The organism is Klebsiella sp. WP8-S18-ESBL-06, from assembly GCF_014169755.1.
GTDB classification, from domain to species: domain Bacteria; phylum Pseudomonadota; class Gammaproteobacteria; order Enterobacterales; family Enterobacteriaceae; genus Kluyvera; species Kluyvera ascorbata_B.
Genome location: NZ_AP022256.1, coordinates 4,240,566 through 4,297,575, shown reverse-complemented (window position 1 = coordinate 4,297,575; position 57,010 = coordinate 4,240,566). Strand labels below are relative to the sequence as shown.

52 protein-coding genes (1 of these 52 running past the window's edge) are annotated in these 57,010 nt (G+C 55.4%); 27 read left to right on the top strand and 25 right to left on the bottom strand.

Going from position 1 to position 57,010, the window contains the following annotated elements; translation table 11 throughout:
• Positions 1–271: 271 nt before the first annotated feature.
• The 7 genes from H7R76_RS20645 (at position 272) to bglB (ending at position 8,769) form a co-directional block, all read left to right on the top strand.
• Positions 272–610 (top strand): YebF family protein, encoded by a 339-nt coding sequence (locus tag H7R76_RS20645; RefSeq protein ID WP_182966337.1) that lies wholly within the window; start codon positions 272–274, stop codon positions 608–610.
• Positions 611–705: 95 nt separating this feature from the next.
• Entirely contained in the window at positions 706–1,173 is a 468-nt protein-coding gene (locus H7R76_RS20640) for a MarR family transcriptional regulator (protein ID WP_182929545.1), read from the top strand.
• A gap of 4 nt (positions 1,174–1,177) precedes the next feature.
• Complete coding sequence (locus H7R76_RS20635; RefSeq protein ID WP_182929544.1) at positions 1,178–2,245, top strand: HlyD family secretion protein; 1,068 nt, start codon at positions 1,178–1,180, stop codon at positions 2,243–2,245.
• Positions 2,235–3,296: a DUF2955 domain-containing protein gene (locus tag H7R76_RS20630; protein ID WP_182929543.1), complete on the top strand. Its 1,062-nt coding sequence runs from the start codon at positions 2,235–2,237 to the stop codon at positions 3,294–3,296. The genes H7R76_RS20635 and H7R76_RS20630 overlap by 11 nt, the downstream gene beginning before the upstream one ends.
• 80 nt (positions 3,297–3,376) lie before the next feature.
• A complete protein-coding gene (locus H7R76_RS20625; protein ID WP_182966335.1) occupies positions 3,377–5,047 on the top strand; it encodes a hypothetical protein in 1,671 nt (556 codons plus the stop codon).
• A gap of 237 nt (positions 5,048–5,284) precedes the next feature.
• Positions 5,285–7,696 carry a PA14 domain-containing protein gene (locus H7R76_RS20620; protein WP_182966333.1) on the top strand — a complete coding sequence of 804 codons (2,412 nt, stop codon included), beginning with the start codon at positions 5,285–5,287 and terminating at the stop codon, positions 7,694–7,696.
• Positions 7,693–8,769, top strand: coding sequence for a beta-galactosidase BglB (bglB, locus tag H7R76_RS20615; RefSeq protein WP_182929541.1), 1,077 nt, complete (start codon positions 7,693–7,695; stop codon positions 8,767–8,769). Before H7R76_RS20620 ends, bglB begins: the two co-directional genes overlap by 4 nt.
• An 86-nt stretch (positions 8,770–8,855) precedes the next feature.
• Here bglB and H7R76_RS20610 read toward each other — a convergent pair whose 3' ends face one another.
• Positions 8,856–9,326, bottom strand: a complete 471-nt coding sequence (locus tag H7R76_RS20610) for a GNAT family N-acetyltransferase (protein ID WP_182929540.1) — start codon at positions 9,324–9,326, stop codon at positions 8,856–8,858.
• Complete coding sequence (locus tag H7R76_RS20605) at positions 9,323–9,565, bottom strand: DUF2164 domain-containing protein (RefSeq protein ID WP_182929539.1); 243 nt, start codon at positions 9,563–9,565, stop codon at positions 9,323–9,325. Before H7R76_RS20605 ends, H7R76_RS20610 begins: the two co-directional genes overlap by 4 nt.
• A 204-nt stretch (positions 9,566–9,769) precedes the next feature.
• Between H7R76_RS20605 and H7R76_RS20600 the strand changes: the two genes are divergently transcribed.
• On the top strand, positions 9,770–10,714 hold the full coding sequence (locus H7R76_RS20600; protein WP_182966331.1) for a TauD/TfdA dioxygenase family protein: 945 nt from the start codon (positions 9,770–9,772) through the stop codon (positions 10,712–10,714).
• A gap of 52 nt (positions 10,715–10,766) precedes the next feature.
• Here H7R76_RS20600 and H7R76_RS20595 read toward each other — a convergent pair whose 3' ends face one another.
• The 5 genes from H7R76_RS20595 to hsdR form a co-directional block, all read right to left on the bottom strand.
• Positions 10,767–11,687, bottom strand: a complete 921-nt coding sequence (locus tag H7R76_RS20595; protein ID WP_182966329.1) for a DUF5655 domain-containing protein — start codon at positions 11,685–11,687, stop codon at positions 10,767–10,769.
• Positions 11,688–11,813: 126 nt separating this feature from the next.
• Positions 11,814–12,152, bottom strand: a complete 339-nt coding sequence (symE, locus tag H7R76_RS20590; protein WP_182966327.1) for an endoribonuclease SymE — start codon at positions 12,150–12,152, stop codon at positions 11,814–11,816.
• A gap of 215 nt (positions 12,153–12,367) precedes the next feature.
• Positions 12,368–14,128 (bottom strand): restriction endonuclease subunit S, encoded by a 1,761-nt coding sequence (locus H7R76_RS20585; RefSeq protein WP_182966326.1) that lies wholly within the window; start codon positions 14,126–14,128, stop codon positions 12,368–12,370.
• Entirely contained in the window at positions 14,128–15,597 is a 1,470-nt protein-coding gene (locus tag H7R76_RS20580) for an N-6 DNA methylase (RefSeq protein WP_182966324.1), read from the bottom strand. Before H7R76_RS20580 ends, H7R76_RS20585 begins: the two co-directional genes overlap by 1 nt.
• A gap of 74 nt (positions 15,598–15,671) precedes the next feature.
• Positions 15,672–18,101: an EcoAI/FtnUII family type I restriction enzme subunit R gene (gene hsdR / locus H7R76_RS20575; protein WP_182966322.1), complete on the bottom strand. Its 2,430-nt coding sequence runs from the start codon at positions 18,099–18,101 to the stop codon at positions 15,672–15,674.
• A gap of 244 nt (positions 18,102–18,345) precedes the next feature.
• Here hsdR and H7R76_RS20570 point away from each other — a divergent pair, with 244 nt between their 5' ends.
• Both H7R76_RS20570 and H7R76_RS20565 read left to right on the top strand, forming a co-directional pair.
• On the top strand, positions 18,346–19,476 hold the full coding sequence (locus H7R76_RS20570) for a DUF262 domain-containing protein (RefSeq protein WP_182966320.1): 1,131 nt from the start codon (positions 18,346–18,348) through the stop codon (positions 19,474–19,476).
• Positions 19,460–19,786, top strand: coding sequence for an AAA family ATPase (locus tag H7R76_RS20565; protein ID WP_227673926.1), 327 nt, complete (start codon positions 19,460–19,462; stop codon positions 19,784–19,786). Before H7R76_RS20570 ends, H7R76_RS20565 begins: the two co-directional genes overlap by 17 nt.
• 99 nt (positions 19,787–19,885) lie before the next feature.
• Here the strand turns inward: H7R76_RS20565 and H7R76_RS20560 are convergent, their stop codons facing one another.
• Positions 19,886–20,866: an IS5-like element ISKpn26 family transposase gene (locus tag H7R76_RS20560; RefSeq protein WP_068815383.1), complete on the bottom strand. Its 981-nt coding sequence runs from the start codon at positions 20,864–20,866 to the stop codon at positions 19,886–19,888.
• A 131-nt stretch (positions 20,867–20,997) separates the two neighbouring features.
• Here H7R76_RS20560 and H7R76_RS20555 point away from each other — a divergent pair, with 131 nt between their 5' ends.
• Complete coding sequence (locus H7R76_RS20555) at positions 20,998–21,708, top strand: AAA family ATPase (protein WP_227673925.1); 711 nt, start codon at positions 20,998–21,000, stop codon at positions 21,706–21,708.
• Positions 21,709–22,452, top strand: coding sequence for a hypothetical protein (locus H7R76_RS20550; RefSeq protein WP_182966319.1), 744 nt, complete (start codon positions 21,709–21,711; stop codon positions 22,450–22,452).
• Positions 22,453–22,520: 68 nt separating this feature from the next.
• On the opposite strand, the gene H7R76_RS20545 is transcribed toward H7R76_RS20550, so the two are convergent.
• Positions 22,521–23,945, bottom strand: a complete 1,425-nt coding sequence (locus tag H7R76_RS20545; protein ID WP_182966317.1) for an aminotransferase-like domain-containing protein — start codon at positions 23,943–23,945, stop codon at positions 22,521–22,523.
• A gap of 178 nt (positions 23,946–24,123) precedes the next feature.
• On the opposite strand from H7R76_RS20545, the gene H7R76_RS20540 reads away from it, so the two are divergent.
• Entirely contained in the window at positions 24,124–24,288 is a 165-nt protein-coding gene (locus tag H7R76_RS20540) for a DUF1127 domain-containing protein (protein ID WP_182929532.1), read from the top strand.
• A gap of 40 nt (positions 24,289–24,328) precedes the next feature.
• Here the strand turns inward: H7R76_RS20540 and H7R76_RS20535 are convergent, their stop codons facing one another.
• Both H7R76_RS20535 and H7R76_RS20530 read right to left on the bottom strand, forming a co-directional pair.
• A complete protein-coding gene (locus H7R76_RS20535; RefSeq protein ID WP_182966315.1) occupies positions 24,329–24,970 on the bottom strand; it encodes a LysE family translocator in 642 nt (213 codons plus the stop codon).
• 47 nt (positions 24,971–25,017) lie between these two features.
• Positions 25,018–25,761 carry a helix-turn-helix transcriptional regulator gene (locus H7R76_RS20530; RefSeq protein ID WP_182966313.1) on the bottom strand — a complete coding sequence of 248 codons (744 nt, stop codon included), beginning with the start codon at positions 25,759–25,761 and terminating at the stop codon, positions 25,018–25,020.
• Between the two features lie 222 nt (positions 25,762–25,983).
• On the opposite strand from H7R76_RS20530, the gene H7R76_RS20525 reads away from it, so the two are divergent.
• Together H7R76_RS20525 and H7R76_RS20520 are read left to right on the top strand one after the other, a co-directional pair.
• Entirely contained in the window at positions 25,984–28,524 is a 2,541-nt protein-coding gene (locus tag H7R76_RS20525; protein WP_182966311.1) for a penicillin G acylase, read from the top strand.
• A gap of 137 nt (positions 28,525–28,661) precedes the next feature.
• Positions 28,662–30,032 carry an NAD-dependent succinate-semialdehyde dehydrogenase gene (locus H7R76_RS20520; RefSeq protein ID WP_182966309.1) on the top strand — a complete coding sequence of 457 codons (1,371 nt, stop codon included), beginning with the start codon at positions 28,662–28,664 and terminating at the stop codon, positions 30,030–30,032.
• Between the two features lie 55 nt (positions 30,033–30,087).
• On the opposite strand, the gene H7R76_RS20515 is transcribed toward H7R76_RS20520, so the two are convergent.
• The 4 genes from H7R76_RS20515 to btsT all read right to left on the bottom strand — a co-directional run bounded on the left by H7R76_RS20515 (position 30,088) and on the right by btsT (position 34,496).
• Positions 30,088–30,633, bottom strand: a complete 546-nt coding sequence (locus H7R76_RS20515; protein ID WP_106930451.1) for a YfaZ family outer membrane protein — start codon at positions 30,631–30,633, stop codon at positions 30,088–30,090.
• A 437-nt stretch (positions 30,634–31,070) separates the two neighbouring features.
• Complete coding sequence (gene yjiA / locus H7R76_RS20510) at positions 31,071–32,024, bottom strand: GTPase (protein ID WP_182929526.1); 954 nt, start codon at positions 32,022–32,024, stop codon at positions 31,071–31,073.
• Positions 32,025–32,034: 10 nt separating this feature from the next.
• Positions 32,035–32,238 (bottom strand): YbdD/YjiX family protein, encoded by a 204-nt coding sequence (locus H7R76_RS20505; RefSeq protein WP_106930447.1) that lies wholly within the window; start codon positions 32,236–32,238, stop codon positions 32,035–32,037.
• A gap of 107 nt (positions 32,239–32,345) precedes the next feature.
• Positions 32,346–34,496 carry a pyruvate/proton symporter BtsT gene (gene btsT / locus H7R76_RS20500; protein ID WP_182966307.1) on the bottom strand — a complete coding sequence of 717 codons (2,151 nt, stop codon included), beginning with the start codon at positions 34,494–34,496 and terminating at the stop codon, positions 32,346–32,348.
• Between the two features lie 422 nt (positions 34,497–34,918).
• On the opposite strand from btsT, the gene H7R76_RS20495 reads away from it, so the two are divergent.
• From H7R76_RS20495 to H7R76_RS20485, 3 genes are read left to right on the top strand one after another with little or no spacing between them, the layout of a single operon-like run.
• Entirely contained in the window at positions 34,919–36,208 is a 1,290-nt protein-coding gene (locus H7R76_RS20495; protein ID WP_182966305.1) for an ABC transporter substrate-binding protein, read from the top strand.
• A gap of 11 nt (positions 36,209–36,219) precedes the next feature.
• Positions 36,220–37,302 (top strand): glycoside hydrolase family 88/105 protein, encoded by a 1,083-nt coding sequence (locus tag H7R76_RS20490; RefSeq protein WP_182966303.1) that lies wholly within the window; start codon positions 36,220–36,222, stop codon positions 37,300–37,302.
• A gap of 15 nt (positions 37,303–37,317) precedes the next feature.
• The gene (locus H7R76_RS20485; RefSeq protein ID WP_182966301.1) at positions 37,318–39,480 is read left to right on the top strand and encodes a glycosyl hydrolase family 28 protein; all 2,163 of its coding nucleotides are present in this window, start codon (positions 37,318–37,320) and stop codon (positions 39,478–39,480) included.
• Here the strand turns inward: H7R76_RS20485 and H7R76_RS20480 are convergent.
• On the bottom strand, positions 39,477–40,394 hold the full coding sequence (locus H7R76_RS20480; RefSeq protein ID WP_182966299.1) for a GntR family transcriptional regulator: 918 nt from the start codon (positions 40,392–40,394) through the stop codon (positions 39,477–39,479). The genes H7R76_RS20485 and H7R76_RS20480 overlap by 4 nt on opposite strands.
• 145 nt (positions 40,395–40,539) lie before the next feature.
• Between H7R76_RS20480 and H7R76_RS20475 the strand changes: the two genes are divergently transcribed.
• The 3 genes from H7R76_RS20475 (at position 40,540) to tsr (ending at position 44,624) form a co-directional block, all read left to right on the top strand.
• Positions 40,540–41,583 carry a zinc-binding alcohol dehydrogenase family protein gene (locus H7R76_RS20475; protein ID WP_182968047.1) on the top strand — a complete coding sequence of 348 codons (1,044 nt, stop codon included), beginning with the start codon at positions 40,540–40,542 and terminating at the stop codon, positions 41,581–41,583.
• An 86-nt stretch (positions 41,584–41,669) separates the two neighbouring features.
• Positions 41,670–42,686 (top strand): Ldh family oxidoreductase, encoded by a 1,017-nt coding sequence (locus tag H7R76_RS20470; protein ID WP_182929522.1) that lies wholly within the window; start codon positions 41,670–41,672, stop codon positions 42,684–42,686.
• 273 nt (positions 42,687–42,959) lie between these two features.
• Complete coding sequence (tsr, locus tag H7R76_RS20465) at positions 42,960–44,624, top strand: methyl-accepting chemotaxis protein (RefSeq protein WP_182966297.1); 1,665 nt, start codon at positions 42,960–42,962, stop codon at positions 44,622–44,624.
• A 25-nt stretch (positions 44,625–44,649) separates the two neighbouring features.
• Here the strand turns inward: tsr and H7R76_RS20460 are convergent, their stop codons facing one another.
• Complete coding sequence (locus H7R76_RS20460) at positions 44,650–45,165, bottom strand: GNAT family N-acetyltransferase (RefSeq protein WP_182966295.1); 516 nt, start codon at positions 45,163–45,165, stop codon at positions 44,650–44,652.
• Positions 45,166–45,204: 39 nt separating this feature from the next.
• On the bottom strand, positions 45,205–45,681 hold the full coding sequence (locus tag H7R76_RS20455; protein WP_182966293.1) for a FidL-like protein: 477 nt from the start codon (positions 45,679–45,681) through the stop codon (positions 45,205–45,207).
• A gap of 127 nt (positions 45,682–45,808) precedes the next feature.
• Here H7R76_RS20455 and H7R76_RS20450 point away from each other — a divergent pair, with 127 nt between their 5' ends.
• Positions 45,809–46,030 (top strand): hypothetical protein, encoded by a 222-nt coding sequence (locus tag H7R76_RS20450; protein ID WP_182929519.1) that lies wholly within the window; start codon positions 45,809–45,811, stop codon positions 46,028–46,030.
• Here H7R76_RS20450 and opgB read toward each other — a convergent pair.
• The 6 genes from opgB to H7R76_RS20420 form a co-directional block, all read right to left on the bottom strand.
• Positions 46,027–48,321, bottom strand: coding sequence for a phosphatidylglycerol--membrane-oligosaccharide glycerophosphotransferase (opgB, locus tag H7R76_RS20445; RefSeq protein ID WP_182966291.1), 2,295 nt, complete (start codon positions 48,319–48,321; stop codon positions 46,027–46,029). The two genes, H7R76_RS20450 and opgB, sit on opposite strands and share 4 nt — an antisense overlap.
• A 188-nt stretch (positions 48,322–48,509) precedes the next feature.
• The gene (locus tag H7R76_RS20440) at positions 48,510–49,001 is read right to left on the bottom strand and encodes a YjjA family protein (protein ID WP_106925200.1); all 492 of its coding nucleotides are present in this window, start codon (positions 48,999–49,001) and stop codon (positions 48,510–48,512) included.
• 67 nt (positions 49,002–49,068) lie between these two features.
• Complete coding sequence (gene dnaC, locus H7R76_RS20435; RefSeq protein ID WP_106925201.1) at positions 49,069–49,806, bottom strand: replicative helicase loader DnaC; 738 nt, start codon at positions 49,804–49,806, stop codon at positions 49,069–49,071.
• 2 nt (positions 49,807–49,808) lie between these two features.
• Positions 49,809–50,348 carry a primosomal protein DnaT gene (gene dnaT, locus H7R76_RS20430; protein ID WP_106925202.1) on the bottom strand — a complete coding sequence of 180 codons (540 nt, stop codon included), beginning with the start codon at positions 50,346–50,348 and terminating at the stop codon, positions 49,809–49,811.
• Between the two features lie 114 nt (positions 50,349–50,462).
• Positions 50,463–50,936, bottom strand: coding sequence for a threonine/serine exporter (locus H7R76_RS20425; protein WP_106925203.1), 474 nt, complete (start codon positions 50,934–50,936; stop codon positions 50,463–50,465).
• Positions 50,927–51,703 carry a threonine/serine exporter family protein gene (locus H7R76_RS20420; RefSeq protein WP_106925204.1) on the bottom strand — a complete coding sequence of 259 codons (777 nt, stop codon included), beginning with the start codon at positions 51,701–51,703 and terminating at the stop codon, positions 50,927–50,929. The genes H7R76_RS20425 and H7R76_RS20420 overlap by 10 nt, the downstream gene beginning before the upstream one ends.
• 278 nt (positions 51,704–51,981) lie before the next feature.
• Here H7R76_RS20420 and pobA point away from each other — a divergent pair, with 278 nt between their 5' ends.
• The 4 genes from pobA to bglJ all read left to right on the top strand — a co-directional run bounded on the left by pobA (position 51,982) and on the right by bglJ (position 55,696).
• Positions 51,982–53,166, top strand: coding sequence for a 4-hydroxybenzoate 3-monooxygenase (pobA, locus tag H7R76_RS20415; RefSeq protein WP_106925205.1), 1,185 nt, complete (start codon positions 51,982–51,984; stop codon positions 53,164–53,166).
• A 3-nt stretch (positions 53,167–53,169) separates the two neighbouring features.
• The gene (locus H7R76_RS20410; RefSeq protein ID WP_182966289.1) at positions 53,170–54,048 is read left to right on the top strand and encodes a helix-turn-helix domain-containing protein; all 879 of its coding nucleotides are present in this window, start codon (positions 53,170–53,172) and stop codon (positions 54,046–54,048) included.
• Between the two features lie 278 nt (positions 54,049–54,326).
• Complete coding sequence (locus H7R76_RS20405; protein WP_106925207.1) at positions 54,327–55,052, top strand: helix-turn-helix transcriptional regulator; 726 nt, start codon at positions 54,327–54,329, stop codon at positions 55,050–55,052.
• Positions 55,053–55,060: 8 nt separating this feature from the next.
• Entirely contained in the window at positions 55,061–55,696 is a 636-nt protein-coding gene (gene bglJ / locus H7R76_RS20400) for a DNA-binding transcriptional activator BglJ (RefSeq protein ID WP_227673923.1), read from the top strand.
• On the opposite strand, the gene H7R76_RS20395 is transcribed toward bglJ, so the two are convergent.
• Positions 55,693–56,163, bottom strand: coding sequence for a YbaK/EbsC family protein (locus H7R76_RS20395; protein ID WP_106925208.1), 471 nt, complete (start codon positions 56,161–56,163; stop codon positions 55,693–55,695). The genes bglJ and H7R76_RS20395 overlap by 4 nt on opposite strands.
• 338 nt (positions 56,164–56,501) lie before the next feature.
• Here H7R76_RS20395 and H7R76_RS20390 point away from each other — a divergent pair, with 338 nt between their 5' ends.
• Positions 56,502–57,010 carry the 5' portion of a PTS sugar transporter subunit IIC gene (locus tag H7R76_RS20390; protein ID WP_106925209.1) on the top strand. 835 nt of this gene lie beyond the right edge of the window, so 509 of the gene's 1,344 nt are visible here — the first part of the coding sequence; the start codon lies at positions 56,502–56,504; its stop codon lies off the right edge, out of view.

Below are 57,010 nucleotides of genomic sequence, written 5' to 3'. Positions count from 1 at the left end.
TTGTGAAGCCGCGCTCATCTGATTTAAACTGGTATGCGTTGTAACAATAACGCATTTATTGTGTTGTAAAATAACAAAATTAGAGCAAAGGATTAACGCTGGTACGCATAATGACGGGCAACTCATCTTTTTGATTAGGTGATTGATTCGATATTTACGAAACAATACCAATACATTGCTTTACTTGTTTTTATTTATTTTTAGAATGGTCTTGGTTCCCGTGATTATTTAACCCAATACACCTACCTTCAGCATGAAAAAAACATTATTAGTGACTGCACTATTTTGTAGCCTGCTGACCGCGGGCATCACCGGTATATTTATTGTTAACGACGTTTTCCCTGACACCGCTTCCGTGTGCCGCCTCGATTTTTCCCGCAAAGCGCTTTTACGCGTTAAAGAGGATTACCTGCGCGGCCGCTTTCCCCACTGGTATCGAGAAAAAAGTACGCTCGGTACGCTCACGCCTGAGCTGATCTTCGGCGAAGTCACCATTGAAGATGATGAGTATCGCGTGCCATTCGTGGCCAAAGGACCGCTGGCAAAGCTGGCGCGTATTGGTTTTGTCGACTGCGAAACGATGGACGTCGAGTACATCGCCGGAAAGTAGGGCCATTTTACAATCCATGCGGTTTACGCCTTTCGTTCCTTGATACTTACCATGGTAAGTATTATCGTACATCGACGAAATGAACGGAGACTGCCATGACTGAAGAAGAGCGCTTTGCCCGCCGCCCGATGGGGATGCGGATGGCGATGGTCGTGCGCCAGTGGCGTTCGATTATCGATCATGCCATCACCGATACCGGCCTGACCCAGTCAAGCTGGACGGTGCTGATGCAGCTGCTCCAGCTTGGCGATAATGTCTCTGTGAGCGAGCTGGCGGAAGTGCAGGGTATTGAACTGCCGCCGCTAATGCGCACGCTGACGTTACTTGAGCAACAGGGCTACCTGCTGCGCACCGTCTCGCCGTACGACAAACGCATTCGCCTGCTGACGCTCACCGACGAAGGTCGGTCAGTGCTCCAGACGCTAAACCAGGTGATTGAAGTCTTCCAGGCCCGCGTGTCCACCGGTATTCCTGCCGCCGACATCGTGAAGTTTAGCGACACTTTGAATCAAATAGCCTGCAATCTGCGGAATATCCGCGAAGAAAATAATAAAATCGATTAACACCATGATGACGCCAGAACAGAAGTTTGCCCGCTGGGTAAGGGTGAGTATTGCCTCTTTCCTGCTCATGTTTGCCTATTTTATCGTTGCCGATATCTGGATCCCGCTGACGCCGGACTCCACGGTGATGCGCGTGGTGACGCCCGTTTCGTCACGCGTTTCCGGCTACGTCTCGCAGGTTTATGTGCACAATAATAGCGCGGTGAAAAAGGGCGATCTGCTGTATGAGCTGGACCCGACGCCGTTCCAGAATAAAGTGGATTCCGCCGCGCTAGCGCTGGCTCAGGCGAAGCTGAGCAACCAGCAGCTGGATGCGCAGATTGCTGCCGCCGAGGCCAACCTGAAAACCGCGCAGCTGACCGCGCGTAACGATCGGGTGACCTACGATCGCTACCAAAGCCTGAGCCGCATGCAGAATGTCTCTCAGGCGGATCTTGATAAAGTGCGCACCACCTGGCAGACCAGCGAGCAGTCGGTGAGCGCGCTGCGTGCCTCCATTCACAACCTGCAAATTCAGCGCGGCGAGCGCGATGATGGACATAACGTCACGCTTCGGCAGTACCAGACGGCGCTGCGGGAAGCGCAGCTCAACCTCGACTGGACCAAAATCCGCGCTGAAGCGGACGGTACCGTCAGTAACCTCCAGCTCAGCCCAGGCCTTTATGCCTCGGCGGGCAGCGCGGTGATGGCGGTGGTCAACCAGAAAACCGACATCGTGGCCGACTTCCGCGAAAAAAGCCTGCGCCATACGCGCCAGGGAACGGATGCGGCGGTGGTGTTTGATGCCTTACCGGGCCAGGTTTTCCGGGCGCGGGTGACCAGCAGCGACGCCGGGATCCTCGCCGGTCAGGAAGCGGTGAACGGCGAGCTATCGCAGCCTGAGCAGTCCACCCGCTGGGTGCGCGACGCGCAGCGTATGCGCATTCACGTGGCGCTGGACGCGCCGCTGGAAAAAACGTTGCCGACCGGCGCGCGCGCCACCGTCCAGCTGTACAACAGCGAAGGCACATTTGCCCGTTTCTTCTCCGGCCTGCAAATCCATCTTGTCAGCTGGCTGCACTATGTCTATTAACACCCTCGCGCAGGTCTTTACCCCTCACGGTAATATCGTCTATACGGCGAACGATTTCCGTCAGACCTTGCGCATTTCTTTTGCCGGGATGTTGGCGCTGAGTATTTCGAGCTTCTTTGATACCCAGTACGGCGTTTTCTATGTGGTTTATCCGCTGCTGCTTACTGCGCTGGTGCCGGTGTTCAACCGTCACGTCGCCAAACAGTTTATCTTCAGCGCCTCGCTAAACTGCATCGAAATGGTGCTGATCATCGGCTATTTAAGCCAATGGCCGGTGATTATGACGGCCGTTGTGTTCGCGCTGTACGTGATGCGTTTTCGCTTTATGAGTAAAGGGCCGCTGTTCTTGTTTGGCTCGATGGGCGTGGTGTGCCAAAGCGTGATGCTCAACTTTATGAGCTACCCGACGGCTAACTGGCACACGCTGTTATTTTCCAACGTTGAGGCGAGCGTGATGGCGGTGGCGCTGAGTGCGTTAATGCACTACCTGATCCCGGACGCAGAACCGCGCAAGCCGCCGCCGCTGATTGAAAAAGACGCTGCTCGGGTACGCCATGAATCGCTGCTTTCCGGCAGCGTGGCGACGATTATCTTTATCGTCTTCCAGGTCAGCGACCTGAGCGACTCGCTGTCGGCGCTGATGGCGGGGATCTTGATCCTCTTCCCGATGCACTATCGCGGCGCGGTGATCAGCTCCATCTGGCGCGTGGTCGGCGTGGTGCTAGCCTGCCTGTACATTCTGGTGGTGCAGCTGATCCTCTACGATCACAGCAGCCATATGCTGCTGATGATGCCGCTGATCGGCCTGGGGCTGGCCTTCAGCGCGCGGCTGCACGTGATGGAGAAGGTGGGCGCAGGCGTTGGTTTTGCCAGCATCACCACCATTGGCATTATGTTCGGCCAGAATCTCCAGCCGGATGGCGACCTGGTGTTCAGCGACCTGTATCGCGCTACGTCGGTGACAATTTCCCTGCTGGCGACGCTGACGATGGTGTTTATTCTGCACCGGCTGCTCAACTGTTTCGCCCCAACGCGCTTTATTGTGAAGTAGCGCACTTCCAGACGCTGATTGTTTGCCCCCATCTGTGCTTACAATAATCCCTCGCCGCGGTGGCGTGAGGGAGAAAGACGATGTGGAAGACGCGTGCGCTGGAACTGAACAACCAAGAGTTCTGGAACTGGGACAAGGCCTGCGAGCTGGTGCAGTGGGCGTCCCGCCATCAGTTTAATACCGTGATTGTCGGGCAGGTCGATCTGTTCGACAAGCTGGTCTCGCCGAAGGGCTACACGCCCCACCAGTACAACGATCGTCTCTCCAGCCAGCAGCGCGCCCGCTGCGTTTACCTCAACCGTCTTGCCGGTTATTGCCACAAGCAGGGGCTGCGTTTCTATCTCCAGGCGAAAGAACTCAGTTTCCCGGCCGACCTGCTGGCGGCACACCCGCAGCTGATTGATAAAGACGGCAGCATCCGCTTTGACGTCGAGTTCTGGTGCCAGTATCTGGCGGATAAACTCACGCTGCTGTGCCAGCAAATCCCCGCCATGAGCGGCCTGCTGGTGGCGCTCTCTAATACCGACGGCCTGCTGCCTATCTCCCGTCCCAACTGGGAGCTGACCGGGCAGGACGACCCGTCGCCGCATATCGACCCGCGCAGCTTGTCCCGCTACACCCAATGCTTCAGCGCCATGGCGCGGGCGGTGATGCGTGAAAATAAACACCTGGTGCTGCGTGCCTTTCCGGCGGGCAACCACGATATCAGCAACGTGATGGAAGCCATTCGCACGCTGCCGGAGTGCGTGTCTGTCTCCATCAAGCTGACGCCGGAGCGCTTCTGGCCGACCTTCCCCAACAATCCCGCCCTGCTTGACGTTGAAGATCGCGACGTCTGGGTCGAACTGGACCTGGTCGGGGAAGAGGTAGGCTGGGGCGTGCTGCCGTTCCCGCGCATCGACGAACTGCAGGGGCGCTTACTGTGGTGTCGCGGTAACGCCACCATCAACGGCGCGGTGTGCAAAACGAGCTGGGAAGGGGTCGACAACCACTGGGTTATCGGCACGCTGAGCGAATGTAACCTGGTTGCCTGCAGCCAGATATTGTCGCGGGAACATGAACATCTCACGCACGCGGCGCTGCTGACCCACTGGCTGGATGAGTGCTACGGCTGGCGTCCTGATCCGGCGGCGTTTGCGGAGTTTCAATCGCTGCTAGGCCAGGCAAGCCAGGTGCTGTATCAGGCCATTTACGTGCGCGACCACGTCTTTCATCGTCACAGCCAGGTACCGGAAAGCTACGGCCAGGCGGTGTGGAGCCTGTATGGCCAGCTCAACCGCAACCACTGGCTGCCGGGTTCGGAGCGCGATATTTTCTTTAGCGCCAGCGATGTCGCCACCTCTGCCCGTAACCTGTCGCTGATTGCCGAAGAAAAAGACGGTGCTTACCAAGCGGCGCTAACGCTGGGCGAACAGGCGCTGGCGTTTGCCGAACGCGCCGCGTTTCCGTTCTCACTGCACCAGCGCTGGCAGGAAGAGTGGCAGGGTTTTGCGCTCTACTGTCTGCTGTTCCGCCACGCACAAAAAGCCTTCTTCACCCTCCACTTCGCCCGGCTGGTGGAAAACAGCTGGAGCATGCGCGAGATTTGCCAGGTGAATATTCAGGAGCTTTACCGCTGCGCGGCGGAAATGACCAGCTTCTGCGAGCAGCACGCGGACGCCTCGCCGGGGCTGCACGTGCTGTTTGACCCGACCCGCGTGCGGATGCTGGCCGACAGCCTGAGCCACGAGCTGACGCAATTGAAAGGGTAAAATGTGACAGAGATCGCGGCTGACCGTTCTGCGGTTACCGGGAAACGTGAGTTTTCCCGGCCTGTGTAGCGCGTTGGGTGTTTTCGATGTGATGTCTATCACGTTTTATTCTCTCGTCAGGGCGAGATTGTGAATGACCAGGCAGTTCCGCGTATCGGCGCAACCCCGCGCGTAGCGTGCCTCACCTCGTTTCCCGAAAATAGCGGTTAATGACTATCGGCTATTGAGGAAAGTACTATGAGGTTGGTTGCGGGCGGGGCGCTGACGCACTTTACGGTTTCATCGCCGCACAATACGCGGTTTGCCGAATTTTTCACCGGCGAAGCCATGGATGAACCGATGGACTATCCGTTCGCCAACGGCAAAGGCCCGGCGCAGGAATCGTTCTGTCGGCGTATTTTCCGCCGGGATGCTGCCGGGCGTGCGGTCAACCCGGAACATGCGCTACCGGCGGCGGCCGTCACCTGGACCGGCGACAGCGATACGGTAACGTTCTCCGGTGTACAAAACGTCGCCACCCACAGCCAGCGCTGGCTGCGTGTGACCTTACATGCGCCCGCAGCAGGGCGGTACCCCTTCCAGATTGCCACCTGCGGCGGCGTACGTCTCTGGGTCGACGGCGAGCAGGCCGTCTGCTTTACGCCGTTTACCCGCAATACGCTGCAAACGCTGCCGGTTGACATTGCCCTTCAGCAGGGGGAGAACGCGCTGCTGATTCACCTTGATGAGCTGTTTGAACGCGACACCGTGTTTGCGCTGCGGATGATTTACCTTGGTGAAACGCCGCTGGAAGCCACGCTGCCGCAGATGAACGGCGAAGCGCTGGCCGCCGTTCAGCGGTTTATGGACGCGTTGCCCGCGACGATCGTGGCTCAGCGCCAGCGTCTGACGCTGAGCGGCCTGACGGCGAATACGCTGCATCTGGGCGGCGCGATCCACAGCCTCGGCAATGACGTTATCGCCACCTGTCCGCTGGATTTTGGCACCGTCGTGGTCGACGACGGGAAGCTGACGCTCGCGCTGCCGGAGCGCGTTGGGATGGGGCGTTACCGTCTTGAACTGACCGCCAGCCTGAACGACGTGACGATGAGCCGCAGCCTGAGCCTGACCGTGCTGCCCGACGCCACGCCGCCCGGCGGCGAAGGCGTGCTGGAAACCCGCAAACGCGCGGCGCTGAGCTTTATTGCTGAACACGGCGTGCCGCGCACCGGCCGCCTGCTGGCGATGCTGCACGTCGGCCAAAACGGCCCGCAGGCGCAGGAACTGCTGATTAGCACGCTCCAGCGCATCAGCGCGCGGCAGGACTGTTCGGACTTCTCCATGGTACCGCTGCTGTGGATCTGGCACGACTTCCACGGCGAGCATTTCCCGGCCGCGTTATGGAAGCGCGTGCGCTCGGCGATTGTTGGCTACCGCTATTGGTACGACGAACTGGGCAACGATGTGATGTGGTTCTGGAGTGAAAACCATGCGCTGTGCTTCCACACCGCCCAGTACCTTGCCGGGAAAATGTTCCCGGAGGAACGCTTTATTGCCTCTGGTCGCACGGGCCGCGAACAACAGGCGGTAGCCGCCCAACGTCTGAACGGCTGGTTTGATGCCATCGAGCAGCAAGGCTTTGTCGAGTGGAATTCCGCGCCCTATTACCCGGTGGACGACATTGGCCTGTTCGCGCTTTATCAGCTGGCTGACGACCCTGCACTGCGCCAGCGTGCACGGTATCTGATTGACCGCCTGATGCGCATGAGCGCGCTGCACTATCAGTCCGGGATTGCCGCAGGCACCATGGGCCGCGTCTATGAAAAAGAGCTGCTGGCCAGCCAGATGTCCGAGCTCTCAGCGTTCGGCCACGTGGCCTGGGGCGGTGGGCACGTTAACCGCAAGTGTGCCTCGCTGCCGTTCTTCTGCCTGAGCGACTATGCGCCGCCGGCGGAGTCTGCGCAGTACGCCCGCCTATCTCACGGCGCGCTCAGCGCCCACTACGCGTGCGGCGGTGGCAAGATTGTGGCGTGGAAGCAGCCCGCGGTGATGCTTTCCAGCTGCGTCGATCACCACACCGGCGAACGCGGTCATCAGCAGCATCTGGTGGATGTGCAGTTTGCCACGCGTCCTGAGGCGCGGCTGTGGGTGAACCACCCGGGTGACGTGGCACCGGGCAGCGAAGCGCGTCCCTCCTTTTGGGCGGGCAACGGCGTGCTGCCGCGCGTGATGCAGGTGGAAAATCAGGCGATGCTGCTGTGGCAGCTCGACGAGCAGGAGTCGCAGGGCTGGACGCATCTGCATCTTCACACCGAAGCCTTTGATGAAGTGCGCCCGCTGGCACAGGGCGTGGTGGTGCGGGCGGGCAACGCGTTTGCCGCCGTGCTGTGCTCGCAGCCGCTCACCGTCAACGGCGATGAAGTGCGCGCCGAAGGCCGCCGCGTGGCGTGGTGGCTGGAAGTGGGCGAAGGGGATTTTAGCGCCTTCTGCCAGCGCGTTCAGACGCTGCGCATTGAACATCAAGGCGACGTCGCGCGGGTGATGGATAGCCAGCACACGCTGATGCAGCTCGACGGGCAGGGCAACTGTCAGCGCAACGGCAAGGCCGCCGTGTTTCCGACGCTGGTGGGCAATGAAATTCAGGTCACGGTGTCAGGAGACATGCAATGAACAACGCAGCATTAAACGGCCTGCTGGAGCAGGTGGTTCAGGGCTTCTGCCGCCTGAAAAATATGGGTGAAGTCGGCACCCGCGACGGTGAAGGTTTTGCCATCCACTTCGAAGAGTGGGAATGGGAAGTGGGCGTCGGCCTGTACGGCTTCTGGCAGTATGCGCGCCAGCAGAATGATGCTCGCCTCCAGCAGTCGATCCTCACCTGGTATGAAGATCAGCTGGCGAAAGGGCTGCCGGAAATCCAGATCAACACCACCGCGCCGATGATCACGCTGGCGCTGGTGGCCGGGCACACCGGGCGTGACGATCTGCTGACGGTGGTGAACGACTGGGCCGACGCGCTGCTGCGCACGCTGCCGAAAACGGAAGAGGGCGGCTTCCAGCACGTGGTGAAAGAGCAGCCGAACACTGGTCATCTGTGGGACGACACGCTGTTTATGACCTGCCTGTTCCTCGGTACCGCGGGCGTGGTGCTCAAGCGCAAAGACCTGATCGACGAAGCCTCGTACCAGTTCCTGCTACACACCCGCTACCTGTGTGAACCGGCGAGCGGCCTGTGGTACCACGGCTGGACGTTTGTCGGTAAACATCACTTCTCCGAAGCGTTCTGGGGGCGCGGTAACGCGTGGATCACCGTGGCGATCCCGGAATTTATCGCCCTGCTCGGCGACAGCCTCGACGCCAGCGTGAAGCGCTATCTCGCGGTGGTGGTCGCGCGTCAGGTGAATACGCTCTGCGAGCTTCAGGCCGACAACGGCATGTGGCACACGCTGCTCGACGATCCTTTATCGCCGCAAGAATCTTCCGCTACCGCCGGGATCGCCTACGGCATGCTGCGCGGCGTCAGAATGGGGATCCTCGACGAGAAGGTGGCCGATCACGCGATGCGGGCCTGGCATGCGCTGCGCGACAGGATCGACGATGGGATTTTACTGGAAGCGTCAAAAGGGACGATGGTCGGGCCGGACCTGCAATATTACTGTGATATCGCCATGGCCCCGGTGCCCTATGCCCAGGCGCTGATGATGCTGCTATTGCTGGAACTTCAGCAGGAGAAATGGTGCCGCTAATTGCCTGATGGCGCTGCGCTTATCAGGCCTACGCCGCGGTTTTGTAGGCCGGGTAAGGCGCAGCCGCCACCCGGCACCTTTCCGGGCTACGGGTTCAATTCGCGGGTATAAACCCGCGAGGACTCACCCCACGGGTGATATCCTAGCCCGTTGAACGCAAATCCTGTTTTCTCGTAAAACCCGTCGATATCGGTACACAGATGCAGCTGCGTAAAGCCAAGCTCTTTTGTGTGCCGGGCGATATGCTCAATCAACCGGCGGGCCAACCCCTGCTGACGATAATCCGGCTCAATGTACAGCGCGCACAGCCACGGATACAGTTCGCAGCGGCTGATAAAATCGTTAGCAATCAACCCCGCGCAGCCAATGATCCGATCGCCGTCCTGCAACCAGTACCACTGCGGCAGCGGGTTTTTCGCCCCCGGCGTGCGGCGCAGCGCATCGTCGTAAACCATCATCGATGCTTCCGACGCCCACTGCTGCTGGAAATAGGCGATAACCGCCGCCATCTGCTCGGGATGGTCGCGTAAAGAACGAATAACGTACGGTGAACTCATAGAATTTTCTTCAGATCCATCTCTTCCTGAATGCGCTCACTCCACGCAAAGTGGGTGCGAATCGCTTCATCAATCCCGGCGTTATAAAAGGCCGGCCCCAGATTTTCGATAATAAAATCGATAAAGAACTCCGCATCGAACTGCTCCAGATCGAGGTCGAACTGTTTGGCGCAGTAGTCGGTCAGCCGATCGCGCAGCTTCTCGCGCTCGGCGGGGGTAAGGGTGATTTCCGTGGTCATAGCGACTCCTGTCGGCAAAGAAACGGTAGGCCTGATAAGGCGAAGCCGCCATCAGGCACAACGGTGAGCATCGCCGGATGGCGGCTTCGCCTTATCCGGCCTACATAATCCCATCCGGCAGCTATCAATATCACAAAGTCGACTTTGTGACCCGCTGGAATATTTCTATATTCGGGTTTCTGACGATATTAAAGGGGCGCCATCATGACTGCTGTGAACACTGCTGATACTGATTTTCCTTTATTAAACCTTCGCCGCGTGGCGGGCAATATCGGCGCGGAGATCCGCGATATTCGCCTCTCTTCCACTCTCGATGCCGACACCTTCGCACAGCTCGACGCGGCGCTGGTGAAATACAAAGTGCTGTTCTTCCGCCAGCAGGAACATCTGACCGATGCCGAGCATCAGGCCTTCGGCGCGCGCTTCGGCAAGATTGTCGCCCATCCCACCGTCCCTGCGCCGGAAGGCACTAAACTGTTCGAACTCGACGCCTCGAAAGGCGGCGGCCGCGCCGACTCCTGGCACACCGACGTCACCTTCGTTGACGCCTTCCCGAAAATTTCCATCCTGCGCGGTGTCACCATCCCTGAATACGGCGGCGACACCGTGTGGGCCAACACCGCCCGCGCCTACGAGCAGCTGCCGGAGACGCTCAAGCGCTTCGTCGACACCCTGCGCGCGGTGCACAGCAACGACTATGACTACGGTGCCGAACGCGTTGTCGTCGAAAGCCACCGACTGGCGCATCACCAGAAAGTGTTTGTCTCTTCGGTATGGGAAGCCGAACACCCGGTGGTGCACGTCCACCCGGTCAGCGGCGAACGTGCGCTGCTGCTGGGGCACTTTGTCAAACGGCTGGTGGGCTTCAGCTCGCGGGAATCCGCACAGTTATTCGAGCTGCTGCAAAACCGCATCACCCGCCTCGACAACACCGTGCGCTGGCAGTGGCAGCAGGGCGACATGGTGATTTGGGATAACCGCAGCACCCAGCACTACGCGGTCAACGACTACGGCACCCAGCCGCGCGTGGTGCGCCGGGTGACGGTGGAAGGGGAGATTGCGGTGGGGGTGGATGGCAGCAAAAGCCGCACGGTGTCGAAACCGCAGGATGCGGCGAATGGGGAAGGAGCGGTGAGCGCGGCGTCGTGAATGTGGAAGGTGGCGCTGGAGTGATGCCAACGCCACGCGAAGCCGGGAGGGATCAGTTTTCCTGATAGGCTTTCTCGACCAGCAGTTTGGCTTTATCCAGATCGTGTTCATTACGCACAATCAGCTCAACGTCGCCGGTGCCCCAATGGCCAATATGAGTGACGTCCCGACTAAACCCTTCTTCTAACTGGATATGCTGCGGATTGATTTTCAGCCATAGCCGCAGATGTGGGTCGGTGACGGGGTACACCGCCACGCAGACAAAATTGCGGATCCGGCGGAAAGCGTCATACAGCTTCAGCTCTTTAAACTGTACTTCATCGCCCAGCGACAGCACGAAGCTTTTTAGCTGCTCATGCAACGACAGCAACGCCGGTGGCGCGGAGGAGAGCTGTTCGCGCTGGGTACGGGTATGGCGCTTGCCGTTGCTGGTCGGGGCATCGATGGTGATTTGTTGTGAACTGTTTTCCACCACGGCGTTAACTAATTCCAGCATCAGCAGATCATCGGCAAACAGCTTGTAGCGAATCAGGCTGATATTACGATTAATCTGCTGCACGGCGTGTTCGTCGTATTTATTAAAATCGGCGGCAATACAAATTAATCGCGTGCCGGACCAGTCGATGGCTTCGGCCGTGGTTTTACCCATCTTCTCCATCACCTGCCATTGAAATTCCGCTTTATGGTCGAGCAGCCAGTCGAGATAAAACAGCCCTTGGTTAATGACGTTTTCATTGCTGTGGCGCTTATATTCAATAATTACCGGGCAGTTATTTTCATCAAGGCCGAGGGAGTCAATTCGCCCACGGTGCGTTTTACCCGTGCTGTATTCGGTGTCGAGAAAGCGGACGCCGAGAAAGGTTTCCATATGGGATTCGATCAGCGTTTGCAGATCTTTTTCAATGGCCGCGGCTTTGCCCGGCAGTTCTTGTACTTTCCCGGCACCAAGGCGGAAAAGCTGGATATCGCTCATGGATCCCTCCTGAAGGTTATTCGCACTATCATACGTGGAGTGGGAAGAGATAAAAGAGGAATTCGGTTTTTTGGCTGTGAGAAATATTGTAAGCCCGACAGCGGGGAGGCTGCCGGGCTACGGGGTTTAGGCTTCCCGATTGCGCGGCTTATTGGCAATGACGCCGATAAAGTCCTGCACCTGACGCTGTTTGCGCGCCGACAGCGTGCAGACCTGATGCAGCGACTGCATCAGCGGTGGTTCCGGTGGTTTCACGGTCAGTACGATGCATCCTTCCATCACCTTAATATCCATTTTGCTGCCGGTGGTAAAACCGGCGGCTTCCAGCCACTGACCTTTCAGGGTAATGGCGGGAATACGGGTGTAATCCGGGTAGCGGCTCGCATAACTGACGGTGGCGGCGCGGTTATTTGCCGGGGAGACTTCTGGATCGGTGAATTCTGCAATAGAATGCGGGGTAGTCATGATGGCTATTTCCTATGAATAGTGATTGTGATTAGCGAGGCGCTCGTGTTGCAGCACGGGCGTCTTGCGAAAAATACCTGTATATATCATCAGGGAATAGAAGGAAAGTCCAGCTGAAAATGAATGAAAATAACGGCGTGGATGCGGGGATGGATTATTTCTGGTGATGGGAATAAAGCGGCTATTTAGCCGCTTTATTGGTTTCTGGGGGTGGGTTAATTTATGGCGGCGTCGGTGAGGGCGTCGGCCAGGTGGAGCTGGGTTTGTTGGGATGCTTTTATGTTGGATTTAAGCTTGTTGCAATATTCAAATAAAATATTAACTTTATCAATTATTCTATACTGTTCATTTAGCGGTGGAAGAGGGATGTTTAGATTTTCAACATCTCCTACTCGTAGATGTTTAACGGTCAAACCAACAGCATTTTCCGATGCCCTTTCAAGTAAATGAGGCTCTGTAAGTGCAAGCAAGAGAAATTCATTAGAAACAAATTCATGCATAACTCGAATAAGCATTGTTCGTTGTCCCAAACACCATTTAACATTTGGTGGTATGATCAATGCTTCGCCCATAGGAGCCTCACGGGTAAATATAATATCTCCCGGTGATGGCGGACAACGTTTGGACCAAAAATTATATGTTTCTTGGCTAATGAATTTTAAGTCTTGCTCCAGAAACTTTCGCTCACGTATATTAGTTGTCCGAATTATTGGTATGCCCGTATTTGTATATGGGGCCGTTTTATTGTGACAATCAACTAAGTATTCACAAAGTTCAATAAGATGAACTGTCGTCCAATTATTCGGTAATCTGAATGGTGGCTTTGCCTTTTTTAATTTATTTATTTTACGAAGCATTGTTTCAGCTTCTTTATTATCAGCTTGTTGTTGTCTTAGCTTTTTATTTCGTGATGTGCTTAATTGTTCTAATAAATCTTTTGCTGAAGAATCATTCGGATCCTGCGGCACCAGTTTGCCCATCACCGCCAGTTGCAGAATGGTCTGTTTTAAGGCGTCAATGCTGGCTTCGGTAGTAAACAGCATGTCGAGATGTTCGCTGATACGCGCCCAATTTTCGGCCAGTTCATCGGCGTTCTGGCTGTCGGTTAGCGTGGTTAGCAGTGTTTCAACCAGCTGTTGATGGGCGTCCAGACTGGACAGGGAGTGCTGTTCCAGTTGGTCGCAGAGGGACATAAGTTTATCAACACGTGAAACAATTCGCAGTTGCTCCTGGATAGGAGCTAATTCGATGACGGCATGCTGAGCTTTTTCTGTACCAAGCCTGGGCAAGTTCATTCCATGTGTAGAGCTATTTGCGTAAGTAATGAAATTTGGTGCTTTCAGCAATAGACGTAAGAACTCTGGGTAAATATTACCATAGCTTGTTATTGGGATAATTTCAGTAGTACATACACCCGGTTCATTAGCAACGATCACTTTATCCAGGTACGGACGTAATTTTCCATAAAGTACATCACCTTGTGAGAATCGATTCTTAGAGCTTTTAAATGGTCTTTCTGCAAAAGTTACCTTATTGAGAAGCTTTGATGTGACTTTCTCTATATCCTCTAATTCAAGGATCCATGTTTCAGGCGTTACGTCTTCAGGTTCTGCTTTATCACAAAAACCATAGTTTGAAATAAATCCTAATCTCGTCCACTCCCACCCCATCGGTAGCTCAAACGGCTTCTCCTCCTCGCTAATCTCCGGCAGCGGCTTGGGCTTCTTAATTTTCCTCTGTTTCACCAGCTCGGCCTTTTCCGCCGCAATGCGTTTGAGCAGTTCCGACGCCGGTTCATCGTTCGGATCCTGCGGCACCAGCTTGCCGCGCACCGCCAGCTCCAGAATCAGCTCGCGCAGCTTCTTAATGCCGTACAGATCGATCTTGCCCGAGCTGCCGCGCCCTGCCGTGGAGCGGGTTTGCAGCGCCGTGGTCCAGGTATCGATATGGTCGACAATCAGTTTTTCTACCGCCATTAGTTGGCCTCCTTACCGGAGAGCGCCGCGCCGAGGATATCGCGCAGCTGGTGGCGCAGGGTCTGGATTGCTTCCTGCTGCTTGGCATATTGCGCCAGTAGTTCATCCGGGTCGTGGCTGACGGTTTCCGCCTGGTGCGGGTTTTTGATATCGAGGTTAAAGTTGCGGGCAATCACCTCGTCGATGCTGACCTTCCACGCCTGCTCGTTCTCGACGCGGCTGGCGAAGCCGTCGGCCTCGTTGCCCCACCAGTCGATCTCGGCCTGGAATTCTTCAAACTTCATCGGTTTGGTTTTGCTGTAGTTCTTCACCCCTGCCGGGTACGGGTGCTCGTAGAACCAGATCTCTTTGGTCGGCTGGCCTTTGGTAAAGAACAGCAGGTTGGTTTTGATCCCGGTGTACGGGTTAAACACGCCGTTCGGCAGACGCACGATGGTGTGCAGGTTGCACTCCTCGGTGAGCAGCTTTTTGATCTTGGTTTTCACGCCTTCGCCAAACAGCGTACCGTCCGGCAGCACCACCGCCGCGCGGCCGTTTTTCGCCAGCACTTCAATAATCAATTGCAGGAACAAGTCCGCCGTCTCGCGAGTCTGCATCTCTGCCGGGAAGTTCTTCTCGATGCCGTCTTCTTCGGTGCCGCCGAACGGCGGGTTGGTGACGATGACATCCAGCTGTTCATCCCACGACGACAGCGGCTTGTTGAGGGTGTTGTCGTGACGAATTTGCACCGGCACTTCGATACCGTGCAGCAGCATATTGGTGGTCGCCAGCAGGTGCGGGAGCTGCTTTTTCTCCACGCCGTGGATCTGCTGTTGCAGCGTCTGGTGATCGGCCACGCTCTTCACGTACTTATTTTTCACGTGATCGAACGCGCAGGCGAGGAAGCCGCCGGTGCCGCAGGCCGGGTCCATAATCGACTCGCCGAGTTTCGGATCGACGCGATCGACCATAAAGCGGGTGACGGCGCGTGGGGTATAGAATTCACCGGCATTGCCCGCCGATTGCAGATCTTTGAGGATCTGTTCATAAATGTCGCCGAACAGGTGGCGTTCGCTGGCGCTGGTGAAGTCGATTTCGTTCAGCTTGTTGATCACCTGACGCAGCAGGGTGCCGTTTTTCATGTAGTTATAGGCGTCGCTGAACGCCTGTCTGACCACAAAGCCGCGCGGGTTCTTATCGATAGGCGCGGTGAGGTTTTTCAGCGCCGGGAACAGGTCGTCGTTGACGAACTCCAGCAGGGAATCACCGGTAATGCCTTCGGCGTTCGCCGCCCAGGTGCGCCACAGGTAGCGCTGCGGAATTGGGTACTGATAGTTATCCTGCTCCAGTTCCAGCGCCTCTTCCTGGGCGTCAAAGATTTTCAGAAACAGCAGCCAGGAGAGCTGGCCGAGGCGCTGCGCATCGCCGTCCACACCGGCGTCTTTGCGCATAATGTCCTGTAAGGATTTGATAACTGAGCTGATTGACATGATGTGTTCCATGTTTCATTAACAATAAGGCCCTCTGCTACGCGGTGGCAGCAGAAGGCGCAAAAGGGGAGTGGTTACGCGGAGCGGGGCGGTAGGTGGTAGATTTCGCTCTCCAGCTCGCTGATGGCCTGATTATACCCGTTACGGTCGCCGAATCCGCTTTTAATGATCTCCGGCAGCGTACCCATGCTGTCGAACGGCTTGAGCTTCAGCACCTGAATACTCTCTATTTCCTGCACGCCCGCGTCGGCGTATTTATCCAGCAGCGTATTCAGTACCGCCTGCGCGGCGTCGGAGTATTTGGTGAAGTAGTTGCGCTTACGCACGTTCTCCGCCCGCTCTTTGCGGGTTAACGGCGGCTGACCATACACCACGTGGCACAGCATGTCGAACGGGTCGAGCTCTTTGCCGACCTCTTCCGCTAGCACTTCCCAGATAATCCCCTGCTGTTCCAGTTCCTTGATGATGGCCTGTTTGCGCTCGGCGTCCTGCCATTTGCGGGTGAAATCATCCAGCGAGGCATACTCTTTGAGCAGCGTTTTGCGGGTATAGTCTTTGAAGGATTCGGTGACCAGCTTGCCGTCGGCATCGTAATACTGCACGCGCTGGGCAATCACGCCGACGGCGACGCCGTTGACGTGGAACTTGCGCACTTTGTTCTCGTCGTCTTCCGGCAGCGGGCCGACATCGTCTGTACCGGTAACGGTATACGGCGCGGGATCTTCATCGGCACCGGTGATGTCGTCTTCGGCCTCTTCTTCGTGCTCGTCGAACTGCTCTTCAAAATCGGAGTCCGGGTCGGCGATATCTTCCGGCGTGGTGTCCATCACCTTTTCCGGGATGCCGTCGAAGCGTTCGTCGGCGAACAGCTCGGTGGCCTTTTTGAAATCGAGGATGGTGAACCATAGCTTGCCGTAGCGTTCATCGATGCGGGTGCCGCGGCCGATGATCTGCTTGAATTTGGTCATCGACTGAATGTTTTGGTCCAGCACCACCAGTTTGCAGGTTTTGGCGTCGACGCCGGTGGTCATCAGTTCGGAGGTAGTGGCGATAACCGGATAGGCCTTTTTAGGGTTAATAAAGTTATCCAGTTGGGCTTTGCCGATGTCGTCATCGCCGGTGATTTTCATCACGTACTTGTCGTTCTTCTTGACCTGTTCCGGGTTGAGATTGACCAGCGCGCGGCGCATCCGCTCCGCGTGATCGATGTCGTTACAGAAGATGATGGTTTTATCCATCGGGTTGGTGCGCTTGAGGTAATCGGTGATGGTTTTCGCCACCAGTTCGGTGCGCTCATCAATCACCATCGCGCGGTCAAAATCTTTCTGGTTGTAGATGCGGTCGTCGATCAGCTCGCCGTTTTTATCCGTCTGGCCTTTGGTCGGGCGCCAGCCCTGGAGATCGACGTCGATGTCAACGCGCACCACTTTGTATGGGGCAAGGAAGCCGTCTTCGATGCCTTCTTTCAGCGAGTAGATATACACCGGGTCGCCGAAGTAATCGGTGCTGGAGACTTCATGGGTCTCTTTCGGCGTGGCGGTTAAGCCAATCTGCGTGGCGGCGCTGAAGTAGTCGAGGATTTCGCGCCACGCGCTGTCTTCCGAAGCGCTGCCGCGATGGCATTCGTCGATCACAATCAGGTCAAAGAAATCCGGCGCTACCTGTTTAAAGGCTTTTTGATCTTCTTCCGGGCCGGTGATGGCCTGGTACAGCGCGAGGTGGATTTCAAATGCCGGATCGATCGTCCGTCCGGTGACTTTGGTCATCGCCGTGCCAAACGGCAGGAAATCGTTATTTTTGGTCTGATCGACCAGAATATTGCGATCGGCGAGGAACAGGATCCGCTTCTTACTTTTCGCTTTCCATAAGCGCCAGATAATCTGGAAGGCGGTATAGGTTTTCCCCGTTCCGGTTGCCATCACCAGCAGAACGCGGTTCTGCCCGGCGGAAACGGCTTCAATGGTTTTATTGATGGCCTGTAGCTGGTAATAACGCGGCGCTTTGCCGCTGCCGTCGTCGTAGTAGTCCTGAGTAATCACCGGAAGTTGAGCTTCGGTGTAGCCTTTTGATAAGCACAATTTTTGCCACAGTTCCGAGGGAGAAGGGAATTCGCCGAGGGTAATCGGTTTTTCCATTAGTTCGCCGTCAGCAACCGTGGCATCGCGGAAGATAAAGCCATCGCCGTTGGTAGCAAAGACGAAAGGAACATCCAGCAGGCGTGCGTACTCGATCCCCTGTTGCATTCCTTTGCCGATTTCGTGTTTGTTGGCTTTGGCTTCAATGACCGCCAGCGGAATGCCCGGCTTGTAATACAGCACGATATCGGCGGATTTCACCGTTCTACGCGCTGCGACTTTGCCACGCACGATGACCTTACCGTCCCGGAGTTTGACCTCTTGTCTGATTTGCGTTGTGTCGTTCCAGCCAGCATCAAGGATGGCGGGCATAACGCGTTTGGTGATGATGTCTGCTTCCGTCAGGGTACTCAGGTTCAGGTCAGCCATTGGGCGCTCTCGATTTAATCAGGACCATTCCGATTGTACATAAAATCAGAGGGCTGGCTATGACCAAGGGCAGTATATGAGCTTCAAGTTATGGAAAATGACTCGCATAATGATGCTGCTATAGTCGCGGTTGAAGCCAGACTTAGGGTATAATTAGGCTTGGTTATTGCTCTAAATTATTAGAACTAGAGTACTGCTCCTGAAACATAGTGATACGAACAGAAATATGAAAGGTGGCCTCAACATGCGTGATGTGGATGTAGAAAACGACATTATTGAACTCGAAGGGCAAGAAGAACTCGAGTTAACGTCACATCCGCATCAGATGGGGACTGATACGGAGGTTCGTATTGCGAAAGAACAATCCAGTGTTTTTGAGTTATTGCGCCGTGAAGCACGTGGGCAATTAGTGCTTGCTCCTGATTTCCAACGTAAGATTGTGTGGGATCGAAAGCACCAATCAGAACTAATCGAATCTATTTTGATGGGGATTCCTATACCGTTAATTTATCTTTTCGAAGATGAAAATGGTGTCCGACAAATAATTGATGGGAAACAGCGAATTTCTGCGCTTAAACGCTATATTAATAATGAATTTGCGTTAACAGATCTATCCATGTTACCTGACTTGAGAGGGAAACACTTTACTGATATACCTCCACTATTGCAGGCTAAACTTGAGGATTGTCAATTACACTCTTATGTAATTCAACCGCCGACGCCGGAATATGTAAAGTTTAATATTTTTGAGCGAGTGAATCGTGGTGGTATTAATTTGAATAAACAAGAAATGCGTCATGCCCTGTATCAGGGAGTTGCAACTCTTTTAATTCAAAATTTAGCTGAACATGAGTCATTTAAGTTAGCAACCGGAGGCGGTGTAAAGTCTGAACGAATGAGGGATCGATATCTAATTCTTCGATTCGTTGCTTTTTATTTATTGATTACAGGGCAGTTGCCTGGGGTCGAGTTTCGTTCTGACATTGATGCTTTTCTCGCATCAGCTATGAAATTTATTAATACAAAAGCAAGTGATGCTTTAATTGATGAAGTTGAATATGCTTGTATAATCGGAATGACTAATATTTATAAATCTTTAGGTTCTGAGGCTTTTCGGTTCTCTTCAAAATCGGGGGGGAAGAGACGGCCAGTTAATATGGGCTTGTTTGAAGTATTAGTTATGGTTTTCAGTCAGATTGATTTGAATTTTTTACCACATAACACATCGCTACTAGGGTTTATAGAAGAATATAAGAGTAATTTTGATGAGTTAGGTGTTTTTTCTGGCGCGATAGATACTACGGAATATGTGAAAATTCGATTTGATTTTGCCCGGGAAATGATAAGGAGGATTAAAGATGCTTACACAAATTAGTATCAATGGTTTCAAAAGTCTGGACTCTACGGAACTGCCATTATTACCATTGACAATATTAACAGGTACTAATTCGTCTGGTAAATCTAGTGTTTTACAGGCGCTAATGTTAATCATTAAGCATAGCGCTTCAGTAAACCAATATAGCATGGAAGACGTTATTAGATTTTTGGCTGATTTTACATCAATTAGAAATAAAAAAGTTAATGCGAAATCCATCCGTATAAGCGTTCAGGATTCTAACAATACAAAACATAGTCTAGGGAAGGTGCGAATAAGCAGGTCATTTCTTCCCAAGCTGACTCGCTGATTAAAATTTCGCGGATCTGGGCCGATTTTTTTCCCGCAAACAATCGAATCAGCCTATTTAGGCTATTTTTTCCACCATTTCTGGCGTTATTTCCGGTTTTTACTGAGATCTCTCCCACTGACGTATCATTTGGTCCACCCGAAACAGGTTGGCCAGGGTGAATAACATCGCCAGTTGGTTATCGTTTTTCAGCAGCCCCTTGTATCTGGCTTTCACGAAGCCGAACTGCCGCTTGATGATGCGAAACGGGTGCTCCACCTTGGCACGGATGCTGGCTTTCATGTATTCGATGTTGATGGCCGTTTTGTTCTTGCGCGGATGCTGCTTCAAGGTTTTTACCCTGCCGGGACGCTCGGCGATCAGCCAGTCCACATCCACCTCGGCCAGCTCCTCGCGCTGTGGCGCTCCTTGGTAGCCGGCATCGGCTGAGACAAATTGCTCCTCTCCATGAAGCAGATTACCCAGCTGATTGAGGTCATGCTCGTTGGCCGCGGTGGTGACTAGGCTGTGGGTCAGGCCACTCTTGGCATCGACACCAATGTGGGCCTTCATGCCAAAGTGCCACTGATTGCCTTTCTTGGTCTGATGCATCTCCGGATCGCGTTGCTGCTCTTTGTTCTTGGTAGAGCTGGGTGCCTCAATGATGGTGGCATCCACCAAAGTGCCTTGGGTCATCATGACGCCTGCTTCGGCCAGCCAGCGATTGATGGTCTTGAACAATTGACGGGCCAGTTGATGCTGCTCGAGCAGGTGGCGGAAATTCATGATGGTGGTGCGATCCGGCAGGGCGCTATCCAGGGATAATCGGGCAAACAGGCGCATGGAGGCGATTTCGTACAGGGCATCTTCCATGGCACCGTCGCTCAGGTTGTACCAATGCTGCATGCAGTGAATACGCAGCATGGTCTCCAGCGGATAGGGCCGTCGGCCATTGCCCGCCTTGGGATAAAACGGCTCGATGACAGCGGTCATATTCTGCCATGGCAGAATATGCTCCATGCGGGAGAGGAAAATCTCTTTTCGGGTCTGACGGCGCTTAGTGCTGAATTCACTATCGGCGAAGGTGAGTTGATGGCTCATGATGTCCCTCTGGGATGCGCTCCGGATGAATATGATGATCTCATATCAGGAACTTGTTCGCACCTTCCCTAGTATTGAATGCGGAATACACAGCGACTGATAGTCGCTTAGGATATCAATATGAACCTCGCGTGATTGGAAGCGAGCCTGAATTACTTTATTTAAATGCTAATAGATTAGGTGCGCAGGAATTTCTTCCTGTAGCTGAACGTCGGGTTGGTGGGGCTGGGGAGCATTTGTTTTCAACTTTTGATAAAATGAAAAACAATCCAGTTCCAGAGTATCTGGTTAAAACTGCCGAGTCGAAAACATTGGCATATCAGGTTTCATACTGGTTGAAATTAATTACTGGAACGAGTTCAGAACTGGTCACTGAAAAAGTAGGAGATCAAGTTAAAGTTGCATTTAGCATTAGAGAATTGGAGGGGAGTGTATCGCCATTAAATTTAGGTGCCGGAATGAGCTATATTGCTAAGGTGCTTATTATATGTCTTATGGCGAAAAAAGGAGATCTAATTTTATTGGAAAATCCTGAGATTCAGTTACATCCCAAGGCTCAAGCTCATTTGGCTATATTCCTGACATTTATCGCGAGTAAAGGGATTCAGGTTATTGTTGAGACTCATTGTGAGCATTTAATTAATCGCATCGCTTATCAAATTTATGATGATGAAATATCCTCTACTGATGTTGTGGTTCATTATAAACCTAGCGTAGATGAATCTTTTGTTTCATTGCTTATTGATGATAATGGTGATTTTACCGATCTTAGCCATAATAAAGCATCATTCCCGAAAGGATTTTTCGATGCTACATTAGCTGAATTGATGGAGATGAGATAAATGCTAGGAAATATAGTACTTGAAACTCCATTGCTAGTGGAGTATTTAAATCACACAGGTTCGAAGAAGTATAAAAGAATCTTAAAAAAGATTACGTTCCCGTACTCCACAAATAAAAAACAATGGGAAGCAGCTAAAAAATTAGGCCTCAACAATACAACTTATGAAAGGGTATTACCTCAGCTATTAAATGAAGGGGAAAAGGATGATGATCTTCTTACATTAGCTTCAAAATCAGCATTGAAAGTTATTTTAACTGATGACCCATCAAAGAAGTTGCCTTATGTTCACTATAAGGATGGATTAATCAATAATCATATTGCCATAAACATTGAAGCTAATGCATCTCGAGATGATTTGAAACAGTACCTAGAAATACTATGCCGTGATGCACGGAGAGTAACAATTTGTGATAATTACTTTGCAAAAAACTGGGATCATAATAAAAGCCTGTTTTATTCTATTCTTCCAAGGGGCAATCTAATTATTGAATATGCAGATACTCCCGAGAAATTAAATGTTTTACTAAATAGTAAAGAGATTACAAATGATTTTGTCAAAAGCGTATGTTCTGATTGGAGTGTTCAGGAAACTACTCAACAAAAATATCTAGGTTGCCATGATCGTTACCTATTGATAGAAATGCCTGGGCATAAGGTCGAAATATTACTATCAAGTGGTTTCGATCATATTTGGCGACCTAATCCTAAAGAACTCACCTGTGTCTTTCGTAATGTATCTTAAATACTATTTATTTTTAAGTGTTTATTGATAATAACTAGCATAATTTTGTGTGGCGACATCATATATGTTCATTTTACCGCCCACTCCATCGCCACCTTCACCGCCGTTCCCAGCTGCACCATCACCTCGCGGTGCTTGTCGATCGGCGGCAGCGCGCAGTTGATCCGCAAGCAGTTCCGGTACTTCCCCGATGCCGAAAACAGCGATCCCGGTGCCACCTGGATCTTCATCCGGCACAGCTGCTTCGCCACGCACACCATATCGACCTGTTCAGGCAGTTCCACCCACAGCATATAGCCGCCGGTGGGACGGGTGACGCAGATCCCGCAGGGGAAAAATTCGAGCAGCCAGCAGGTGTAGATCTCCATGTTGCGCTGGTAGATCTGCCGCATCCGCCGCACGTGGCGGTGGTAATGGCCATCGCGGATAAAGTTCGAGGCGGCCAGCTGGGTCGACGGCACGTTGGTGCCGTTGGCGGCGTACTTCATTTGCAGCAGCTTGTCGTAGTAGCGGCCGGGCGCTATCCAGCCAATGCGCAGGCCGGGGGCGATGGTTTTGGTAAACGAGCTGCACAGCATCACCCGGCCATCGATATCCCATGAGTGGATGGTGCGCGGGCGCGGGTAGTCGGTGGCCAGTTCGCCGTAAATATCGTCTTCAAAAATCACGATATCGTAGCGCTGAGCGAGGCTCAGCACCGCGCGCTTGCGGGCGTCGGGCATGATAAATCCCTGCGGGTTGTTGCAGTTGGGGACGAGGATCACCCCTTTGATCGGCCACTGATCCAGCGCCAGCTCCAGCGCTTCGATGCTGATCCCGGTATTGGGATCGGTCGGGATCTCGATGGCCTTCAGCCCTAGGCCGCGCAGCAGCTGCATGGTGCCGTAATAAGTCGGGGATTCCACGGCGATAATGTCGCCAGGCTGGCATACCGACAGCAGCGCCAGCGACAGCGCGCTGTGGCAGCCGCTGGTGATGATCAGGTCGTTGGCGGTGACCACCGATCCGCCGTCGAGCATCAGGCGGGCGATCTGTTCGCGCAGTTCGCGGCGGCCGGGCAGTTCGTCGTAGCTCAGCACGTCGACAATATTATGCTGTATTACCCGGCTCATCTCGCGCCACAGTGGTTTAAGCGTGGGCTGGGTGACGTCCGGCGAGCCGCCGCCAAAGGGGATGATTGATTTGTCATTGCGGGCGTCGAGCATGTTCAGTACCTGATCCCACTGGGTGATCTCCACCGGGCGCTGTACCGGGCGCGACATCGGCGGCACCGGCGGCTGGGCTTTTTGCGGCGCGACGAAGTAGCCGGAGCGCGGCTGTGGGGTGATCAGCTGGCGCTGTTCCAGCGTCTGATAAGCCTGCTGTACGGTGCTGATGCTGACGCCATGCTCCTGGCTCAGGCTGCGCACGGAGGGCAGCTTTTCGCCGTGGCGATACAGCCCTTGTTCAATTCGTTCGGCCAGCAGGTTGGCCAGATGTTGGTAACGCGTCATTGCTGTATCCCCAGTGATCGCCATACAGATGAGAAAACCAGTACAGTCAGGCGATAAAAACCGCACGCAGATATCGTTTTAGCGAATCTGTATGTTAAAGAAAAGTGTTTTTTGAATCTGTATTGCAGGACCGGAAATCCGCGAAGATAAAGCCTCTGGCAAGGTGAGGAGGCAAAGTATGGAATTTCATGAGAACCGGGCAAAACAGCCGTTTATCGGCTTTGTGCAACTGTGGCGCTTTATGAAAAAAGGGTGGCAAGTTCGGCAAACGCGTCGTGTATTGCAGAGAATGAGCGATGAACAGCTGAAAGATGTTGGGCTGCGCCGTGATGAAGTGGGTTAAAAATACGGGCGACGTGCCTGACACGTCGCCCGCCCGCGTTTTAGCTCAACACAAATTGCCATAAGATCCAGCCGCCGAAGCCGATCAATATGCCACCAGCCGCACGTTCAATTTTCCAGACCAGATTACCGAGCCGTCGCTGAACCTGCGGCAGCGCGATCAGTACGATCAACAACAGATCCCAAAGCAGCACGACGCCGGTCATCCAGACCCCGCACACGGCCTGCTGTACCAGTGTGACATCCGGGCCGAGCAGCGCCGTCATCAGCGCCAGATAGAACAGCGCATTTTTCGGATTCAGCAGTGAAGAGCCCAGCCCCAGCAGCAGCTGTCGGGTGAGCGAGGGCAGCGCCGATGCGGTATGTTGCCACTCCCGTGTTCCGGCGCGGCTATTCAGCAGCTGGCGGCCCACCCAGAGCAGGTACGCGGCGCCCATCAGTTCGATACCGGTGAAGAGCAGCGGCGCCTGGCGCAGCAGCCCGGAGCCAATGACGACCAGCAGAATGTAGAGCCCGTTCCCCGCCGCAATGCCAAGGCAAACGCCCACGCTGCCGCGCAGTCGAAAGCGTAATGCGTAGCCAACCAGCAGAAAGAAGTCCGGCCCCGGGCTGAGCAGCGCCATAAAGTGCGCGAGTGCCAGTGCGGGAAACGCGGGAGGGAAGAGTGTAGTGACCTGTTCCATAGCGACCTCAATAAAAAGCGTGAGGTCAGCGTAGGCCTGAAGAGGCGTTAATTATTGTCGGATATTGATCTGCCCAGCGCGTACTGACGCGGCGTGGCGGCCGTGTAGCTGACAAAGGTTTTGTGGAAATGGCTCTGGTCAGCGAAGCCGCTTTGGTAGGCCACATCGGCAATCTCGTCCCCGGCGCGCAGCCGCGCTTTGGCGTACTCCACGCGCGAGTTGTTAAGAAAGCTGCCGGGCGTCAGGCCGGTATCCTGCTTGAACGTTCGGATTAAGGTCTCTTTACGCAGCGAGAAACGTGCGGCGAACGCGTCAAGGGAGGGGGGAGCGACGGGGTTTGCCAGTAGCGCCTGCTGCAGATGTTGGCTGGTGGAACGCAGTTTTTCATCAACGCCCGTTCGCAGGGAGAGAGCGGATAACAGCGTGGTTAGCGCGTCGGCGGACATCTGCTCCACGACGGTGAGATACAGGTTGAACAGCGCATCGTTGCGAATGACCTGCCGGGCTAATGGCAGCGGCGTGTCGATATAGAGCATATGGTAGCTGCGCGGCTTTCCTTGTATCGGGTTGCAGCTGTGCGGCGCGTTGGCGGGGATAACGATAAGGTCGCCAGGTGACAAAAGGGACTCCTGCCCGTCACAGACGCAGCGCGTTCCGCCTTCGAGAATCGCCCCTATCGAGAGCTGCGGGTGGCTGTGGCGCTTATAGGCCTGCGTGCTCTGCCAGGTGCTGCGTCGTTCAAGCCCCGGCAGCCGAGTGAAGGTCTGATGAATATCGCGTGGTGTGGTCATTCGCTTCCCCCGGCGGTTTTTTATTTTTATACCACATTAGGGAAAGGTGGGTGGAGATGCGTGAGAAATAAACGATTCGCTTTAGATCACATTAACGAATTTAATGTATCAAATAACTGGTATCAGACTCACAGTTCACGCTGAAATCATTCGCCTCATATAGATAAGTGTTGCTTCACAGCTAGTATCAACTCGCTAATCATACACCTGCAAGAGGATACAATGAAAAATACAAATCGTATGATCGTGAACTGTGTTGCTGCTTCCCTGATGTGTTCCTGGAGCCTTTCCGCGCTGGCGGCAGGTGCCCAGACTGAGGTCAAGATTGTTCGCGATGAATACGGCATGCCGCATATTTACGCCGATGATACCTATCGGCTGTTTTACGGCTATGGCTACGTAGTGGCGCAGGATCGCCTGTTCCAGATGGAGATGGCGCGGCGCAGCACGCAGGGCACGGTCTCTGAAGTCCTCGGCAAGTCGTTCGTCAGTTTTGATAAGGGGATTCGCCAGAACTACTGGCCGGATTCTATCCGGGCGCAAATTGCGGCGCTAGCACCGGAGGATAAGTCCATCCTGCAAGGCTATGCCGACGGCATGAACGCCTGGATTGATAAAGTGAACGCCAACCCCGGCACGCTGCTGCCAAAACAGTTTTCCACCTTTGGTTTTGCACCACAGCACTGGCAGCCTTTTGATGTGGCGATGGTTTTTGTCGGCACGATGGCGAACCGTTTCTCTGACAGTACCAGCGAAATTGATAACCTGGCGCTGCTGACGGCGCTAAAAGACAAATACGGTAAGCAGCAGGGGATGGCGGTTTTTGACCAGTTAAAATGGCTGGTGAACCCTTCCGCGCCAACGACCATTTCCCCTAAGGAGAGCCACTATCCGCTCAGGTTCGACCTTAACAATACGCAAACGGCGGCCTTGCTCCCGCGTTACGACCTGCCAGCACCGATGCTCGACCGGCCGGCAAAAGGCGCAGACGGCGCACTGCTGGCGCTGACGGCGGGACAAAACCGGGAAACCATCGCCGCGCAGTTTGCGCAGAGCGGGGCCAACGGGCTGGCGGGCTACCCGACAACCAGCAATATGTGGGTAATTGGTAAAAACAAAGCACAGGATGCAAAGGCCATTATGGTCAACGGCCCGCAGTTCGGCTGGTACGCGCCTGCTTATACCTACGGCATTGGCCTGCACGGCGCGGGCTACGACGTCACCGGCAATACGCCGTTTGCTTATCCTGGCCTGGTGTTTGGCCACAACGGCACGATTTCCTGGGGTTCTACCGCTGGTTTCGGCGATGATGTCGACATCTTTGCCGAAAAATTGTCGAAAGATAAGCCAGGCTATTATCAGCATAACGGCCAGTGGGTAAAAATGCTCAGCCGCGAAGAGACCATTAAGGTCAAAGACGGCCAGCCGGAGACCTTCACCGTCTGGCGCACCCTGCACGGTAATGTGATGAAAACCGACCCAACCACACAAACTGCCTACGCCAAGGCGCGCGCGTGGGAAGGCAAAGAGGTGGCATCGCTGCTGGCGTGGACTCACCAGATGAAGGCCAAAAACTGGCAGGAGTGGACGCAGCAGGCGGCAAAACAGGCGCTGACCATCAACTGGTACTACGCCGACGTGAACGGCAATATCGGCTACGTGCATACCGGTGCGTATCCTGACCGCCAGCCGGGTCACGACCCGCGTCTGCCGGTGCCCGGCACCGGAAAGTGGGACTGGAAGGGGCTGCTCTCTTTTGATTTGAACCCGAAAGTGTATAACCCGCAGTCGGGCTATATCGCCAACTGGAACAACTCACCGCAAAAAGATTATCCGGCATCCGATCTGTTTGCCTTCCTGTGGGGCGGCGCGGATCGCGTGACCGAGATTGACCGCATTCTTGATAAGCAGCCGCGCTTTACCGCCGATCAGGCCTGGGATGTGATCCGCAAAACCAGCCGTCAGGATCTGAACCTGCGGCTCTTCCTGCCGACGCTCAAGGACGCGACGGCGAGCCTGCCGGTGAGCGACCCGCGTCGCCAGCTGGTGGATAAACTAACCGGCTGGGATGGCAGCAATCTGCTCAACGAAGGCGGTAAAACCTATCAGCAGCCGGGCTCGGCGATTCTCAACGCCTGGCTGACCAGTATGCTGAAACGCACGGTTGTGACGGCGGTACCGAAGCCGTTCGCTGACTGGTACAGCGCCAGCGGCTATGAGACGACGCAGGACGGGCCAACCGGCTCGCTGAACATCAGCGTAGGGGCGAAGATCCTTTACGAAGCGCTGCAGGGCGAGAAGTCGCCGATTCCGCAGGCGGTCGATCTGTTTGGCGGAAAACCGCAGCACGAGGTGGTGCTGGCGGCGCTGGACGATGCCTGGCTGACGCTGTCAAAGCGCTACGGCAACGACCTGAACGGCTGGAAAACGCCGGCGATGGCGCTGACCTTCCGGGCCAATAACTTCTTCGGCGTGCCGCAGGCGGCAGCGGATGAAGCGCGTCATCAGGCGGAATACCAGAACCGCGGCACGGAAAATGACATGATCGTGTTCTCGCCGTCGGCCAGCAAAAGCCCGGTGCTTGCCTGGGACGTGGTCGCGCCGGGTCAAAGCGGGTTTATTGCCCCGGACGGCAAGGCGGATAAGCACTATGACGATCAGCTAAAAATGTATGAAACCTTCGGCCGTAAATCGCTGTGGTTAACGCCGCAAGAGGTGGAGTCGCATAAGGAATCGCAGGAAGTATTACAGGTGAAACGGTAATTTTTTCCTGTCATCCCCCGTCTTGTCAGGCGGGGGATGCCTATTCGGAAACCTCCGTTTATACCCAACTTTACGCCCGCAGCCAGCCAGATTGACTACCCTTAATACCCTAAGCGGTAAAAACAAGGAGATTCACGATGGCTTACCAGACAGTTAATCCTGCCACTAACCAGCTTATCAAAGCATACCCTTCTCACACCGATGCGGACGTTGAAGCGGCGCTGAAAGCGGCCGATGCGCTCTACCATTCCGACTGGGCAAAAGGGGATATCGACCAGCGCCTGCCGGTACTCCACAAATTAGCCGATTTGATCGATGCCCGCGTTGAGGAGCTGGCGAAGATTGCCAGCCAGGAGATGGGCAAACTGATCGCCCAAAGTCGCGGCGAGGTGAAACTGTGCGCACAAATTGCCCGCTACTACGCCGACAACGCGAAGCAGTTTCTCGCGCCGGTGAAGTACAAATCCGAGCTCGGCGAGGCCTGGGTCGAACATCATCCTATCGGCGTGCTGATGGCCGTTGAGCCGTGGAATTTCCCTTATTACCAGCTGATGCGCGTGCTGGCCCCGAACCTGGCAGCAGGTAACCCGGTGCTGGCGAAGCACGCCAGCATTGTGCCGCACTGCGCAGAGGTCTTTGCGCACCTGGTGCGTGAAGCGGGCGCACCGGAAGGGGCGTGGGCGAACCTGTACATCTCGCAGGATCAGGTGGCGAAGATTATCGCCGACGAGCGCGTACAGGGCGCGGCGCTGACCGGTTCTGAAAAGGCGGGCAGCGTGGTGGCGGCACAGGCGGCGAAGCACATTAAGAAATCGACCCTTGAGCTGGGAGGTAACGATGTCTTCGTGGTGCTGGACGATGCCAACCTCGATAAAGCGGTGAAAATTGGCGTTAATGCCCGCTTGAACAACGCCGGTCAGGTCTGTACCGCGGCAAAACGTTTTGTGCTGCATGAGAAAATTGCCGATGCCTTCCTGAGCAAGTTTACCGAAGCGTTTAAGCAGGCAAAAATTGGCGACCCGCTGGATGAAAGCACCACGCTTGGCCCGCTGTCGTCAAAAGACGCGCTGGAGACGCTGACCAAACAGGTCAACGAAGCAGTGAAAAACGGCGCGAAGCTGCATCTCGGCGGTAAGCCGGTGCAGCGTGACGGCAGCTTCTTCGAGCCCACCATCCTGACCCATATTTCCCGCGATAACCCGGCGTATTTCGAAGAATTCTTCGGCCCTGTCGCGCAGATTTACGTGGTGAAGAACGATGATGAAGCGATTGCGCTGGCCAATGATTCCCACTACGGGCTGGGCGGTGCGGTCTTTAGCCAGGATATTGAACGGGCGAAGAAAATGGCCTCGCGCATTGAGACCGGGATGGTGTACATCAACTGGCTCACCGATACCGCGGCTGAACTGCCGTTTGGCGGCGTGAAGCGTTCCGGCTACGGGCGCGAGCTGTCGGATCTGGGGATCAAAGAGTTTGTGAACCAGAAGCTGGTAGTGGTGCGCCAATAGCGGCAGCCATAAAAAAACCTGCCATCGGGCAGGTTTTTTTGGGAAGTGGGTAACGTTAGAAGTTTACGCCGCCGCCAATGTAAGCGCCGTCAATCAGCGTGTGGTTTGGACGACCGTCTTTGCCGTCAACGCTGACGTGGCGATAGCCCGCTTTCAGCGTGACCAGTGAAATTGGCGACCAGCTTACGCCACCGTTTGCTTCAACGTAGTTTTTCACGCTGTTGTTCAGGCCTTCCGGCGCGGCATAGCCTTCGCCAAAGACGCGGATGCTGTCGGTCAGGGCTACGCTAACGCCGCCGCCGATAGGGAACGCCACGCCGTTATCGCCTTTTTTCGGGCCGATGTAGATGGCTTTCGCGCCTGCGTTCAGCATCACCGGACCGACTTCCAGGTTATAGCCAGCGCCCACGCCGCCGGTCTGGGTACCGTCGTCGGTGTTTTTCAGCCAGTTGCTTTCTGCGTACAGGCCGGATGAGGATTTACCCATTTCCAGATTCAGGTTGGTAAAGTTTTTACCCTGCTCAAGGCTACCGCCCATCGCCAGTGCGGAACCGGATACGGCGGTCAGAGCGGAAAGGAGCAGGATATTAAGCTTTTTCATGGTTTATTCCTCGTCATAAAATTAATCTGAGGACACCTTAACAAGTGGATTTTACTTCTGCAAATGTGACTCATGTCGATTTTTAATACTGGAGTTGTAGTTGGCATGGTGTTTTTTTGTTGCTTGTCTGTTTGTTTTTACCTGCGTCAATAATTAGCGTTTTGACGTTTAGCGCCCGTTTAGTTTTTGCCTAAACGTACCTTGAACAGAGCGGGGGATATTGGTTGGCAGTGAATTAATTGTCTTTCTAATAATTTCCAAAAACGTTCCGATTGTCATGAATAAAAATGGATATTTACATTTCTACGCATTTAATTACCCCCTTTCGGGGCGGAGGGGGCATGATTCAGGCAATTGGCGTAGCCCGGCCAAGCGAAGCGCCGCCGGGAGCGGCTCGGTGCTAATCCCGGCGGCGCTTCGCTTGGCCGGGCTACGGGTTATTTTTTCAGGCTGGCGAATGCCGCGCGAATTTCCGCTTCCGGCAGTTGAATGCCAATAAACACCAGCGTGCTGTGCGGCGCTTCATCGCCCCACGGCCTGTCCCAGTCGGCGCTGTACAGACGCTGTACGCCCTGGAACAGCAGGCGGTTTGGCTCACCGTCAATCCACAGCATCCCTTTGTAGCGCAGCAGCTTGTCGGCGAAGTCCAGCAGCAGGTTTTCCATCACCCGGGAGACGTCGCTGATATCCACCGGGTAATCCAGCTCCACCACAATCGACGACACGTCGTTTTGCTGGTCGGCCATAAAGTGGAAGCGCGGCTTCGAGGTCACGTTCTCTTCCAGCATAAAGCCGTTGGTGTTGAACAGCAGACTCAGGTCGATATCGCCGTGGGTGACGGTGTAAATCGGCGCGCGGGCGTTGATGCGCGTCAGACGCTCGCGCAGCTTTTCGGCCTCACCAGCGACGTCGGTTTTGGTCAGCAGAATACGGTCGGCGTAGCCCACCTGCGACTGGGCGATGGTGAACTGGTTCATTTGCTCGTCGGCGTGCACCGCGTCGACCAGCGCAATCACGCCGTCCAGCAGGTAGCGTTCGCACAGCACCTCGTGGGAGAAAAAGGTCTGGATGATGGGGCCGGGATCGGCCATGCCGGTGCATTCAATCACCAGGCGGTCAAAGCTGATGTTGCCCTGGTCGAGGTTATCGAGCAGGTCCAACAGCGCGTCTTCCAGTTCGTTAGAGCGGGTGCAGCAGATACAGCCGTTGGTCAGGGTTTTTATTTGGGTGGCGCGGTCGCCAATCAGCTGGTCGTCGACGGAGACTTCGCCGAATTCGTTTTCAATCACGGCAATTTTAAAGCCGTGCTGTTCGTTGAGGATATGGCGCAGCAGGGTGGTTTTGCCTGCGCCGAGGAAACCGGTAAGTAGGGTAACTGCAATCGGTGCCATGATGTCTCCTTTAACAGCAGCGCATGCCGCCTTTTCCATCGCCGCCGTAGCGCGCCTGCTGGCGCTCGCGGAAGAACGCTTCGTAGGTCATGTACGGTTTATCCGGATGGTTGGTCTGCATATGTTCGACGTAGTTGTCGTAATCCGGAATGCCAATCAGCATTTTTGCCGCCTGACCGAGGTATTTTTTTGCCTGACCTAAGTTACCAAACATTGTCTCTTCCAGATATGAATAAAGCCGGATGGCGGCTAGCGCCTTATCCGGCCTACAGACTGCACTTTTTGTAGGCCGGATAAGCGCAGCGCCATCCGGCAAAGAGGTTAGTGGTGTGAAGAGGTCTTCACGCCGCCTTCCGGTACCGGCACATACGGTGTTTCTTTGTCGGTACGTTTATCGCTATTGCGCACCTGCATCCAGGTTTTGAAACCGTAGAAGATGATGCTGTACACCACCACCAGGAACAGAATACTCAGGCCTGCGTTGGTGTAGTTGTTGATAACGATGTGGTTCATGTTGGCAATCTGCTGTGCAGTGAGCTCACCACCGGCAGCAATCTTCTCTTTGTACTGGCTAGCCATGTAGAAGAAGCCTTCCATCTGCGGGTTGGTGCTGAACAGTTTCAGGCCCAGCGCCCAGGTGGTGCAGATAAGCAGCCATACCGCCGGGATAGTGGTGACCCAGATGTATTGGGTGCGCTTCATCTTAATCAGGATAACCGTACCCAGCACCAGCGCCACGGCGGCCAGCATCTGGTTAGAGATACCGAACAGCGGCCACAGGCTCTTCACGCCGCCCAGCGGGTCAACCACGCCTTGATACAGCAGGTAGCCCCACAGGCCTACGCAGCCCGCAGTCGCGACAACGCCAGCGACCAGCGAGTCGGTTTTCTTCAGGAACGGCACGAAGTTACCGAGCAAATCCTGCAGCATAAAGCGGCCTGCACGGGTACCGGCATCCAGTGCGGTAAGGATGAACAGCGCTTCGAACAGAATCCCGAAGTGGTACCAGAAGCCCATATCGGCCATCGGCAGCACTTTGTGGAACACGTGGGCGATACCGACCGCAAGCGTTGGCGCGCCGCCCGCGCGGTTCAGTACCGACGGTTCGCCGATATCTTTCGCGGTTTGCAGGATCTGCTCAGGCGAAATCACGAAGCCCCAGGAGCTGACGGTCGCTGCCGCATGGGCGGTGACATCTTTCAGCTGCTGCGCAATCAGCGCCGCGTTCTCGCCGCCCATTTCATGCAGGTTCGGCATGGTGATGCCCAGACCTGCTGGCGGCGTGTTCATCGCGAAGTAAAGACCCGGCTCGATGATAGAGGCTGCCACCAGCGCCATAATGGCGACGAAGGACTCCATCAGCATCGCGCCATAGCCGATGAAACGCGCGTCGGTTTCGTTGGCCAGCAGCTTCGGCGTGGTGCCGGAGGAGATCAGCGCGTGGAAGCCGGAAACGGCGCCACAGGCGATAGTGATAAACAGGAACGGGAACAGCGCGCCTTTCCACAGTGGGCCGGTACCGTCGATGTACTGGGTCACGGCTGGCATTTTCAGATCCGGGTTGAGGATCACGATGCCCAGCGCCAGGCCAACGATAACGCCGATTTTCAGGAAGGTCGCGAGGTAGTCGCGCGGTGCCAGAATCAGCCATACCGGCAGCAGGGCAGAGATAAAGGCATAGCCAATCAGCGCGAAGGTGATGGTGGTGTCTTTAAAGGTCAGCGCCGGGCCCCAGTACGGGTCGTGGGCAATCACGCCGCCGAAGTAGATGGAAGCCACCAGCAGCACGATACCGATCACCGACACTTCGCCGACGCGGCCCGGGCGGATAAAGCGCATGTAGATACCCATAAACAGCGCAATCGGCACGGTGGAGCAGACGGTGAACACACCCCACGGGCTTTCTGCCAGGGCTTTCACCACGATCAGCGCCAGCACCGCGAGGATGATGATCATAATCAGGAAGCAGCCGAACAGGGCAATGGAGCCCGGCACGCGGCCCATCTCTTCTTTGACCATTTCGCCCAGTGACGAACCGTTACGGCGCGTGGAGATAAACAGCACCATAAAGTCCTGCACCGCGCCCGCGAGCACCACGCCCGCCAGCAGCCAGAGGGTACCCGGCAGGTAGCCCATCTGCGCGGCCAGCACCGGCCCAACCAGCGGGCCGGCACCGGCGATAGCGGCGAAGTGGTGGCCGAACAGCACGTAGCGGTTGGTCGGCACGTAGTTCAGGCCATCGTTGTTAATGACCGCCGGCGTTGCGCGCGTGGGGTCGAGCTTCATCACCTTCTGGGCGATGTACAGGCTGTAGTAGCGATAGGCCACCAGATAAACAGAAACCGACGCCACGACGATCCACAGGGCACTGACGTGCTCACCGCGGCGTAAGGCGACGACCGAGAGGCAAAACGCACCGATGATTCCGAGAATCACCCAGGGTATGTGCTTGAATAGCTTTTTCGTATCCATAGTAAAACCTGGTTTTTTTAAGATTAATAATCAGCCGAAGCTGCCGTTGTTTTTTGCGTTTGGGGATTGAGGAGGTATTGATTCTGATGATGAGTTTGTCAGAGATACGCGCGCGTATAGTTGGGTAAATGCGTGAGCGGTTGAAAGTGAGGGCTAAGCGGTTGCTTTTCGCGGTAAGCGGTTGGACAACCTTTGTTCGACGGCAAAATATGTGATTGAGATCGCAAGTTTTTTTCCTGTTGCCGTTTCTCTGCGCACAACTACGTATGATTAAAAACCAATAAAAAACACTATTGTCACTAATTGATCACAACTCAGCGTGATGACCCTCTCCCCGCCGCCGCGTTTTCCCGACTATTGGCTCAACCCGGCCGGTGAGCCATGCAGCCTGCCGACCTGTATCCATAAAAAGGATGAACACAATGAAAAATATGCGGCTAAAAGCACTTTGTTTGGTTCTGGGAGCGGGCATGTTGTGGCCTGCGGTGGGGCAATCCGCCACGGAATTGCGCATGTCGTGGTGGGGTGGCAACCAGCGCCATCAGGCCACCACTGAGGCGATTAAAGCCTTCGAAGCGCAAAAACCGGACGTTAAAATCAATACCGAACCCAGCGGCTGGGACGGCTATTTATCCCGCCTGAGCACCCAACTGGCGGGCAATACCGAACCGGACGTGATGCAGATTAACTGGAACTGGCTGGTGATGTTCTCGAAGAACGGCGACGGGTTTTACGATATTAACCGCCAGTCGGCGAATATCGACCTCAGCCAGTTTTCCAGCCAGGGCAAGCAACTGGTGACGATGAACGGCAAGCTGAACGGTGTGCCGGTGGCGATGACCGGGCGTTCGATGTACTACAATCCGGAACTGTGGAAAAAAGCGGGCGTTGCCTATCCGCAGACCTGGGAACAGATGATTGCCGCCGGTCCGGCGTTTAAAAATACGCTGGGAGACGACTACTACCCGTTTATCCTCGCTAATCATGACACCACCATCATGACGTTTCTGAACTCTTACATGGTGCAGAAATACAACATCCCGATGATCGACCCGCAGAAAAAAGCCTTTACCTACAGCCGCGAACAGTGGCTGGACTATTTCGGCATGTACAAAAAGCTGGTGGATAACCATGTTATTCCTTCCATGAAATATCTCTCGGCCTTCGGCAAAGCCAACGCCTGGGAAATTAAACCATGGCTGGACGGCAAAATCGGCGGCGTCCACACCTGGAGCACCGACGGTACCTTTGCCGGTAGCCTGCGCGCGCCTGCGCATCTGGAAGTGGGGCCGTATCCGATGCTGCCAGGGGCAACCGATGCGGGCATCTTCTTTAAACCGGCGATGATGTTCTCCATCGGTAAAAACAGCAAACACCCAGAGCTGGCGGCGAAGCTGATTAACTTCCTGCTCAACGACCCACAGGGGATTAAAGCCATGGGCCTCCAGCGCGGCGTGCCGCTGAGCGCCGAAGCGGTAAAAGTCCTGCAACAGGACGGCGTGCTGGATAACAGCCAGATCCAGGTGCAGGGGCTGGCGCAGGTAGACCAGCTGATGGGCAAAATTGAGCCGTCGCCGTGGTTTGAAAACCCACAGCTGTTGTCCTACTTCCTCGATGCGGTTCAGCGCTATGACTACGGGCAGCTCACCCTTGAACAACTGGCCGATGAATTTCCCCAGCGCGCGCAGCGCGTCCTGAAAAAGATCATGTAATTGAGGTGGTTATGTCGCAATTATTAAAAGAGTCGATTTTAAGCAAGCTGGATACGCTGTTTAATGAAGTGATTGTGGTGCGCACCAACGACGCCGAGCTAAAAAAACAGAAGGTTATCGCTTCTGACCTGTCGATTGAAAACTGGGACTGGTCGCAGGGGGTGGGCATTTACGGCATCTGGCGTCTGTATCAGATTACCCGCGAGCCGCGTTACCTCGATTACCTGAACGGCTGGTTCTCCCGGCGGATGGCTGAAGGGCTGCCGGAGAAAAACATCAACCGGATGGCGCCGATGCTGACCGCCACCTGCATGGCGGCTGAACTCGGCGAAACCGGCTGGCTGACGGATATCGCCGACTACGCCGACTGGATCGACACGCGCCTGCTGCGCACCCAGGAAAACGGCTATACCCACTGCACCAGCGACCATCTTAACGAAGAGCAACTGTGGGTTGATACGCTGTTTATGAGCGGCCTGTTCCACGCCCGCGCGTCACAGCTGCTCAATAAACCGCACTACATGGACGATGTGGCGTATCAATTCTTATTGCACATCAAATACCTCGTCGACCGCCGCAGCGGTCTGTGGATGCATGGCTGGAGCTTTATCGAACGTAACAACTACGGTGCGGCGCTGTGGGGGCGGGGTAACGGCTGGGCGGCGGTGGGTAGCGTCGATTTTCTGGAAATGGTGACGGCGGATAACGCGAATACGCGCTTTATCCGCGAGGCGTTTGTCCGCCAGATGCAGGCGGCGGTGCACTACCAGCATAACAACGGGATGTGGTCGACGTTAATCGACCATCCCGAAAGCTATCAGGAAGCGTCGGGTACCGCCGGGCTGACCTACGCGCTGCTGAAAGGCGCGCGGCTGGGGCTGCTGGACAACCGCTGCCGTGATGCGGGGTGGGCGGGCATCCAGGCGCTGATTGCACGGATTAACGATCAAGGGGAAGTGGCTGACGTGTCGGCTGGCACATCGGTAGGACGCGACCTCCAGCACTATCTGGATATCCGCGTTCGTCAGCGCGCCTACGGGCAGTCGCTGGCCATGCTGGCGCTAGGGGAAGCGCTTGCCCATCTAAACGGATAACTTAAGGACAAGGTCATGACGACAAACCCCAGCGCGGTGCTGAGCGTCGAGGAAGAGCAAAAAATTCTGGCGCGGATCCACGATCCGCGTATTCCTTCAGCCGAGGTGAACGTGCGCGATTTTGGCGCCGTCGGCGACGGCGTCACGCTGGACACCCAGGCAATTCAGCGGGCGATCGCTCATCTCCACCGCCAGGGCGGCGGCAGAGTGGTGGTGCCAGCCGGTCGCTATCTTACCGGCTCACTGGCGCTGCTCAGCAATATAAACCTGCATCTGGATAGCCCACAGAGCGTGCTGCTGTTCACGACCGAGACCACCGAAGCGCACTACCCGCTGGCTTTCGGCCACTGGGAGTGCTCGCCGCTGTGGAACTACCGGGCGCTGATTTATGCCTGCGATGCGCAGAATATTGCGCTGACCGGGCGGGGCGTGCTGGACGGTCAGGCCAGCGACAGCGTCTGGTGGCACTGGACGCATCAGATTGAGCACGCCTGGTCGACCTCCGCCCGCAACCTGCAGCGCCCCGCCAGCCTGCGTCTGCGCGAAATGAACCTCAACGGCGTGCCGGTCGCCGAGCGCCGTTTTGGCGACGGCCACTACCTGCGGCCGATGTTTATTCAGACCCTGCGCTGTGAGAACGTCCTGCTGGAAGGCGTTACGCTGCGCAATTCGCCGATGTGGCAGGTGAACCCGGTCCTGTGCCGCAACGTTACCGTCCGGCGCATGACGCTGCGCTCCCACGGCCACAATAACGACGGCGTCGACCCGGAAAGCTGCTGCGATGTATTAATTGAAGATAACCTGTTTGACTCCGGTGATGACTGCATCGCCATTAAGTCCGGGCGCGATCGCGACGGGCGTGAGGCCAATATTCCCTGTGAAAACATCATCATCCGCCATAACCGTTTTGCCGATGGCCACGGCGGCATTGCGTTAGGCAGCGAGATGAGCGGCGGTATCCGCAACGTGTTCGCCGTGGGGAATGAATTTGATAGCCCGGCGCTGACTTACCCGCTGCGCCTCAAAGCTAACGCCCTGCGCGGCGGGGTGATTGAAAACGTCTGGCTGCGCCACTCGCGGGTGAAGCGGGTGCGCGATGCGGTGGTCCACGCCACCATGAACTATGCCGAGGGCGTTTACGGCAGCCATCTGCCGCGTTTTCGCAATATCGTGGTTGAAGATCTGGAAGCGAGCGGCGGCGAATACGGCCTGTTTATCGAAGGGCTGGCACAGTCGCCAATTGAAGGGCTGGTGCTGAAGGATATTCGCATCACCGACGTTGAGCATCCGCTGCACGCCGCCCACTGGGGCAGCGGCGTGAAGATGGAAAATGTCACCATTAACGGGCTGGCCTATCCGCGCCCGGTGCAGCTGTTTATTCGCGGGCTACCGCAGGTGGGCGACTATCTACGGGCGATTGCGCAGCTGCCGGGCAATGACGATGCGGTCCTGCGCTATTCGTGGTGGCTGGGAAAAACGGCGGAAGGGCCAATGACGCCGCTGGGCGAGGGCGATATTCTGGCGCTCACGCCGACGATGGCCGGGCGTTTTGTACGCTGTCGGGTAAACCACGGAGAGATGAGCCTGCTGAGTAAGCCGTGGCTGATTCAGCCGGAGGGCAGCATCGATCTGGCGAGCAGCCATTCGGTTAATGCCGGTATTTTGTGCGCGCGCGGGGTGATCGAAGAGAAAGGCGGCGCGGAATGTATTACCCGCTTTGAGCTAGCGCAGATGATCATTCGCCTGTGGGGATTGCAGTATCAGCCGTCGAATGGGGTCGTCATCCAGGATATTGCGCCGGATTCCGTCTGGTATCCGGGCATTGCCGCCCTGATTCAGCGCGGCATGATGGCGCTGGTGCAGGGGAAATTCCTGCCCGACCGTCCGATTCGTCGCGAAGAGGCGGCGACGGTCGCCATGATGAGCTGCGGCGTGTCGTACCGTAACGCCTCCACGATGCTGCAATCGACCTTTACCGACGGGCGCATTCTGCGCGATATCTACCTTACCAATGCTCAGCGCGCGGTGGCCTTTGGTTTTATGCGCTGCGATGAGGAAGGCCGCTTCCGCCCACGCCGCTATCTGCGCCGCCACGAGGCGCTGGAGATGCTGCTGGCGATTGGCCACTTTATGGGCGATCAGGATGCACAGCAGCGGCAGGTGAAGCCGCTGCGCTAGTCGGAACGGCGGCGGGCAGTTTGATCGATCGAACGGATCATTGACTGCTTCGCCGTCATTAAATGGTTGCGCAGCGCCAGAGTGGCATCGATCTCGTTACGGCAGATCAGCGCTGTCAGGATCATCATGTGCTCATCAATGGCGATAATATTGCGCTGTTTAAGATCGCTTTCATCCCACTGATAGTGGAAGTGGAAAATAACCGAGATAATTTCCAGTGACTGATTAAAAAATATATTGTTGGCGGCCGAAAGCAATAAGGCATGAAAATCCCGGTCAAGCTGGGAGAATGTTTTTACGTTGTCACCAATACGATCTCTTAATTGCCGATGGTGCTCCAGTAATGTTTTCGCCTGTAGCCAGCGAGGGTCGCCGTCGGGTAAATTAAGAAAGCGCTGAAGGGCGTGTAATTCCAGCATTTCGCGTAATTCAAAAAGCTGCTCGGCGTAGGGGCGGTCAAATTCTTTCATACGCCACAGACCGCGCTTTTCGCTGACGATAAGATTATAGCGACCAAATTTCAGCAAATATTCTCTGGCTGCTACCGGGCTGACGCCGGCCATTTTTGCCAGGGCAATTTCGCTCATCACTTCCCCGGCCTTTAGCTGCCGCTGGTTAATCATTGAAAAAAATGCCTGTTCAAAAATCTGCGTCTGTTCTTCGAGCGGCGCCTGGGTGCACTCAAAGCCGTCCAGCGCATCAGGTTTGCGTAGCACGATGTAATCTTTGCCAATTTTCTCCAGCACGCCGCGCTGCTGCAGGTGGGTGAGAATGTGCCTGACGGTGGTGCGGCTGATGTTAAACATCTCGCCCAGCGCCGACTGCACCGGCAGCGGAGAAGGAATATGACCGCGGGCGATACCATCGATAATCTGATTCACCACGCTACGACGTAAATTCTGCGAACGGCTCATGCTGCATCCTCCTGATAATGATTAAAAACGAATTTAAAACCTATTTCTGCGTTGGCATTCACAAGAATTTGTTGCACTGATGCGGAATTACCGCGAAATCCACAATAACAAGGAGAACATAAAAGGAGAAGCCCCAATGATTATTATGAAAACGTTAGTTTGTCAGCAACCCGGAGAATGGGCGTGGCAGTCGCGGAATATTCCAAAACCACAAAAAGATGAGGTGTTAATAAAAATAAAAACGGTCGGAATATGCGGTACGGATATCCATGCGTGGGGAGGCAAACAGCCTTTTTTCAGCTACCCGCGGGTATTAGGCCATGAAATTTGTGGCGATATTGTTGAGGTGGGGAGCGCCGTTCAGACATGGCGGGTTGGCCTGCAGGTGGCGGTAATCCCCTACGTAGCCTGTCATACCTGTAGCGCCTGCCAGAGTGGACGCGACAACTGCTGTGAAAATATCGCGGTGATCGGCGTGCATCGTGACGGTGGTTTTAGCGAGTTTCTGTGTGTACCGCAGCAAAACATCCTGTTGGCGGAAGGCATTGCGCCGGAGGCCGTGGCGCTAATTGAACCGTTTGCCATCAGCGCTCATGCGGTGCGCAGAGCGGCGGTGCAGGCGGGCGACGAAGTGCTGGTGGTTGGCGCGGGGCCAATTGGCCTGGGCGCAGCGGCGATTGCCAAAGCCGAAGGCGCGCGGGTGGCGGTGGCGGATGTCAGCAGCGATCGGCGCGCACACGTGGCGGCGCAGTTGGATCTTCCGACGCTCGATCCGCTGGCGGCGGATTTTGACGCCCGGCTACGCGCTTTGTTTGGCGGCAATCTGGCGCACAAGATCGTGGATGCCACGGGCAGCCCGCAGTCGATGAATCGCGCGGTGGATCTGATCCGCCACGGCGGCAGCATCGTATTTGTCGGCCTGTTTAAAGGCGACCTGCAGTTTTCCGATCCGGAGTTTCATAAAAAAGAGACCACCCTGATGGGCAGCCGCAATGCCACCGCTGAAGATTTTGTTCGCGTCGGCGAGCTGATGCGCAGCGGCGCGCTGAGTGCTGAGATGCTGCTGACCCATCGGTTGCGCTTTAGCGAACTGGGTAGCACCTTTGAGCGTGACGTCATCAATAATCCACGGCTGATTAAAGGCGTGATAGAGTTTGCGCAGAACATCGACGGCGCCTCTGGAAATTAATGTGATTTAAATCACTACGTTAACCAAGTAAAACCTGCGCCTCCGTCTACGCTTTATGCCAGTACAACAATAATACGGAGATTTACATGACAACGGTCAACATCGCACTCAACGACGCTTACACGCTGGCCTTCGAGGTCCTGCGCGCCAACGGTTTTTCACAGCCTCACGCCGACGCCATTGCGCGCAACGTGACGGCGGGCGAACGTGACGGCTGTGCATCGCACGGCCTGTGGCGTCTGCTGGGGATTGTCGAAACCCTGCGCAAAGGCAAAGTGTCGCCGGACGCTGAGCCGACCATCGTCGATCAGGCTCCGGCGATTGTGAAAGCCGACGCCCACGGCGCCTATTCGCTGTGCGCTTATGAACAGGCGCTGCCGCTGTTGATTGAGAAGGCGCGCCACTGCGGCATTGCGGCGCTGGCGATCAACCGTTGCGTGCATTTCTCCGCGCTGTTTGCCGACGTGGAACCGCTGACCGAGGTCGGGCTGGTGGGCTATGCGTGCACGCCAAGCCACGCATGGGTGGCCCCGGCGGGGGGCACGCAGCCGCTGTTTGGTACCAACCCGATTGCCTTCGGCTGGCCGCGCGGCGACAAGCCGCCGTTTATTTTTGATATGGCGACCAGCGCGGCGGCGCGCGGTGAAATTCAGCTGCATCAGCGGGCGGGTAAGTCGATTCCTGAGGGCTGGGGGATTGATAGCAACGGCCAGCCGACCACCGATCCTCAGGCGGTGCTCGACGGTGCGATGCTGACCTTCGGCGGCCACAAAGGGTCGGCACTGGCGGCGATGGTGGAACTGTTCGCCGGGCCGCTGATTGGCGATATGACCAGCGCCGAATCGCTGGCGTGGGACAACGGCGCGGGCGGTCTGCCTTACGGCGGCGAGCTGATTCTGGCGCTGGACCCACAGCGCTTCCTGGGCGCGCAGGCCGAGGCGCATCTGGCGCGCGCCGAAACGCTGTTCAGCGGCATGCAGGCGCAGGGTGCACGACTGCCGGGCGAGCGTCGCTATCAGGCGCGTCAGCAAAGCGAGCAGCAGGGGCTGGAACTTTCCCGCAGTCTGTACGATGAGATTTGCGCGCTGGCTGAATCCATGTAGGCCGGATAAGGCAACGCCGCCATCCGGCAATGTGCGCGGTGATGCCTGATGGCGCTTTGCTCATCTGGCCTACGGGATATTCGACGTACGGGGCCATGCAGGCCGGATAAGGCAATGCCGCCATCCGGCAATGTGCGCGGTGGCGCCTGATGGCGCTTTGCTCATCTGGCCTACGGATTATCCTGAGGCCATGGTGCGTTAATAGTCACATTTTCTATAAAGTTTTTCCTTTCCCCGCCGAAAATTCGTTATTCGTCTGGAGGAAAGAGAAACATGTTAAAACGTATCAAAATTGTCACCAGCCTCGTGCTGGTTTTGGTGTTATTTGGCTTGTTGCAAATGGTATCAGGGGGCCTGTTCTTTAACTCGTTGAAGCACGACAAAGAGAACTTCACTATCTTGCAAACGGTGCGTCAGCAGCAGTCCGGGCTGAACGGCAGCTGGGTTGCGCTACTGCAAACCCGTAATACCCTGAACCGCGCAGGGATTCGTTACATGATGGATCAGAACAACATTGGCAGCGGTGCTACCGTCGCCGAGCTGATGCAGATTGCCACGAAGTCTCTGGCGGATGCGGAAAAACGCTGGGCTGAGTATGAAGCGATGCCGCGCGATCCGCGTCAAAGCGAAGCGGCGGCGCTGGAAATTCAGCGCAACTACGACATTTACCACGGCGCGCTGGCCGAGCTGATTAAGCTGCTCGGTGCGGGCAAAATCAACGACTTCTTCGACCAGCCGACGCAGGGTTATCAGGATGGATTTGAGAAAGCCTACGTTAACTACCTGCAGCAGAACGACAGCCTGTACGATCTGGCGGTGAATGACAGCAATGCGTCGTATACCCAAGCGCTGTGGATCCTCTTTAGCGTGATGATCGCGGTGCTGGCGGTGATCGTCAGCGTGTGGCTGGGCGTGCGCAAAACGCTTATCGCGCCACTGAATCGTTTAATCGACAGCATTCGCCATATTGCCGGGGGCGATCTGGTGAAGCGTATTGACGTGGAAAGCGACAACGAAATGGGCCAGCTGGCGCATTCGTTGCGTCATATGCAGGGCGAGCTGGCACGTACCGTGGGTGAAGTCCGTCAGGGTGCCGATGCGATTTATAGCGGTGCCAGCGAAATCGCGATGGGCAATAACGATCTCTCTTCGCGTACCGAACAGCAGGCGGCCTCCCTTGAGGAGACGGCGGCCAGCATGGAAGAGCTGACCGCTACCGTGAAGCAGAACGCCGAAAACGCCCGTCAGGCCAGCCATCTGGCGCTGAGCGCGTCAGAAACCGCGCAGAAGGGCGGTAAAGTGGTGGATAACGTGGTGCAAACCATGCGTGATATCACCGCCAGTTCGCAGAAAATTGCCGACATTATCAGCGTGATTGACGGTATTGCCTTCCAGACCAACATCCTGGCGCTGAACGCCGCTGTCGAAGCCGCGCGTGCGGGTGAACAGGGCCGCGGGTTTGCGGTCGTGGCGGGCGAAGTGCGTAACCTGGCGCAGCGTAGCGCCCAGGCGGCGCGCGAGATTAAGAGCCTGATTGAAGACTCGGTTAACCGTGTCGATCTCGGTTCGACGCTGGTGGAAAGCGCCGGTGAAACCATGGATGAGATCGTGAATGCAGTCACCCGCGTGACCGATATTATGGGGGAAATCGCCTCGGCGTCCGATGAGCAGAGCCGCGGTATCGACCAGGTCGGTCTGGCGGTGGCAGAGATGGACCGCGTCACTCAGCAGAACGCCTCGCTGGTGGAAGAGTCCGCTGCTGCTGCGGCGGCGCTGGAAGAGCAGGCCAGCCGCCTGACTCAGGCGGTGGCGGTATTCCGCATTCAGCAGAGCCAGGCTAACGCCGGGCGCGAATCGGCCAGCGCGGCAGCGCCAGCGCCGGTGATGCTGCGCAAAGCGGCGGTCACCGACAGCGGTGAAAACTGGGAAACGTTCTGATATTTTCGCGCCCTTAACGGGCGCGTTAACCTAGCGTCAGGCGCATGGCGCAGCGTGATTCATACGCCATACCGTGCGCCGCTTCTTCTGCCAGCGTCATCCTCAGCGATGGGCTGAGCGTCTCGTCCGCCAGAAATTCAAATCCCTGCTTCGCATACCACGGCCCGTTCCACGGCACCGTGCGAAAGGTGGTCAACGTCAGCGCACGAAAGCCTTTTTCTCGCGCTTGGGCAATCACATAGGCCATTAATCGGCGGCCAAGGCCGCGCCCCTGCCACGCCTGATGCAGCGAAAATTCAACGATAAACAGAACGTTACCCTGCGCCTGAGCCAGCAAAAATCCCACCGGGCGATCGTCGACCAGCGCCAGCCAGCTTGTGCCTGCGTCAACGTATTCACGATGGCGCTCGGCCGAGATGACCGGGCCTTCTGCCAGCCAGGCCAGTTCGGGTACCTGCCGAAAGCGCTGCCCGGCGGCGCGTTCAATGGCAGGTAGGGCGGTAATCTCCGCCGGGGCGGTCGGGCGAAAGGTGTATATCATCGGCCGAGTATAGCCTGCGCGCTCATACCGATGCGACGGTTAACGGGTGCACACCAGAATCGGTGAATAGAAATTGCTGATAACGATGGCGTCGTCCGGAGTTTTGCGAATGTTCAGCAGCCGCTTTTGCCCGGAGGTGATGCCGAGCGCGTATTGTTCAAAAATGCCTGCCGGGACATTGTCATGGCCAAATTTTTCGACCTGTTTAATGTGCAGCTGGTAAAACATTTCATGTACGTGCTGCCAGTCAAAGCTCTCCTGGCGCGAGACTTTCCAGTTCTGGCCGTTAGTCACGACGTCGCCGTTGACGTTGAAATAGCCCGTACCGTCCGGCGTGAAGTGCATGACCACCATGCCTTCGAAGGTGAAATGATTATCCTGGTTGCTGTCTTTGTAGGTCAGGCTGCCCTGGCAGGTCATGGAAAGACGCGTGCTCTGGTCAATCCACAGCAGGGTGCCCAGGATCAACAGGGCATTCAGGGCAATGACGCAAAGGAGTCTTTTTTTCTGTTTCACTCTCTACCACTCGTAAAAAAACAGCGTCTGACAGGAGCTGGCCTTGCCACGGAACTGGGAACACTGGCTCAGTACCAGACGACCTTTATCGCCGTAAAATACCGGGTCCTGGGGATGAAAATAAAAAATGGCGCTGGGCAAGCAGGTGAACGTTCCGGCCTCTTTTATTTGCATGACCAGGCGCTTCGCTCGCTCGGTGAAAACATCGGCAAACGGCGTCTGTGCTGGCGTTCAGATAATATTTGCCGGATGCGGGGGTATTGACCACGTGCGCAAGCTGCGCGAAGAAAAGGGCGACCCGGGCGGCGAGAAGGGGGGCGATATGCCCCCCGTGTGCATCCGGCGTTAACCCTCTGCGGCAATCACTTTGATTTCTACCATCCCGATGCCGAGCTTGCGCGGCGAGTGGCCGAGGATGTTACCCTCGTTGGTGGCCTGCGGGTCAGGAGGCACGATCACTAGCGTACTGGCGTCCGACGGGTTTTCGAAGTGCAGCGTGGTGGTGGTAACGTCGTGGCCGAGTGTGAGCATTTGCTCGCTGTCGCCGACGCGAACCGGGATGGGCTTATCGGCGTTCGGGCCAAAGGCCTTAGCGGTGATAATCAGGTCGAAGCGTTTTGGCAGCGGCTGCTGATACTCAATTTTTACCGCATCGCCGAGCTGTGCGTTGGACCAGCGTCCCCAGGATTCAGGGCGGGAGATGCCGCTAAAGCTTTTCACCTCTTCCGGCGCGCCGGCGACGTTAAAGATAAAGCTGTCGGCCTTATAGCGAATATCGTTATCGACGGTTTTGAGCGCATCCACGTTGCCTTTGTAGCGCACCATGTCGATGACCGTATCGCGAAAATCGGTCTTACCGTTCCAGACCGCTTTGTCGACGTGCTGCACTTTTTGTTCGCCGCCGAGCTGACCCTGTGAGACGCACCAGTCGGTAGACAACGCCAGCTCGGGCGACCATAGCTGCGCCATCTTGTAGCAACGGTCGATCCAGACAAAGTTATCGCGCGGGGCGAAATCGGCCAGCTGGTAGCGCAGTGGAGCGGAGTATTCGCTTTCCGGCAGCGGCTCAACGCGGTTGTCAGACACGCGCAGCAGCAGCGGCAGGCGGAAATGGCTGCCGGAGAAGGCAATCATATTTTTCTGGCCGTCGATGGAGAACGTTTTGATCTCTTTCGGGAAATTCCACAGGCGAATGATATCCGGCTTCCACGCCAGCACCTTTTCCTTCATGTTGAGGAACACTTCCGACAGCGACTCTCCGGACAGACTACTGCGCCCCAGCCCGATGAAGTTGTCGCCACCCAGCATGTCCAGCACCGTAGCGCCGTTGTCCATCGTGTTACGCTTCACCGCGATGACGTCCTGGTCGTCGGGCTTATCGCCGCGCAGTACGAAGAACAGATTGCTGCGGTCCTGCTTGTTGAGGGCGTCCCAGGCGGTATTTTTCATCGCCAGATGGTCGGAGGAAACCACGATGATGGTATCTTTAAACCACGGTGATGCTTTGATTTTATTGATAAATTCAGCGATATGTTCCTGGCTACAGGCGACCGCGCTGAACGACTGGTTGGCTTTGCCGTTGATGTCATACCGCTTACGGTTACAGGTACGGGAGATAAAGCCGTCCGGGTGGTGGGTATCGACGGTCAGGGTAAACAGTGAGAATCGCTTGCCTTCGCGGGACAGCGCTTCGAATTTCTTCCACGCTTCGTCGAGCACGGTATCGTCGTAATAACCCCAGTCGTTTTTATAGCTCGGGTCAGCGACGGTGGTTTTCAGCTCTTCGGCACCGTAAAGATAGTCAAAACCGTGCGATTTCAGGAACACATCTTTACCGGCAAAGCGCAGGTTGGCGCCCTGAACGAAGTAGTTTTCGTAGCCGGAGTTTTTCAGGATATCGCCAAGGCAGATATTCTGCGGGAAGAAGCTCGACAGCGACGCCGAGGCGTTGCCTTCGAACGGCGCAAACAGCGGAATACCACACTGTGAGGCGACCATTCCGGCAATGGTGTAGTCGGTGCCCGGCAGCTGCATGGTGTGGCTAAAGTCCAGGCTCTGGTTTTTCAGCGCGCCCAGCTCCGGGGTCAGGTTCGGGAAGGCCTCATCGTCAAAATAGGTGCGCTCCAGACTCTCGCCGTAGATATAAACGAGATTCATCTTTGGCTTCGGAATCGTCTTCGACGGCTCTTTATAGTAGGCCGCGAAGTCCGGATCGCCATCGCGTGACTGGGATTTGACCAGCTCGCTAATCTGGCGGAAGGCCGGACTGGCGTCGACTGAGCAAACGGCCAGAATCAGCGCCAGCAGGCTGTAGCCGAAATGATGAGGATGAGAACGGCGTCGGCGCAATACCCAGCCCAGCGCGCCAAAGACGGCGAGCAGAGCGGCAGCGAGGCCGATGCCGGGAAGAATATATTTACTGACGCCTGCGCCGGTCAGGCTGTTGGTCAGCGTGTAGAGCACCGCATCGTTAATTCCGTCGCCGGTAAAGTAGTCGCTGGCGTACAGGGTGATATTCAGGACCACAAACAGGCCCAGTACGGTTAAGGTAGCGGCGAACCACCATTTATTACGCCCTGCCTTACAGGCGTAAATGGCGATGGAGGCCAGGAACAAAACGATGGATAACAACTCTGACACTAGACATCCTCAAGCGCGCCAGGTCTTCTGGCTGAACAGAAACTGACTTCACAATGTAATTGTGCCGTCATCTGTCTGCAATTCTAACGTGAGTAAAGTGCGTTGTTATTCGGAATTGGTTTAGATATGTTTATTATTTGAACAGTTTTTTTTGTGCGGCGAGCAGGGCGCTCGCCGCACGAAGACAATCAGGAAATGAAGTTAACGCCCTGTTTGAGCACGAAGTCACAGGCTTTGGCTTTCACTTTTTTGCCCAGCTCGGTGTTGCCCAGGCTGTCGAGGTCAAGCTTCTGCCCGTCTTTGGCGTTCAGCAGGCCCTGAATGCCTTCCATATAGCCGGTATCCTGCTTCTGTTCGGTTGCCGTGTTGAGGCCCAGTTTATCCAGTACCTGGTTTTTCACGTTATCGACATTGGCAACAGAAGCCAGTTTTTCTTTCGCGCAGTACCCCATGATCCCGGCGGCATTGTTCATGCTGCTGGCGCTCAGAGACTGGCTACCGCCGTTAAGCAGGCTGGTCAGCGAAGAGAGCGAAGAACCGCCGCTCTGCGACGTGCTGCTGCTGCCGGCAAGCTGGCTGGCGGCGCTGCTCAGGTCATTTAACGATACGGCGCCCGCAGCGGTAGAAACAAACGCGCTGGCAATGATTACGCGGCAAAGCATCGATTTTACTGATTTCATGAGGTGTACTCGTGTGCAATGATAAATAGACGTGATAAGTATACGCCTGTCATTCATCGGAAGTATCTTAATACTCTTTGCCGGTGACGCGGCTGCGATAACTTTCCCAGTTAAAAATCACCCACAGGCTGTTGCCAAGACGCATACGGTCCATCACCCGCTCGCCGAGCAGCTTATTCATTTCATCGAGGTTGTTGTTGGTCAACATGCCCGTCGGGCGTTTAGATGACGAACGGCGATCGACGATCTGGTTGATAATCACCTTCTCATAGCGCGATTCGGTCTGCATGCCGATTTCATCAATGACCAGCAGGTCAACGTTGCTCAGATCGCTTAGCAGCTGCTCTTCGCTGGTTTCCCGGTTGCCGAACGTTTCTTTCATGGCGGACATAATGTCGGCCACGGTGATGATCAGCACCGACTTACCGCGCAGCAGCAGCTCGTTACAGATAGCGGCGGCAAGGTGGTTTTTACCGGTACCCGGTTTGCCGGAGAAGATGAAGCTTGCGATATTGCCGTCAAATTCGTCGACGTACTGGCGGGCTTTCGCCAGCGCGTTCATCTGGCCTTCGTTCTCGACACGATAGTTATCGAACGAACAGTTCTGATGCAGCGGACGAATACCGGAACGGTTAAACGTGCGCTGCATCTTCATCGCACGGTTTTCGCGCGCCAGCGCCGCTGCGCGGATCTCGCCCTGTTCTTTCTGCCAGGCCAACAGCTCTTCGCCGGTTTTAAAGGCCGGTTCGATATGCGCCGGCATCATTTTTTGCAGGCGCTTCATTAATTCGCCAACGTCTTTCATGCTCAACCTCTGAACCCCGGTGGAATCTGGCGGTCTGGTTCGCTGACCGCGTTAACGTCTCGCCGCAGCTGGCCGCTATTATTCGCCCGGCCCATCTGAACGCTGCGCGCCAGCTTTTGCTGCCACTGTACGTGGTGGAACACTTTGCCCTCAGCCTGCCAGTAGGCGACAAACGACGCCAGCTCTTCCGGCGTGACCGGCTCGCTTAAGGCGATCCCCCACAGCGCAGAAAGGCGCAGGAACTCGGCGTCGGGCTGCCAGCCCGGGTACATGGCGAATTTTCCCATCGGTACAGAGACCGGCGCCGCCGTTGGCTCTTCAAAGAACTGGGCATCCAGCGTCACGTCGCTGCCCGGACGGGCAAGCTTTTCTTCCAGCGCCAGCAGCTGCGCCAGCCGCTCTGGCGTGACGGCATAAAACGCGGGCGCATTGTTAGCAAACACGGCGACCGCGCCGCCCTGAGTCTGCGCAAGGATCGCCTTGGGATCGGCCACGAAGGCTTCAATACCAATCACGTTGGGCGTCAAAATACGAGAAGACATAACACTATCTCAATACTGAAAAATCACGGGAAGGGTGCGGGAAAACCGCACGAATACTGCACATAGTAGCACAAGCGAGGGGAAGGGCGGCACTCTCCCGTGCCACCCTGAGGATTACACCCGCGGGCGCTTGCGGTAAAGCCACAGGCCCGGAATAGACAGGCCAATCGAAAGCGCACCGACGATTGACGAGGCCTTCAGGAAGTTGCTCAGTAAGGTAATCATCATCTCTTCGGTGTAGCCAAAGTGGCTGATTTTTACCGCCGAGATCATCGCCGTATAGGCTGAAATACCGGGGAACATTGGGATGACGGCGGCGACGGTAAAGATTTTCGGGTGCGCCAGATACCAGCGTGACCACTGAATGCCGATGCTGCCGACCAGCATGGCCGCCAGGAAAGTGGACCATTCGATATTAAAACCTGCGGTCATCATCGTGAAGCGCGAGGCGTGGCCGATAGCTCCCAGCAGGGCACACCACGGCAGCGCGCGCTGCGGCACGTTAAACACCATCGCAAAGCCGACGGCAGGGATCGCCGACAGCATGATGTCCTGCGCCAGCAAGAGCAGAAAATCGATTACACCCATCCGCGTAGCCCCCATAACGTCATTGCCATCACCACGCCGATGCAGGTTGCCAGCGTCAGTAGACTGGCGATGGCCCATCGCGCGAGGCCGGTATTAATATGCCCTTTGAACATGTCGGCCACCGAATTAATCAGCGGAAAACCGGGAACCAACAGCAGCACGCTTGCCGCCATGGCGACGGTTGAAGTCTGGTGGAAGGCCGGGAGCTGGAGCATCAGCCCGGAGACGGTAGTGGCGACAAACGCGGTCAGACCGAAGTTAATCTGCGGGTGCATGGAGCGGTGCGTCAGCACCTGACGGATGTACATCGCGATGGTGCTGGCGCAAAAGGTGACCAGCGCGCCGTCCCAGCCGCCGTTGTTAAGCTTACAGAAGCAGGCGCAGGAGAGGCCGACCATCAGCACCACCAGCCAGCGCGGGTAGCGCAGAGGTTTAATCTGTGCAAAGCGCTTAGCGACATCTTTATGGTCCAGCAGTTTGTGCTCGGCCATGATGACAATGTGCTGCACTTCGGTGACCACGTGCATGTTGATGCCGCGATCGCTGTTTTTGCGCGTAGAGGTCAGGCACAGCCCATCTTTAATGGTGGTCAGCACGATGGCGTTTGACGAGATGGCGCTTTCAACGCTGTCCATCCCCAGCGCACGCCCCAGGCGGGTTGAGAGCTCCTCCACCAAAGCGCTTTCCGCCCCATGTTGCAATAAAAAAAGACCGCACTGAATACAGAGCCGCGTGACGGTACGTTGTTCTGATTGATCGACTTCCATAAAGCCCCTGGTAGCAAGAACGCCGGTTAATGACCTACTTGTACCCGAAGCGCGCACAGGCGCTAGCGGGGTGGGATCAAACAATGTGCAAAAATTCGGCGTCCTGTGATGACCGGCCAGGAGTTGATGCCGTCCACACTTTTGCAAAACTGTTGGAAAGTGCAATTTTTGAACGGATTCTGGCCTTCTTTTTCGTTACTGACTTATCAAAAATGCATTCTGAAACTTTATGGATACACAAAACAAACAAATAATTAACCAGAATGTGAGGACACCCTATGAACACGCAAGTCGCCATTATCGGTGCCGGGCCTTCGGGGCTACTGCTGGGCCAGTTGCTGCATAACGCCGGAATAAAAACCGTCATTCTCGAACGCCAGACGCCGGAGTATGTGCTGGGACGCATTCGTGCAGGCATCCTGGAAAACGGTACCGTTGAGTTGCTGCGTGAGGCGGGTGTTGCTCGCCGCATGGATGCTGAGGGCCTGATTCACCATGGCGTAGAATTTCTGTTTGCTAACCAGCGCATTCCGGTGCCACTTAGCGAGCTGACGGGCGGCAAGAGCGTTATGGTCTACGGCCAGACCGAAGTTACGCGCGATCTGATGGAAGCGCGACAGGCGTGCGGTGCTGAGACCTATTACGGCGTTGAGCAGGTTCAGCTACACGATCTGAAGAGCGATAGACCCAGCGTGACGTTTGTGAAGAATGGCGAAACGTGTCGCCTGGAATGTGATTTTGTCGCCGGCTGCGATGGATTTCACGGCGTCTCCCGACAAAGTATCCCGCGCGATATTTTGCGCGAGTACGAAAGTATCTGGCCGTTTGGCTGGCTGGGCCTGCTGGCGGATACGCCGCCGGTGAACCCTGAGCTGATTTACGCGCACCATGAACGCGGGTTTGTATTGTGTAGTCAGCGCTCACTAACAAGAAGCCGCTATTATCTGCAGGTGCCGCTGAGCGACCGCGTCGAACAATGGTCGGATGAACGCTTCTGGGGTGAGCTCAGGCGTCGTCTGCCGGATGAACTGGGACAAAAGTTAGTGACTGGTCACTCACTTGAGAAGAGCATTGCGCCGCTGCGTAGCTATGTGGTGGAACCCATGCAGTACGGCAGAATGTTCCTCGTTGGCGATGCGGCGCATATTGTGCCGCCGACCGGCGCCAAAGGGCTGAACCTGGCGGTGTCTGACGTGAACTACCTGTGGCGTATTTTGCGCCAGTTTTACCATCACGGTCGGGTAGATTTACTGGCGCGTTATTCACAGCTGGCGCTTAACCGGGTGTGGAAAGGCGAGCGCTTCAGCTGGTTTATGACCCATTTGCTGCATGATTTCCAGGACAAAAGCGCGTTCGACAGAAAGATGCAGGAAGCGGACCGTCAGTACTATCTGGGGTCGCGCGCCGGGCTGACGACCATTGCGGAGAACTACGTTGGGCTGCCCTATGAGACGGTGGAATAAAACATGAAGCGGGCGTCAGCGCCGGAGAGCGTACCGGTCTTTAAACTGTATGGCGAGCAGAGGGGCTGGCCCACGCCCGATTTGCTGCACTGTGAGTCAATACATCAGCGCAGCAGCCTGTACGCATGGCATATTCGCGTTCATCAGCATGCGGAGCTGGTGCAGCTGCTGTATGTGCATAAAGGCCAGGCCGAGATTGAAATTGAGGGGGAGCGACGAGCGGTTAACGGGCCCTGTATTCAGGTCGTGCCGTCGCTATGCGTGCATGGTTTTCGTTTTTCCCCCGGCACTCAGGGCTACGTACTTTCGCTGGCGCTCCCGCTGCTGAGCCGGCTGGAGGCGCAGTTTGGCGGACAGCTAGACGTGCTCGGTCAACCCGTCTGCGTGATGGTCAAGCGCGCCAGACGCCATATTCACACGGTATTTGCCGCACTACTCGAAGAGTACAGCCACGAAAAGGATGCACGCGAGATGATGCTGTCTTCCCTGCTCGGCGCGCTGCTGGTCTGGCTGAATCGGCAAGGCGCGCCGACCGCGATCCTTGAAGATAAAAGTGCGCGCAAACGCAGCGTGCTGAGGCAGTTTGCGCGGCTTATTGAGAGCCACTATCGCGAGCACCTTTCGCTGGCGGAATATGCGCAGCGTCTTGGCGTCTCGACGACTTATCTCAACTGCCTGTGCCGCGAGTTTCACGGTACCAGCGCGCTAGGCGTCCTGCACCAGCGCCTGCTGCTGGAGGCCAAAAGAAGCCTCCAGTACACCAGTATGAGCATTACGCAGGTATCGGACTATCTCGGGTTTAGCGATGTGACCTACTTCTCGCGCTTTTTCCGCAAACGCGGCGGGATGGCGCCAAAAGAATTCAAAATGAAAATAGAATAGACGAGTAAGAATATGGATAGTGAATTTTAATTATTCTTATGTCATTTTTAATATTTTCTAAGTGAGTGCTTTTAAATCACCATGCCATACTGCATCCGTTTAACCCGCCAGTACATCCATGTAGCAGCATTTTTTATTGGTCTGGTGAGAACGCAATAATAATATTATAGCAGTCAAGGAAATAGAAAAGGGATGGTTTAGTTTCCTGATAATACGTTGTGCTGTATTAAATAATTTTATATTCAGGAAGTGAATCTTCGAATGGATACGGAGGTTTTATGTCGCCAGAATACTGCAAATTCGCGGTGATTATTAGCAAAATACCGGTAATGCAGTCTGGGCTCAGTACAATAATGGGAACACATTTCCCGGATTATGAGCTCAATTTTTGCCAGTCTCTGGAAGAGTTAACGCTGCTTCAGTTGCGTCGAACAGATGTCGTTATTATTGATTTTTCTGGCGAAGTCAGAAATCCTCGCGCGGTCTGCGAGCAATATTACACGCTGCTTTCCCAGTATCGGGATATCCACTGGATCTTCATGATTAGCCGTCAGTATTACGCACTGGCCGTTGAGTTTTTGATGCGTCCAGAAAGTACGCTGCTCTCAGATTCAGACCCTATCGATCGCGTCATCAAGGCCATAAAGCTGGGGGGGGTCAGCACGGAAAAAATTAGCCAGACGCTGCTTTCCATGCATAACAGTGATGATATCGAAGGTGAAAACGACCGTGCGGTAATGCTAACGCTGTCAGAGCGCAAGGTTCTGCGTCTGCTGGCAAAAGGCTGGGGGATTAACCAAATTGCAGCCCTGTTGAAAAAGAGCAACAAGACGATAAGCGCGCAAAAAAATAGCGCGATGCGTCGACTTTCTTTGCGTAGCAATGCGGAAATGTACGCCTGGATCAACAGCAATCAGGGAATGAAGGAACTCAATCTCTACTCGGCTTATGGAGAACAAGCAGAATGGAAAAGCACAGCAGGAAGCAGTGCGTCGCTATCATAGAAGATTGCATGATGGCGGAAGTCGGGCTACGCCATTTATTAACGTCTTCGCGGAATAAAGATTTTACGATTCAGTTTTTTCGCTCGATGAGTGAATTTAAAACCGCACTCTGCCAGGCGCCTTTTGATGTGCTGATTTGCTGCCTGTCCGGCACGCGAGAGCCGCGCATTGAGTGTCTGCTGGCGATGGGCGAAATAGCCCGTTGTCATCAGCAGATGGTCCGCATCATTCTGGCGAACGATAACGTCGAGGCGGCACTCATCAGGCACCTGTCACCCACTTATCTTCACGGCGTGTTGAGCAAATCCAGCGCGCTGGTTGAACTCAAACAAAACGTACTCGAGCTGTTACAAGAAACGTCGTTAGGGCATGAGTGCGCGGCGGCATCTTCAGTACTGCGCGAAAACAGTTTTCTGAGCCCGACCGAGAATATGATTTTGCGCTACATGACCTACGGCTATTCGCTGATGGAAATCGCGCAGCGGTTGGGGCGAAATATTAAAACCATACGCGCGCATAAATTTAATGCGATGACCAAGCTTGGCGTTAACTCCGACGCTGATTTGCTCAGCGCGGCTGATTTACTGGTGTCGTTGCCCGATCGCTATATAGCCCGCTCTCGGGCGCTGCTTCGCACCGCTTAGTTTGTGGGCGTCAGGCAAACGTCGACCCACGTCGCGGCGGTGAGGGTCGCCATTCTTTGCGGAGAGATGCGTACCGCACTATGAATAGCACCGGCGGCGGGAAGCACCTCGTCATACTCTTGTAGCGACACGTCGCAGTAGACGTCCAGCGGGTTTTCGAGGCCAAACGGGCATACGCCGCCCACCGGGTGCCCGGTCAGCTCGACCACTTCGTCGCTGCTGAGCATGCGGGCCTTCGCGCCAAAAGTGTCTTTGAGCTTTTTATTGTCCAGACGGGCATCGCCTTTGGCGACGATCAGGATGACGCGATCTTTGACTTTTAGCGACAACGTTTTAGCAATTTGCCCGGGCGCAACCCGGTGAGCGGCAGCGGCCAGCGCGACGGTCGCAGTGCTTTGCTCAAGCTCGATAATATTGATGTCGGGCGCGTGCTCGGCAAAGAATTCTCGTACTGACTGTAGGCTCATTGTTGACTCCTGTTTTTTTGGCGAGTCACTCTGTCATAAAGCTACCCAGGTTGTAAATAAAGCGCCGAAGTTGTGCAAAAATTGTTTGATTTCTGGATCTCCTTCACAATCACTGCAACCGGTTACTGTAACCGGTTGCAGTTAGTCTTCAGGGGATTGATACTGCAAGGGTAACTTCCTTTGTATCCATAATAAGAGCCATATATGAACGGTATCCCTATGAACAATATGCCAGGCGCGTTACGCGGCTGTCACAAAGCGTTCACGGTTAGCCCAGTCGTATGTCGGCAAAATCGTTGTTGCTGTGCTTACGTCTAAAGCCTGTCAGGAGGGCTGCTATGTCTGCTAATCACGCTGCATTTAATCTGATCTTTCGTTTTGTAGAAAACTACGTCAGTCCCGTTGCTGGTCGTATTTCATCCCAGCGCCACGTCATGGCTATCCGTGACGGTTTTATTTCCGCTATGCCTTTTATGATTGTGGGATCGTTTCTACTGGTGTTTGCCTATCCGCCGTTCTCGCCGGACACCACCTGGGGGTTTGCCCGCGCTTGGCTAGACCTGGCAAAAGAGTTTGAGGGCCGGATTCTGACGCCGTTTGATATGACGATGGGCATCATGTCCATCTACATCTGCGCCGCTATCTCCTACAACTTAGGCAAACATTACGAAAAAACCAACCAGCTCGATCCGTTTATGTGCTCGATGCTGTCGATCATGGCGTTCCTGCTGGTTGCCGCGCCGAAAACGGAAGGCCATCTGCCGGTCGATAGCCTCGGTGGTACCGGGATCTTCACGGCTATTCTGGTCGCCGTATACTGCGTAGAGATGATGCGTTTTCTGAAGGT

What these genes read in the sequence shown, in the direction of transcription:
- H7R76_RS20540 (WP_182929532.1), top strand. Translation starts at nt 24,124, where the DNA reads ATGGAATTTCATGAGAACCGGGCAAAACAGCCGTTTATCGGCTTTGTG.
- dnaC (WP_106925201.1), bottom strand. Translation starts at nt 49,806, where the DNA reads ATGAAAGACGTTGGCGAATTAATGAAGCGCCTGCAAAAAATGATGCCG.
- H7R76_RS20625 (WP_182966335.1), top strand. Translation starts at nt 3,377, where the DNA reads ATGTGGAAGACGCGTGCGCTGGAACTGAACAACCAAGAGTTCTGGAAC.
- H7R76_RS20475 (WP_182968047.1), top strand. Translation starts at nt 40,540, where the DNA reads ATGAAAACGTTAGTTTGTCAGCAACCCGGAGAATGGGCGTGGCAGTCG.
- H7R76_RS20610 (WP_182929540.1), bottom strand. Translation starts at nt 9,326, where the DNA reads ATGAGTTCACCGTACGTTATTCGTTCTTTACGCGACCATCCCGAGCAG.
- H7R76_RS20410 (WP_182966289.1), top strand. Translation starts at nt 53,170, where the DNA reads ATGAAGCGGGCGTCAGCGCCGGAGAGCGTACCGGTCTTTAAACTGTAT.
- H7R76_RS20600 (WP_182966331.1), top strand. Translation starts at nt 9,770, where the DNA reads ATGACTGCTGTGAACACTGCTGATACTGATTTTCCTTTATTAAACCTT.
- H7R76_RS20395 (WP_106925208.1), bottom strand. Translation starts at nt 56,163, where the DNA reads ATGAGCCTACAGTCAGTACGAGAATTCTTTGCCGAGCACGCGCCCGAC.
- H7R76_RS20620 (WP_182966333.1), top strand. Translation starts at nt 5,285, where the DNA reads ATGAGGTTGGTTGCGGGCGGGGCGCTGACGCACTTTACGGTTTCATCG.
- pobA (WP_106925205.1), top strand. Translation starts at nt 51,982, where the DNA reads ATGAACACGCAAGTCGCCATTATCGGTGCCGGGCCTTCGGGGCTACTG.
- H7R76_RS20480 (WP_182966299.1), bottom strand. Translation starts at nt 40,394, where the DNA reads ATGAGCCGTTCGCAGAATTTACGTCGTAGCGTGGTGAATCAGATTATC.
- H7R76_RS20570 (WP_182966320.1), top strand. Translation starts at nt 18,346, where the DNA reads ATGCGTGATGTGGATGTAGAAAACGACATTATTGAACTCGAAGGGCAA.
- H7R76_RS20550 (WP_182966319.1), top strand. Translation starts at nt 21,709, where the DNA reads ATGCTAGGAAATATAGTACTTGAAACTCCATTGCTAGTGGAGTATTTA.
- yjiA (WP_182929526.1), bottom strand. Translation starts at nt 32,024, where the DNA reads ATGGCACCGATTGCAGTTACCCTACTTACCGGTTTCCTCGGCGCAGGC.
- H7R76_RS20525 (WP_182966311.1), top strand. Translation starts at nt 25,984, where the DNA reads ATGAAAAATACAAATCGTATGATCGTGAACTGTGTTGCTGCTTCCCTG.
- H7R76_RS20490 (WP_182966303.1), top strand. Translation starts at nt 36,220, where the DNA reads ATGTCGCAATTATTAAAAGAGTCGATTTTAAGCAAGCTGGATACGCTG.
- H7R76_RS20585 (WP_182966326.1), bottom strand. Translation starts at nt 14,128, where the DNA reads ATGGCGGTAGAAAAACTGATTGTCGACCATATCGATACCTGGACCACG.
- H7R76_RS20450 (WP_182929519.1), top strand. Translation starts at nt 45,809, where the DNA reads ATGGCGCTGGGCAAGCAGGTGAACGTTCCGGCCTCTTTTATTTGCATG.
- btsT (WP_182966307.1), bottom strand. Translation starts at nt 34,496, where the DNA reads ATGGATACGAAAAAGCTATTCAAGCACATACCCTGGGTGATTCTCGGA.
- tsr (WP_182966297.1), top strand. Translation starts at nt 42,960, where the DNA reads ATGTTAAAACGTATCAAAATTGTCACCAGCCTCGTGCTGGTTTTGGTG.
- H7R76_RS20495 (WP_182966305.1), top strand. Translation starts at nt 34,919, where the DNA reads ATGAAAAATATGCGGCTAAAAGCACTTTGTTTGGTTCTGGGAGCGGGC.
- hsdR (WP_182966322.1), bottom strand. Translation starts at nt 18,101, where the DNA reads ATGGCTGACCTGAACCTGAGTACCCTGACGGAAGCAGACATCATCACC.
- H7R76_RS20535 (WP_182966315.1), bottom strand. Translation starts at nt 24,970, where the DNA reads ATGGAACAGGTCACTACACTCTTCCCTCCCGCGTTTCCCGCACTGGCA.
- bglJ (WP_227673923.1), top strand. Translation starts at nt 55,061, where the DNA reads ATGATGGCGGAAGTCGGGCTACGCCATTTATTAACGTCTTCGCGGAAT.
- H7R76_RS20635 (WP_182929544.1), top strand. Translation starts at nt 1,178, where the DNA reads ATGATGACGCCAGAACAGAAGTTTGCCCGCTGGGTAAGGGTGAGTATT.
- H7R76_RS20515 (WP_106930451.1), bottom strand. Translation starts at nt 30,633, where the DNA reads ATGAAAAAGCTTAATATCCTGCTCCTTTCCGCTCTGACCGCCGTATCC.
- H7R76_RS20565 (WP_227673926.1), top strand. Translation starts at nt 19,460, where the DNA reads ATGCTTACACAAATTAGTATCAATGGTTTCAAAAGTCTGGACTCTACG.
- H7R76_RS20520 (WP_182966309.1), top strand. Translation starts at nt 28,662, where the DNA reads ATGGCTTACCAGACAGTTAATCCTGCCACTAACCAGCTTATCAAAGCA.
- H7R76_RS20485 (WP_182966301.1), top strand. Translation starts at nt 37,318, where the DNA reads ATGACGACAAACCCCAGCGCGGTGCTGAGCGTCGAGGAAGAGCAAAAA.
- H7R76_RS20560 (WP_068815383.1), bottom strand. Translation starts at nt 20,866, where the DNA reads ATGAGCCATCAACTCACCTTCGCCGATAGTGAATTCAGCACTAAGCGC.
- H7R76_RS20420 (WP_106925204.1), bottom strand. Translation starts at nt 51,703, where the DNA reads ATGGAAGTCGATCAATCAGAACAACGTACCGTCACGCGGCTCTGTATT.
- H7R76_RS20630 (WP_182929543.1), top strand. Translation starts at nt 2,235, where the DNA reads ATGTCTATTAACACCCTCGCGCAGGTCTTTACCCCTCACGGTAATATC.
- H7R76_RS20595 (WP_182966329.1), bottom strand. Translation starts at nt 11,687, where the DNA reads ATGAGCGATATCCAGCTTTTCCGCCTTGGTGCCGGGAAAGTACAAGAA.
- symE (WP_182966327.1), bottom strand. Translation starts at nt 12,152, where the DNA reads ATGACTACCCCGCATTCTATTGCAGAATTCACCGATCCAGAAGTCTCC.
- H7R76_RS20470 (WP_182929522.1), top strand. Translation starts at nt 41,670, where the DNA reads ATGACAACGGTCAACATCGCACTCAACGACGCTTACACGCTGGCCTTC.
- H7R76_RS20440 (WP_106925200.1), bottom strand. Translation starts at nt 49,001, where the DNA reads ATGAAATCAGTAAAATCGATGCTTTGCCGCGTAATCATTGCCAGCGCG.
- H7R76_RS20460 (WP_182966295.1), bottom strand. Translation starts at nt 45,165, where the DNA reads ATGATATACACCTTTCGCCCGACCGCCCCGGCGGAGATTACCGCCCTA.
- H7R76_RS20580 (WP_182966324.1), bottom strand. Translation starts at nt 15,597, where the DNA reads ATGTCAATCAGCTCAGTTATCAAATCCTTACAGGACATTATGCGCAAA.
- H7R76_RS20530 (WP_182966313.1), bottom strand. Translation starts at nt 25,761, where the DNA reads ATGACCACACCACGCGATATTCATCAGACCTTCACTCGGCTGCCGGGG.
- H7R76_RS20425 (WP_106925203.1), bottom strand. Translation starts at nt 50,936, where the DNA reads ATGGGTGTAATCGATTTTCTGCTCTTGCTGGCGCAGGACATCATGCTG.
- H7R76_RS20605 (WP_182929539.1), bottom strand. Translation starts at nt 9,565, where the DNA reads ATGACCACGGAAATCACCCTTACCCCCGCCGAGCGCGAGAAGCTGCGC.
- bglB (WP_182929541.1), top strand. Translation starts at nt 7,693, where the DNA reads ATGAACAACGCAGCATTAAACGGCCTGCTGGAGCAGGTGGTTCAGGGC.
- H7R76_RS20545 (WP_182966317.1), bottom strand. Translation starts at nt 23,945, where the DNA reads ATGACGCGTTACCAACATCTGGCCAACCTGCTGGCCGAACGAATTGAA.
- H7R76_RS20640 (WP_182929545.1), top strand. Translation starts at nt 706, where the DNA reads ATGACTGAAGAAGAGCGCTTTGCCCGCCGCCCGATGGGGATGCGGATG.
- H7R76_RS20405 (WP_106925207.1), top strand. Translation starts at nt 54,327, where the DNA reads ATGTCGCCAGAATACTGCAAATTCGCGGTGATTATTAGCAAAATACCG.
- H7R76_RS20505 (WP_106930447.1), bottom strand. Translation starts at nt 32,238, where the DNA reads ATGTTTGGTAACTTAGGTCAGGCAAAAAAATACCTCGGTCAGGCGGCA.
- dnaT (WP_106925202.1), bottom strand. Translation starts at nt 50,348, where the DNA reads ATGTCTTCTCGTATTTTGACGCCCAACGTGATTGGTATTGAAGCCTTC.